This window comes from Halopseudomonas xiamenensis (assembly GCF_014219065.1).
In the GTDB taxonomy this organism is placed as follows: domain Bacteria; phylum Pseudomonadota; class Gammaproteobacteria; order Pseudomonadales; family Pseudomonadaceae; genus Halopseudomonas; species Halopseudomonas xiamenensis.
The window spans coordinates 1-57342 of the sequence record NZ_JACLGO010000025.1 but is presented as its reverse complement, the minus strand read 5'-3'; the positions used below and the strand labels follow the sequence as shown (position 1 = coordinate 57342).

49 protein-coding genes and 1 tRNA gene (1 of these 50 only partly in view) are annotated in these 57342 nt (G+C 62.7%); 26 read left to right on the top strand and 24 right to left on the bottom strand.

The annotated features are described in order from the left end of the window. The 9 genes from hisS to trmJ form a co-directional block, all read right to left on the bottom strand. Nucleotides 1-465: the 5' portion of a histidine--tRNA ligase gene (gene hisS / locus H6X51_RS15510; protein ID WP_268898614.1), read on the bottom strand. 813 nt of this gene lie to the left of the window's left edge; 465 of the gene's 1278 nt are visible here — the first part of the coding sequence; it begins with the start codon at nucleotides 463-465; its stop codon lies off the left edge, out of view. 25 nt (nucleotides 466-490) lie between these two features. Then, on the bottom strand, nucleotides 491-1603 hold the full coding sequence (gene ispG, locus H6X51_RS15505) for a flavodoxin-dependent (E)-4-hydroxy-3-methylbut-2-enyl-diphosphate synthase (RefSeq protein ID WP_185268378.1): 1113 nt from the start codon (nucleotides 1601-1603) through the stop codon (nucleotides 491-493). A gap of 11 nt (nucleotides 1604-1614) precedes the next feature. Further along, a complete protein-coding gene (locus H6X51_RS15500) occupies nucleotides 1615-2601 on the bottom strand; it encodes a RodZ domain-containing protein (protein WP_185268377.1) in 987 nt (328 codons plus the stop codon). Continuing rightward, nucleotides 2601-3359, bottom strand: coding sequence for a type IV pilus biogenesis/stability protein PilW (gene pilW / locus H6X51_RS15495; RefSeq protein WP_185268376.1), 759 nt, complete (start codon nucleotides 3357-3359; stop codon nucleotides 2601-2603). The genes H6X51_RS15500 and pilW overlap by 1 nt, the downstream gene beginning before the upstream one ends. A 23-nt stretch (nucleotides 3360-3382) precedes the next feature. After that, a complete protein-coding gene (gene rlmN, locus H6X51_RS15490) occupies nucleotides 3383-4531 on the bottom strand; it encodes a 23S rRNA (adenine(2503)-C(2))-methyltransferase RlmN (protein WP_185268375.1) in 1149 nt (382 codons plus the stop codon). A 34-nt stretch (nucleotides 4532-4565) separates the two neighbouring features. After that, nucleotides 4566-4997, bottom strand: coding sequence for a nucleoside-diphosphate kinase (gene ndk / locus H6X51_RS15485; protein WP_185268374.1), 432 nt, complete (start codon nucleotides 4995-4997; stop codon nucleotides 4566-4568). 120 nt (nucleotides 4998-5117) lie between these two features. Then, nucleotides 5118-6272 carry an IscS subfamily cysteine desulfurase gene (locus H6X51_RS15480; protein ID WP_185268373.1) on the bottom strand — a complete coding sequence of 385 codons (1155 nt, stop codon included), beginning with the start codon at nucleotides 6270-6272 and terminating at the stop codon, nucleotides 5118-5120. Nucleotides 6273-6281: 9 nt separating this feature from the next. Then, entirely contained in the window at nucleotides 6282-7097 is an 816-nt protein-coding gene (cysE, locus tag H6X51_RS15475; protein ID WP_185268372.1) for a serine O-acetyltransferase, read from the bottom strand. Nucleotides 7098-7099: 2 nt separating this feature from the next. Next, entirely contained in the window at nucleotides 7100-7879 is a 780-nt protein-coding gene (trmJ, locus tag H6X51_RS15470) for a tRNA (cytosine(32)/uridine(32)-2'-O)-methyltransferase TrmJ (protein ID WP_185268371.1), read from the bottom strand. Nucleotides 7880-8039: 160 nt separating this feature from the next. On the opposite strand from trmJ, the gene suhB reads away from it, so the two are divergent. Then, nucleotides 8040-8855 carry a type III secretion system regulator SuhB gene (gene suhB / locus H6X51_RS15465; protein WP_185268370.1) on the top strand — a complete coding sequence of 272 codons (816 nt, stop codon included), beginning with the start codon at nucleotides 8040-8042 and terminating at the stop codon, nucleotides 8853-8855. Nucleotides 8856-9090: 235 nt separating this feature from the next. On the opposite strand, the gene secF is transcribed toward suhB, so the two are convergent. From secF to queA, 5 genes are read right to left on the bottom strand one after another with little or no spacing between them, the layout of a single operon-like run. Then, nucleotides 9091-10002 (bottom strand): protein translocase subunit SecF, encoded by a 912-nt coding sequence (gene secF / locus H6X51_RS15460; protein ID WP_185268369.1) that lies wholly within the window; start codon nucleotides 10000-10002, stop codon nucleotides 9091-9093. A gap of 11 nt (nucleotides 10003-10013) precedes the next feature. Continuing rightward, the gene (gene secD / locus H6X51_RS15455; protein WP_185268368.1) at nucleotides 10014-11894 is read right to left on the bottom strand and encodes a protein translocase subunit SecD; all 1881 of its coding nucleotides are present in this window, start codon (nucleotides 11892-11894) and stop codon (nucleotides 10014-10016) included. 57 nt (nucleotides 11895-11951) lie between these two features. Next, entirely contained in the window at nucleotides 11952-12287 is a 336-nt protein-coding gene (yajC, locus tag H6X51_RS15450) for a preprotein translocase subunit YajC (RefSeq protein ID WP_185268367.1), read from the bottom strand. Between the two features lie 58 nt (nucleotides 12288-12345). Beyond that, nucleotides 12346-13464: a tRNA guanosine(34) transglycosylase Tgt gene (gene tgt / locus H6X51_RS15445; protein ID WP_185268394.1), complete on the bottom strand. Its 1119-nt coding sequence runs from the start codon at nucleotides 13462-13464 to the stop codon at nucleotides 12346-12348. Between the two features lie 5 nt (nucleotides 13465-13469). Next, complete coding sequence (gene queA, locus H6X51_RS15440; protein WP_185268366.1) at nucleotides 13470-14519, bottom strand: tRNA preQ1(34) S-adenosylmethionine ribosyltransferase-isomerase QueA; 1050 nt, start codon at nucleotides 14517-14519, stop codon at nucleotides 13470-13472. 120 nt (nucleotides 14520-14639) lie between these two features. On the opposite strand from queA, the gene H6X51_RS15435 reads away from it, so the two are divergent. From H6X51_RS15435 to H6X51_RS15425, 3 genes are all read left to right on the top strand, one after another. Beyond that, nucleotides 14640-14726 (top strand) — tRNA-Leu (locus tag H6X51_RS15435). A gap of 235 nt (nucleotides 14727-14961) precedes the next feature. After that, the gene (locus H6X51_RS15430; RefSeq protein WP_185268365.1) at nucleotides 14962-15462 is read left to right on the top strand and encodes a DUF3015 family protein; all 501 of its coding nucleotides are present in this window, start codon (nucleotides 14962-14964) and stop codon (nucleotides 15460-15462) included. Between the two features lie 55 nt (nucleotides 15463-15517). Continuing rightward, a complete protein-coding gene (locus tag H6X51_RS15425; protein ID WP_185268364.1) occupies nucleotides 15518-17386 on the top strand; it encodes an Lnb N-terminal periplasmic domain-containing protein in 1869 nt (622 codons plus the stop codon). A 135-nt stretch (nucleotides 17387-17521) separates the two neighbouring features. Here H6X51_RS15425 and trxB read toward each other — a convergent pair whose 3' ends face one another. Further along, nucleotides 17522-18469 (bottom strand): thioredoxin-disulfide reductase, encoded by a 948-nt coding sequence (trxB, locus tag H6X51_RS15420; protein ID WP_185268363.1) that lies wholly within the window; start codon nucleotides 18467-18469, stop codon nucleotides 17522-17524. Between the two features lie 298 nt (nucleotides 18470-18767). Between trxB and cysZ the strand changes: the two genes are divergently transcribed. Together cysZ and H6X51_RS15410 are read left to right on the top strand one after the other, a co-directional pair. After that, complete coding sequence (gene cysZ, locus H6X51_RS15415; RefSeq protein ID WP_185268362.1) at nucleotides 18768-19517, top strand: sulfate transporter CysZ; 750 nt, start codon at nucleotides 18768-18770, stop codon at nucleotides 19515-19517. Nucleotides 19518-19571: 54 nt separating this feature from the next. Continuing rightward, nucleotides 19572-20771: a glycosyltransferase family 4 protein gene (locus tag H6X51_RS15410; protein ID WP_235991368.1), complete on the top strand. Its 1200-nt coding sequence runs from the start codon at nucleotides 19572-19574 to the stop codon at nucleotides 20769-20771. A 14-nt stretch (nucleotides 20772-20785) separates the two neighbouring features. On the opposite strand, the gene H6X51_RS15405 is transcribed toward H6X51_RS15410, so the two are convergent. Together H6X51_RS15405 and H6X51_RS15400 are read right to left on the bottom strand one after the other, a co-directional pair. Beyond that, nucleotides 20786-21898, bottom strand: coding sequence for an NADH:flavin oxidoreductase (locus tag H6X51_RS15405; RefSeq protein WP_185268360.1), 1113 nt, complete (start codon nucleotides 21896-21898; stop codon nucleotides 20786-20788). Between the two features lie 170 nt (nucleotides 21899-22068). Further along, nucleotides 22069-22554, bottom strand: a complete 486-nt coding sequence (locus tag H6X51_RS15400) for an FKBP-type peptidyl-prolyl cis-trans isomerase (RefSeq protein ID WP_185268359.1) — start codon at nucleotides 22552-22554, stop codon at nucleotides 22069-22071. Between the two features lie 148 nt (nucleotides 22555-22702). Here H6X51_RS15400 and H6X51_RS15395 point away from each other — a divergent pair, with 148 nt between their 5' ends. From H6X51_RS15395 to H6X51_RS15385, 3 genes are all read left to right on the top strand, one after another. Then, the gene (locus H6X51_RS15395) at nucleotides 22703-23920 is read left to right on the top strand and encodes an acetate kinase (RefSeq protein ID WP_185268358.1); all 1218 of its coding nucleotides are present in this window, start codon (nucleotides 22703-22705) and stop codon (nucleotides 23918-23920) included. Nucleotides 23921-23923: 3 nt separating this feature from the next. Next, the gene (pta, locus tag H6X51_RS15390) at nucleotides 23924-26056 is read left to right on the top strand and encodes a phosphate acetyltransferase (RefSeq protein ID WP_185268357.1); all 2133 of its coding nucleotides are present in this window, start codon (nucleotides 23924-23926) and stop codon (nucleotides 26054-26056) included. Nucleotides 26057-26134: 78 nt separating this feature from the next. Further along, nucleotides 26135-27040 (top strand): acyltransferase, encoded by a 906-nt coding sequence (locus H6X51_RS15385; protein WP_185268356.1) that lies wholly within the window; start codon nucleotides 26135-26137, stop codon nucleotides 27038-27040. 63 nt (nucleotides 27041-27103) lie between these two features. On the opposite strand, the gene H6X51_RS15380 is transcribed toward H6X51_RS15385, so the two are convergent. After that, on the bottom strand, nucleotides 27104-27757 hold the full coding sequence (locus H6X51_RS15380; RefSeq protein WP_185268355.1) for an OmpA family protein: 654 nt from the start codon (nucleotides 27755-27757) through the stop codon (nucleotides 27104-27106). A 120-nt stretch (nucleotides 27758-27877) separates the two neighbouring features. Continuing rightward, nucleotides 27878-28522, bottom strand: coding sequence for an MBL fold metallo-hydrolase (locus tag H6X51_RS15375; protein WP_185268354.1), 645 nt, complete (start codon nucleotides 28520-28522; stop codon nucleotides 27878-27880). A 184-nt stretch (nucleotides 28523-28706) separates the two neighbouring features. Between H6X51_RS15375 and H6X51_RS15370 the strand changes: the two genes are divergently transcribed. After that, complete coding sequence (locus H6X51_RS15370; RefSeq protein WP_185268353.1) at nucleotides 28707-30089, top strand: amino acid permease; 1383 nt, start codon at nucleotides 28707-28709, stop codon at nucleotides 30087-30089. A 98-nt stretch (nucleotides 30090-30187) separates the two neighbouring features. On the opposite strand, the gene H6X51_RS15365 is transcribed toward H6X51_RS15370, so the two are convergent. Together H6X51_RS15365 and H6X51_RS15360 are read right to left on the bottom strand one after the other, a co-directional pair. Further along, nucleotides 30188-31435 (bottom strand): dicarboxylate/amino acid:cation symporter, encoded by a 1248-nt coding sequence (locus tag H6X51_RS15365; protein ID WP_185268352.1) that lies wholly within the window; start codon nucleotides 31433-31435, stop codon nucleotides 30188-30190. A gap of 200 nt (nucleotides 31436-31635) precedes the next feature. Next, the gene (locus H6X51_RS15360; protein WP_185268351.1) at nucleotides 31636-33318 is read right to left on the bottom strand and encodes a fatty acid--CoA ligase; all 1683 of its coding nucleotides are present in this window, start codon (nucleotides 33316-33318) and stop codon (nucleotides 31636-31638) included. A 210-nt stretch (nucleotides 33319-33528) separates the two neighbouring features. Between H6X51_RS15360 and H6X51_RS15355 the strand changes: the two genes are divergently transcribed. The 3 genes from H6X51_RS15355 (at nucleotide 33529) to nagB (ending at nucleotide 36581) form a co-directional block, all read left to right on the top strand. Beyond that, entirely contained in the window at nucleotides 33529-34707 is a 1179-nt protein-coding gene (locus H6X51_RS15355) for an acetyl-CoA C-acyltransferase (protein ID WP_185268350.1), read from the top strand. A 121-nt stretch (nucleotides 34708-34828) separates the two neighbouring features. Then, on the top strand, nucleotides 34829-35734 hold the full coding sequence (locus H6X51_RS15350; RefSeq protein ID WP_185268349.1) for an SDR family oxidoreductase: 906 nt from the start codon (nucleotides 34829-34831) through the stop codon (nucleotides 35732-35734). Nucleotides 35735-35858: 124 nt separating this feature from the next. Further along, nucleotides 35859-36581, top strand: a complete 723-nt coding sequence (nagB, locus tag H6X51_RS15345) for a glucosamine-6-phosphate deaminase (RefSeq protein WP_185268348.1) — start codon at nucleotides 35859-35861, stop codon at nucleotides 36579-36581. A gap of 277 nt (nucleotides 36582-36858) precedes the next feature. On the opposite strand, the gene H6X51_RS15340 is transcribed toward nagB, so the two are convergent. Further along, nucleotides 36859-38022, bottom strand: a complete 1164-nt coding sequence (locus H6X51_RS15340) for a type III PLP-dependent enzyme (RefSeq protein ID WP_185268347.1) — start codon at nucleotides 38020-38022, stop codon at nucleotides 36859-36861. Between the two features lie 425 nt (nucleotides 38023-38447). On the opposite strand from H6X51_RS15340, the gene glpD reads away from it, so the two are divergent. From glpD to H6X51_RS15315, 5 genes are all read left to right on the top strand, one after another. Further along, entirely contained in the window at nucleotides 38448-39983 is a 1536-nt protein-coding gene (gene glpD, locus H6X51_RS15335; protein WP_185268346.1) for a glycerol-3-phosphate dehydrogenase, read from the top strand. A 235-nt stretch (nucleotides 39984-40218) separates the two neighbouring features. Then, nucleotides 40219-40557 (top strand): hypothetical protein, encoded by a 339-nt coding sequence (locus H6X51_RS15330; RefSeq protein ID WP_185268345.1) that lies wholly within the window; start codon nucleotides 40219-40221, stop codon nucleotides 40555-40557. Between the two features lie 206 nt (nucleotides 40558-40763). Continuing rightward, nucleotides 40764-42548 carry an allophanate hydrolase gene (gene atzF, locus H6X51_RS15325; RefSeq protein WP_185268344.1) on the top strand — a complete coding sequence of 595 codons (1785 nt, stop codon included), beginning with the start codon at nucleotides 40764-40766 and terminating at the stop codon, nucleotides 42546-42548. 16 nt (nucleotides 42549-42564) lie between these two features. Then, nucleotides 42565-46182 carry an urea carboxylase gene (gene uca, locus H6X51_RS15320; RefSeq protein ID WP_185268343.1) on the top strand — a complete coding sequence of 1206 codons (3618 nt, stop codon included), beginning with the start codon at nucleotides 42565-42567 and terminating at the stop codon, nucleotides 46180-46182. Nucleotides 46183-46405: 223 nt separating this feature from the next. Then, nucleotides 46406-47995 (top strand): peptide chain release factor 3, encoded by a 1590-nt coding sequence (locus tag H6X51_RS15315; protein WP_185268342.1) that lies wholly within the window; start codon nucleotides 46406-46408, stop codon nucleotides 47993-47995. A gap of 227 nt (nucleotides 47996-48222) precedes the next feature. On the opposite strand, the gene H6X51_RS15310 is transcribed toward H6X51_RS15315, so the two are convergent. Then, complete coding sequence (locus H6X51_RS15310) at nucleotides 48223-48480, bottom strand: DUF1289 domain-containing protein (RefSeq protein WP_185268341.1); 258 nt, start codon at nucleotides 48478-48480, stop codon at nucleotides 48223-48225. Nucleotides 48481-48606: 126 nt separating this feature from the next. On the opposite strand from H6X51_RS15310, the gene nrdA reads away from it, so the two are divergent. The 4 genes from nrdA (at nucleotide 48607) to H6X51_RS15290 (ending at nucleotide 52943) form a co-directional block, all read left to right on the top strand. Beyond that, nucleotides 48607-50883, top strand: a complete 2277-nt coding sequence (gene nrdA / locus H6X51_RS15305; protein WP_221627378.1) for a class 1a ribonucleoside-diphosphate reductase subunit alpha — start codon at nucleotides 48607-48609, stop codon at nucleotides 50881-50883. A 104-nt stretch (nucleotides 50884-50987) separates the two neighbouring features. After that, nucleotides 50988-52127: a class Ia ribonucleoside-diphosphate reductase subunit beta gene (gene nrdB, locus H6X51_RS15300; protein WP_235991367.1), complete on the top strand. Its 1140-nt coding sequence runs from the start codon at nucleotides 50988-50990 to the stop codon at nucleotides 52125-52127. A 2-nt stretch (nucleotides 52128-52129) separates the two neighbouring features. Beyond that, complete coding sequence (gene yfaE, locus H6X51_RS15295) at nucleotides 52130-52390, top strand: class I ribonucleotide reductase maintenance protein YfaE (RefSeq protein WP_185268339.1); 261 nt, start codon at nucleotides 52130-52132, stop codon at nucleotides 52388-52390. A gap of 10 nt (nucleotides 52391-52400) precedes the next feature. Then, nucleotides 52401-52943, top strand: a complete 543-nt coding sequence (locus H6X51_RS15290) for a DUF3087 domain-containing protein (protein ID WP_185268338.1) — start codon at nucleotides 52401-52403, stop codon at nucleotides 52941-52943. 18 nt (nucleotides 52944-52961) lie between these two features. Here H6X51_RS15290 and H6X51_RS15285 read toward each other — a convergent pair whose 3' ends face one another. Then, nucleotides 52962-54317 carry a DUF1329 domain-containing protein gene (locus H6X51_RS15285; protein WP_185268337.1) on the bottom strand — a complete coding sequence of 452 codons (1356 nt, stop codon included), beginning with the start codon at nucleotides 54315-54317 and terminating at the stop codon, nucleotides 52962-52964. 225 nt (nucleotides 54318-54542) lie between these two features. Here H6X51_RS15285 and H6X51_RS15280 point away from each other — a divergent pair, with 225 nt between their 5' ends. The 4 genes from H6X51_RS15280 to H6X51_RS15265 are packed head-to-tail and all read left to right on the top strand — an operon-like array spanning nucleotide 54543 to nucleotide 57234. Then, entirely contained in the window at nucleotides 54543-55001 is a 459-nt protein-coding gene (locus tag H6X51_RS15280) for an EVE domain-containing protein (RefSeq protein WP_185268336.1), read from the top strand. A gap of 47 nt (nucleotides 55002-55048) precedes the next feature. Continuing rightward, nucleotides 55049-55846 carry a TatD family hydrolase gene (locus tag H6X51_RS15275; protein WP_185268335.1) on the top strand — a complete coding sequence of 266 codons (798 nt, stop codon included), beginning with the start codon at nucleotides 55049-55051 and terminating at the stop codon, nucleotides 55844-55846. Nucleotides 55847-55902: 56 nt separating this feature from the next. Then, nucleotides 55903-56367 (top strand): multidrug transporter, encoded by a 465-nt coding sequence (locus H6X51_RS15270; protein WP_185268334.1) that lies wholly within the window; start codon nucleotides 55903-55905, stop codon nucleotides 56365-56367. A 36-nt stretch (nucleotides 56368-56403) separates the two neighbouring features. Then, complete coding sequence (locus tag H6X51_RS15265) at nucleotides 56404-57234, top strand: SDR family oxidoreductase (RefSeq protein ID WP_185268333.1); 831 nt, start codon at nucleotides 56404-56406, stop codon at nucleotides 57232-57234. Nucleotides 57235-57342 lie beyond the last annotated feature (108 nt).

Here is a 57342-nt window from a genome sequence, read left to right as displayed (position 1 = left end):
CAGCTGCTGCCACAGACGCCAGCTGAGGATGATCAGTTCGGCATCGATATCCGGCCCGGTCAGGTTGAAAGTCTCCACGCCGACCTGGTGGAACTGGCGGTAGCGGCCCTTCTGCGGACGTTCGTGGCGGAACATCGGTCCGGTATACCAGACCTTGTGGCTGACGCCGCCGCCGAGCAGGCCATGCTCGAGCATGGCGCGCACGCAACCGGCGGTGCCTTCCGGGCGCAGGGTCAGGGAGTCGCCGTTACGGTCGGCGAAGGTGTACATTTCCTTCTCGACGATATCGGTGACCTCGCCGATCGAGCGCTTGAACAGCTCGGTGGGCTCGACGATCGGCAGGCGGATCTGCTGGTAACCATAGCCGGCCAGGACCTTGGCCACAGTGCTTTCCAGGTATTGCCACAACGCGCTGTCGGCAGGCAGGATGTCGTTCATGCCGCGCACGGCTTGCAGGTTCTTCAAGTGTCGTTTCCTTTCAATCGGGCACTCAGCCGCGGGCGATGGTGTTGTCGTCCAGGGCCTTTCTGGCGGCGACCTTGTCGCGGATCAGCCGCTCCAGCCGATCCACCAGGTTGTCATTGGTCACTTTCTCGCTCGGCGCGCCATCCACGTAGACCAGGTTGTTGGGCGAGCCGCCGGCCAGGCCGATGTCAGCTTCCTTGGCCTCGCCCGGGCCGTTGACCACGCAGCCGATCACCGCCACGTCCATCGGCACCAGCACGTCGTCCAGGCGCTCCTCCAGCTCGTTCATGGTCTTGACCACATCGAAGTTCTGCCGCGAGCAGCTGGGGCAGGCGATGAAGTTGATGCCACGCGAGCGCAGGCGTAGGGACTTGAGGATATCGAAGCCGACCTTGATCTCCTGCACCGGATCAGCCGCCAGGGAAATGCGGATGGTATCGCCGATGCCTTCGGCCAGCAGCATGCCCAGGCCCACCGAGGACTTGACGGTACCCGAGCGCAGGCCGCCGGCCTCGGTGATCCCCAGGTGCAGCGGCTGCTCGATCTGCTGCGCCAGCAGCCGATAGGCACCGACCGCCATGAACACGTCGGAGGCCTTGACGCTGACCTTGAAGTCCTGGAAGTCCAGGCGGTCGAGATGATCGACATGGCGCAGCGCCGACTCGACCAGCGCCTCGGGGGTCGGCTCGCCGTACTTCTTCTGCAGGTCCTTCTCCAACGAGCCGGCGTTGACGCCGATGCGGATCGGAATGCCATGGTGACGCGCCGCGTCGACCACCGCCTTGACCCGGTCCTCGCGACCGATGTTGCCGGGGTTGATGCGCAGGCAGTCGACGCCCAGCTCGGCCACCCGCAGGGCGATCTTGTAGTCGAAGTGGATATCCGCCACCAGCGGTGTCTTCACCTGCTGGCGAATCTGGCCGAAGGCCTCGGCCGCCTCCATGCTCGGTACCGATACCCGGACGATATCGGCACCCACGGCCTCCAGCTGGCGAATCTGTCCCACCGTTGCGGCAACATCGCAGGTCTCGGTGTTGGTCATGCTCTGCACCGAGATCGGCGCATCACCACCGACCAGTACCGAGCCGACCCGTATCTGGCGGGACTTTCTTCGTTTGACAGGAGATTCCTGATGCATTGGCTTACCTCTTACTGGCCGACACGCAGCCGCGCCACGCCGGACTGGCTGTTGGCGTTGAGCTGCACTGGCTGGCCGTTGAACTCGATTGTCGATACCGCACTGGCCGCGCCGATCACCAGATCCAGCGGGCCCTGCTGGCTGATGTTCAGGGTCTGGCCCTGCTGCATCTGCGCGCTGTGCAATACCCGCCCGCCGGGCATACTGACCTGCACCCAGCAATTGCCGGAGAAGGTCATCACCAGGCCGCTCTGCGTATTCACTGCGGCGGTCTCTGCCGGCGCTGTTGTTTCAGGCGCAGCGGCCTGCGGCGCCGGCGCTGGCGCCGGGGTATCGGTGGCCGTCGCCGGAGTGTTGTTGAGGTCCGTCTGCGCGCTGCCGCCTTCGGCAACGCTGTCCTGCTCCTCGTCGGACGCCGGCTGCTCTGGCTGCTCTGGCTGCGCCGGGTCCGCCGGCAGCGGTGCCAGCGGCTCGACGGCCGAGGGATTGGCAAAACTTTCCGGCAGGGCCATGGAATCGATCTGCACATCATCGATCAACGCCCGGACGCCAGCGTCCTCGGGCTGGCTCGCACCGTCTCGGCTCACGCTCCACCACCACAGACCCAGCGACAGCATCACCGCAACCACCAGCAGGGTGGTCAGCGCCATGACCAGGCGCGCGCCGCGCCGCGGGGGCACCACTACCTTGTCGATGCTGCTGACCCGCTGCTCGCGGGTATCGGCACCCACGTAGCGATCGTAATGCTTGACCAGGGTGTTGGGGTCCAGCTTGAGCAGCCGTGCATAGGCACGCACATAGCCGCGGGCGAAGGTGTCACCCGGCAAACGGTCGAAACGCCCTTCCTCCAGATAACCCAGCGTGGTTTTCGACAGGTGCAGGTGGGTGGCTACCTCCTCGGCGCTGAAACCCACCCGCAGCCGTTCACTGCGCAGCAGTTCGCCCGGATTGATTGGGCCGGTCTCGGTGCCGGCCCCCGCTCCCAGTTCTTCCACCATCAGGACGACTCCGACTCAAGCAGGGCCCGGGCTTCCGGCGTGGCCGGATACAGTCGGCGCAGTTGCAAGGCATAGCTGGCCGCCCGGTTGTGATCATTGAAGCGCCGCGCCAGCTGTACGCCCAGCCACAGGCTGGAAGCGCTCTGCGGGGCCATCTGGGTGAAGCCCAGGTAATAGTTCCAGGCCGGCACGAAGTTCTGTGCTTCGAATTCCATCTGCGCCAGCTCCAGCAGTGCCAGCGGCTGGCGACTGTTCAGCCGCAGCGCACGCTCGAAGCTGGCCCTGGCCTCGTCAGTATTGCCGAGGCTGCGATAGGCCAGCCCCAGGTTCTCGAACACCCGCGAGCGCTCGGCATAGAGCGTGTCTTCCGAGGCTTTGCGGAAATACTCCAGCGCTTCGCCATGGCGCTGCTGCTCCATCAGGAAGGCACCGTAATTGTTCAGGATGCGCGCATTGTTGGGCGCGCTGGCCAGGGCCGCACGGAAGTGCTTTTCCGCCGACTTGTTCTCGCCCTCCTGCTGGAACACCAGGGCCAGGGCAACATGCGCCGACTCCGAGCGCGAGTCGATCTTCAGCGCTTCACTCAGTGGCGCCTTGGCCCTTTCGGTCTCGCCCTTCTGCAGGTAGCCCAGGCCAAGCTGGATGTAGGCATCCCGCGCCTCGTCCGGGTTGGTCTTGCGTCGGGGCTGGTCGCTGGTGGTCACACAGCCACCCAGCAGCACAGCCAGCAATCCGATCACGACAATGTGCTTGCTCATCACCCTCGTTCCTCGATTGGATGTTATCGGCGATTTGTCGGTACGGTCACGCCGGCCTGCTCATCGGCAAGCTGGCGTACCGCGATATAGCGTTCACTGCGCCGGGTCCTGTCCATGACCTGGCCGACCAGTTGTCCGCATGCTGCATCGATATCCTCTCCCCGGGTGGTGCGCACGGTGACGTTGTAGCCGGCGTTGTGCAACAGGTCCTGGAAACGGCGGATGGCATTGTTGCTCGGCCGCTCGTAACCAGAATACGGGAAGGGGTTGAAGGGAATCAGGTTGATCTTGCACGGCGTCTCGCGCAGCAGCTCGATCATCTGCCGGGCGTGTTCCGGCTGGTCGTTGACGTCCTTGAGCAGGGTGTACTCGATGGTCAGGAAGCGCTTCTCGCCCAGCCCGGCAATGTAGGCGTTGCAGGCCGGCAGCAATACCGACAACGGATACTTCTTGTTCAGCGGCACCAACTGGTTGCGCAGTTCGTCGTTCGGCGCGTGCAGCGACAGCGCCAGGGCCACGTCGGTCACCTGCCCCAGCTTCTCGATCATCGGCACCACGCCGGAGGTGGACAGTGTCACCTTGCGCTTGGAAATACCGTAACCGAGGTCGTCCATCATCAGGGTCATGGCGTCGACCACATTGTCGAAGTTGAGCAACGGCTCGCCCATGCCCATCATCACCACGTTGGTGATGGCTCGGTCGACCTTGGCCGGCACCGTGCCGAAGGACTTGTTGGCAATCCATACCTGGCCGATGATCTCGGCGGCGGTCAGGTCGCTGTTGAAGCCCTGCTTACCGGTGGAGCAGAAGCTGCAGTCCAGCGCGCAGCCGGCCTGCGAGGACACGCACAGCGTGCCGCGGCCATTCTGCGGGATATACACGGTCTCGACGCAACTACCGGACGCCACGCGCACCACCCACTTGCGCGTGCCATCCTTGGAAATATCTTCGCTGACCACTTCCGGGCCGCGAATCTCGGCGCAGGCCTTGAGCTTGTCGCGCAGGGCCTTGCCGACATTGGTCATGTCATCGAAATTGTCGACACCAAAGTGATGGATCCACTTCATGACCTGCCCGGCACGAAAGCGCTTTTCCCCGAGCTCCTCGAAGAAGGCCTCCAGCTTGGCCTGGGTCAGGCCCAGCAGGTTGATCTTGCCGGTCGTGTCAGTCATGGCGATACATCACTCGTTGGTGTCTGCGGCTGGCTCAGCGGGTACGCTGGCACAGCTCGGTTTCGGCGAAGAAGTAGCCGATTTCACGGGCAGCGGAGGTCGCGGAGTCGGAGCCGTGTACGGCGTTGGCGTCGATCGACTCGGCGAAATCGGCACGGATGGTGCCGGCAGCGGCTTCCTTCGGGTTGGTGGCGCCCATCAGGTCACGGTTCTTCAGTACCGCGCCTTCGCCTTCCAGCACCTGTACCACGACCGGGCCGGAGGTCATGAAGCTGACCAGGTCCTTGAAGAAGGGGCGTTCCTTGTGCTCGGCGTAGAAGCCTTCGGCGTCAGCCTGGGACAGTTGCACCATCTTGGCCGCAACGATGCTCAGACCGGCCTGCTCGAAGCGGCTCAGGATCTGGCCGATCACGTTCTTGGCGACGGCATCGGGCTTGATGATGGACAGGGTGCGTTCTACGGCCATGAAACTCTCCAGAAGGTAAAAAAGGTGGATTTGGGATAACAGGAATTGTTAACCCGCAGATTATACGCAGGTTGACCGCAAATGCGTAACAGCCCCCGACAATCGAGTTGAAACGCCGTATTACCCGGTCTGGCGGAGCCTTGTCACCGCCTTGCACAGGATCTCGGCAGCCTGCTGCACGTCCTGCTCGGTGGTGTAGCGACCCAGCGACAGACGGATGGAACTGTGCGCCAGACCGTCCGGCAGGCCAATGGCGCGCAGCACGTAGGACGGCTCGACCGAGGCCGAGGTGCAGGCCGAGCCGGTGGACAACGCCAGGTCGCGCAGGGCCAGCAGCAACAGCTCGCCATCCACCCCGCTGAACGCCAGGTTCAGGTTGTGCGGCACGCGGTGCTCGGCCGAGCCATTGAGCGATACCCCATCCAGTCCGGCCAGGCCTTCCAGCAGCTGCGCATGCAGTGCGGCAATGCGCCGGGTCTCGCTCACCATCTGCGCCCCCGCCATGGCAAAGGCCTCACCCATGCCGACCAGCTGGTGCGGCGCCAGGGTGCCCGAACGCATGCCACGCTCATGGCCACCACCGTGGATCAACGCCTCAATGCGCACATCCGGCGAACGCCGTACGTAGAGCGCGCCGACACCTTTGGGGCCGTAGCTCTTGTGCGCACTGAAGGACATCAGATCGACCGGCAACTGCTTGAGGTCGATCGGCAACTTGCCGGTGGACTGGGCGGCATCGACATGGAACAGGATGCCCCGCTCGCGCACCATCGCGCCCAGGGCAGCAATGTCGTTGATCACCCCTATCTCGTTATTGACCTGCATCAGCGACACCAGGATGGTGTCCTCGCGCAGCGCCGCGCTAACCTGCTCGGGCGTGATCAGGCCATCGGCACCGGGCTTGAGGTAGGTGACCTCGAAGCCTTCGCGCTCCAGCTGGCGACAGCTGTCGATCACTGCCTTGTGCTCGATCTGCGAGGTGACGATATGCCGGCCGCGTTCGGCGAAGGCATGCGCGGCGCCCTTGATCGCCAGGTTGTCGGATTCGGTAGCCCCGGAGGTCCAGATGATCTCCCGCGGGTCAGCACCGACCAGATCGGCCACCTGCCGCCGTGCCAGCTCCACCGCCTCCTCGGCCTGCCAGCCATACAGATGCGAGCGCGACGCGGGATTGGCGAAGGTGCCGTCCATGGTCAGGCAGGCACACATCTTCTGCGCCACCCGCGGATCGACCGGAGTGGTGGCAGCGTAATCGAGATAGATCGGTAACTTCATGGTAAAACCTCAGCGCGACTTGGAGGCATCAGCATCCTGCGCGGACGGTTCGATGTCCGCGTCTTCCATGAGCGCTTCAAAATCCTCGGTATCCAGTTTCGGCAGATCACGGGCGCAGTAGTCGCTGCCCAGCTCGTTCAGTGCCTTGCACATGCCCTCGATACGGCCATCGACGGCATGCATGTGATCCAGCATGAGCCCAATGGCCTTGGCCACCGGGTCCGGCATGTCGCGGGTCTCGCCGTAGGCATCGAAACCGATCTTCTCGGCCATGGCCTGGCGCTTGACCTGCTGCTCATCATCCCGAGTCTCCTCCTTGATGATGATGCGGCCGGGAATGCCCACCGCCGTGGCACCGGCCGGCACCGCCTTGGTGACCACCGCGTTGGAACCGATCTTGGCGCCCTTGCCGACGGTGAAGGGGCCGAGCACCTTGGCCCCGGCCCCGACCACCACGCCGTCTTCCAGGGTCGGATGGCGCTTGCCTTTGTTCCAGCTGGTGCCGCCCAGGGTCACGCCCTGGTACAGGGTCACGTCATCACCGATCTCGGCGGTCTCACCGATCACCACGCCCATGCCATGATCGATGAAGAAGCGCCGGCCGAGCCTGGCGCCGGGATGGATCTCGATACCGGTCAACCAGCGCGCCAGGTTCGACACCATGCGCGCCAGCAGCCGCGCATCGCGACGCCAGAACCAGTGGGCCAGGCGATGCAGCCAGATGGCATGCAGGCCGGGATAGCAGAGCAGCACTTCGAGCCGGGTACGCGCAGCGGGGTCACGGTGAAATACGCTGGCGATATCTTCCTTCATGCTGTCGAACATACTCAATGTCTCCGCGCACCGGACGCCTGTACGCCGATGGCTTTCTGGGTTTCGGTCAGGATGCCGCGCAGGATGTTCATCTCCACCACATTCGGCTGGCTGCGCCCATACAGGCGACGCAGGCGGGACATCAGCTTCCTCGGATGCTGGGGGTCGAGGAAGCCGATTTCAACCAGCACCTGCTGCAGATGCTGGTAGAACAACTCCATCTGCTCGGCCGTGGCCGGTACTTCATTGTCCGGCGCCGTGGTTTCGATCTTCTGCATCTTGGTCGGCTGGCCCTGGCGCTGCAGGCTCTGCATACGCAGTTCGTAGGCCAGCACCTGGACTGCGGTCGCCAGGTTCAGCGAGCTGAACTCCGGGTTCGACGGGATGTGCACATGGAAGCGGCAACGCTGCAGCTCGTCACTGGTCAGGCCGGAATCCTCGCGACCGAAGACCAGCGCCACCGGGCCGCTGGCCGGCCCTTCGAGCTGGTCGAGCACCTTGTCGGCCGCTTCCCGCGGATCGACCACCGGCCAGGGAATGCGCCGGTCACGGGCACTGGTGCCGAGCACCAGCACGCAATCGGCCAGTGCTTCCTCCAAGGTGGCGACCACCCGCGCATTGCTCAGCAGGTCATCCGCCCCGGAGGCACGCGATACCGCTTCAGGGTCCGGGAAACGCTCGGGATCGACCAGCACCAGTTGACTCAGGCCCATGTTTTTCATGGCCCGCGCTGCGCCACCAATATTGCCGGGATGGCTGGTGTTCACCAGGACCACACGTACTTTATCGAACACGGACACTCCAGAGTTGCAGCGATGCGGAAAAGGAAAGACCCGCATCTTACTAAAATTCGGCTGTCGCTGCCTACGATGGCGGCATGATCGTTTGTGCAAGTCGCCCGACAACTCTGCTATAATGTCCGGCTTTTCCGTACCCCTATCAGAGATACCCCGTATGCAGCCCATGTTGAATATCGCCCTGCGCGCTGCGCGCAGCGCCGGAGAATTGATCTACCGCTCCATGGAAAGGCTGGATGTCCTGACCGTCAACGAGAAGGAAGCGAACGACTACGTCAGCGAGGTCGACCGGGCTGCGGAACAGGCAATCATCCAGCAACTGCGCCGGACCTATCCGGACCACGGCATTCACGCCGAGGAATCGGGTTTCCAACCCGGGCATGGCGAAGGCGCCGATATCGTCTGGATCATCGACCCGCTGGACGGCACCACCAACTTCCTGCGTGGCGTACCGCATTTCGCCGTGAGCATCGCCTGCCGCATCAAGGGCCGTATCGAACATGCCGTGGTACTGGACCCGGTGCGCCAGGAAGAATTCACCGCCAGCCGTGGCCGCGGCGCCGCACTGAATGGCAAGCGCCTGCGCGTCAGCCCACGCAAGAGCCTGGAAGGCGCCCTGCTCGGTACCGGCTTTCCGTTCAAGGAAGACCAGATCGAGTCGCTGGACAACTACCTGGGCATGTTCCGCAGCCTGGTCGGCCAGACCGCCGGCATTCGCCGCTGCGGCGCCGCCAGCCTGGACCTGGCCTACGTGGCCGCCGGTCGCTATGACGCCTTCTGGGAATTCGGCCTGGCCGAGTGGGACATGGCCGCAGGCAGCTTGCTGATCCAGGAAGCCGGCGGCCTGCTGAGCGACTTCACCGGTGGCCACCAGTTCCTGGAAAAGGGTCATGTCGTAGCCGGCAACCCCAAGTGCTTCAAGGCCGTGCTGACTGCCATCCAGCCGCACCTGACACCGGCGATGAAGCGCTGATCGACCGACCCTGAAGCGCCTCCACACCCCAGGGCGCGGCATCTGCGCCGGGATGGTCTTTGCCGGGGTTGTCGAGCCCCCGCTCGACGACAACCTCCCTGCCCGCCGAGACTCGGCGTAGCGCAGGGGCGCTACACCCCCAGCCCCCATCGCAACCCACTTGCCGCCACGGACGGCAGGCCACAAAAAACCCGGCGCCTCGCGGCAGCCGGGTTTTTCATGCACGCCCCTGAACTCAGGGCCGGTCGTCCACCTCTTCCAACTGCTTGGGAATCAGATCCTCACGGGTCAGCTTGAGGTTGATCAGCAGGCCGTTGGCCACGTAGATCGACGAGTAGGTACCTATCACCACGCCAATGATCAGGGTGATGGCAAAGCCCTGCAGTGACTCACCACCGACCATCAGCAACGACATCAGCACCAGAATGGTCGAGACCGAGGTAGCCAGGGTACGCGCCAGGGTCTGGGTGGTGGATACGTTGATCACATGGGTCAGGTCTGAGGTGCGCATCAGCCGCAGGTTCTCGCGGATCCGGTCGAACACTACGATGGTATCGTTCAGCGAGTAGCCGACCGCCGCCAGCAGCGCCGCCAGCACCGTCAGGTCGAAGGGAACGCCGAAGAAGGACAGCAACCCCAGGGTGAAGATGGCGTCATGCAACAGCGCCACCAGACCGGCCACGGCGAACTTGAGCTGGAAACGCAGCGCGACATAGAGCATGATCCCGGCCAGGGCCAGCAGCATGCCCAAGCCGCCCTGGTCACGCAACTCTTCGCCCACCTGCGGACCGATGAACTCGACACGCTTGATGGTCACGTCCTGCTCGGCATCCTCACGCTGGATCAGTCGGGCGATCTGGTTACCCAGCTCCGGATCCTCGCTGGCCAGGCGAATGATCACATCCGAGGTGGAACCGAAGTTCTGCACAATGGCATCCCCCCAGCCAGCGCCATGCAGCGTCTGGCGGATGGATTCCAGCTCGACCGGCTCACTGTAGTTCAGCTCCACCAGGGCACCGCCGGTGAACTCCAGACCGAAGTTGAGCTGCTTGACCGCCAGGCTGCCAATGGAGAACAGGCTGAACAGGAGTGCAATGGCGTAGAAAGGCTTACGCCAGCGCATGAAGTTGATGGTTTTATTGAGCATCGAATGACTCCTCACAGCCACAGCTTGCTGAGCGTTCTACTGGTACGCCCACCAAGGAACAGGTTGATCAACGCGCGGGTTACCAGAATGGCACTGAACAGCGAGGTCACGATGCCCAGCGACAGGGTAACGGCGAAGCCCTTGATCGGCCCCGAGCCCATGGCAAACAGGATGACACCCACCAGCAGCGTGGTCAGGTTACTGTCGAGAATGGCGGAGAAAGCCTTGTCGAAGCCCTCATGGATTGCCCGCTGCGCCGAGGAGCCGGCGGCCAGCTCTTCACGCACCCGGGCGAAGATCAGCACGTTGGCGTCGATCGCCATGCCCAGGGTCAATACGATACCGGCGATACCCGGCAGCGTCAGGGTTGCCCCCAACAGGGACATCAGCGCGAGCAACAGCACCAGGTTGAAACTCAGCGCGATACTGGCCAGGAAGCCGAAGCCGCGGTACACCACCACCATGAACAGCATGGCGAGAATGAAACCCAGTTGGGTCGCGGCGACACCGTTGGCAATGTTCTCGGCACCCAGGCTCGGCCCGATGGTGCGTTCCTCGGCAAAGTACATCGGCGCGGCCAGGCCACCAGCACGCAGCAGCAGCGCCAGCTCGGAAGCCTCGGCCGGCGAACCCAGGCCGGTGATACGGAACTGGTTGCCCAGGGTACTCTGGATGGTCGCCAGGCTGATGATGGTCTTTTCCTCGACGAAGGTCGGTGCCGACACTTCCTGCATCACCCCGTCGACTTCCTGCATCACCGTGCTGGGCACTTCGCGCTGCTCGATGAATAGCACCGCCATACCTCGACCGACATTATTGCGCGTGGCGCGCGTCATCAGCTCGCCACCATGGCCGTCCAGGCGAATGTTGACCTGGGGCTGACCGTTCTCGTCGAAGTTGGACTGGGCATCGGTGACCTGGTCACCGGTGAGGATGATGCTGCGCTCGACATCCGCCGCCGGGCGATTCATGCCGTCCCGGAACTCGAAGGTCTCGATGGTGGCGCGCGGCGCATTGGGCTCGGCCGCCAGGCGGAACTCGAGGTTGGCAGTCTTACCGAGGATACGCTTGGCTTCGGCGGTATCCTGTACGCCGGGCAGCTCGACAACGATACGGTTGGCACCCTGGCGCTGAACCAGTGGCTCAGCCACACCCAGTTCGTTGACCCGGTTGCGCACCGTGGTCAGGTTCTGGCGTACCGAGTACTCGCGAATCTCGGTCATCTTGGCGTCAGTCAGGGTCAGGCGCAGCACGTCCATGTTGTCGCGGCGCGTGCTGGTCACCTGGAACTCGTTGTACTTGCTGGCCAACTGGCGCTGCGCCGCACTCAGGTCGGCACTCTCGGTGAAACCGAACTGCAGCACGTTGCCCTGCTTGGGCAGGCTGCGATAACGGATACGCTCGTTACGAAACAGGGTGCGCAATTCGCTGTCGTAGACATTGATGCGTGCCTCGATGGCCTTCTCCATGTCCACTTCCAGCAGGAAGTGCACACCACCGGCCAGGTCCAGACCGAGCTTCATCGGCCCGGCGCCGATATTCAGCAGCCAGTCAGGGGTGGTCGCGGCCAGGTTCTGCGCCACCACGAATTCGTTGCCCAGTACGCGACGGACGATATCCTGGGCGGGCAGTTGGTCTCCCAGCTCGGTCAGGCGCACCAGACCGGAACTGGCATTGGCACTGAGCTCGACACCCTTGGTAGCAATGCCGGCGTCGTTCAACGCCCGCTCGATGCGCGCAAGGTCGCTCTGCTGGATGGTCTGGGTGGAGCTGATGCCGGAGATCTGGATGGCTGGATCGTCGGGGTACAGGTTGGGGGTTGCGTATACCAGGCCAAGCGCGAGCACGGCCACGATAAGCAGGTATTTCCACAGCGGGTAACGATTGAGCATGTCAGGGCCCGATAGTGAACCGGGCGCTGAATGCGCCCGGATACAAGTCTTGGAAGGTTAGATGGCTTTCAGTGTGCCCTTGGGCAGCGCAGCAACGACAGCGCCCTTCTGGAACTTGAGTTCCTGACCTTCGCTCACTTCCAGAACGATGAATTCATCAGTGACTTTCTTGACCTTGCCGAGGATGCCACCATTGGTCACCACCTCATCACCGGTGCTCAGGCTGCCGATCAGGTTCTTGTGATCCTTGGCACGTTTGGCCTGGGGACGCCAGATCATCAGGTAGAAGATGACCACGAAGCCGACCAGGAAGATCAGGCTCATCGGATCGAAACCAGCAGCCGGAGCGGCGCCTGCACTCTGGGCCATAGCGGTGGGGATGAAGAAACTCATGCAAAACTCCTGTTTTATATACTCGCAAGAAAAAATAATGGGGCTTCCTGACCGCTATTCAAGCCTCCAGGGGAGGTACCGGCTGGCCGAGACGTGCATAGAAGTTATCCACAAAGGCGGTCAATGTACCCTGTTGAATCGCACCGCGCAAACCATGCATGACACGCTGATAATGGCGCAGGTTATGGATGGTGTTGAGCATGCTACCGAGCATCTCGCCGCACTTGTCCAGATGGTGCAAATAGGAGCGAGTGAAGTGGCGGCAGGTGTAGCAATCGCAGCCCGGATCCAGCGGTGAATCATCATGCCGATGCACCGCGTTGCGGATTTTTACCACACCGCTGTCGGTGAATAAATGCCCATTGCGCGCATTGCGCGTCGGCATCACGCAATCGAACATGTCCACCCCGCGGCGCACGCCTTCCACCAGGTCCTCCGGCTTGCCCACGCCCATCAGGTAACGGGGTTTTTCCGGCGGCATCAGTGGCGGCAGATAATCGAGGATACGGATCATGTCTTGCTTGGGTTCACCCACCGACAGGCCACCGATGGCCAAACCATCGAAGCCGATCTCGCACAGCCCATCCAGCGAACGGGCGCGCAACTCCTCGTGCATGCCACCCTGGACTATGCCGAACAGCGCCGAGGGGTTACCCTCGTGGGCCGCCTTGGAACGTTTGGCCCAGCGCAGCGACAGCTCCATGGAGCGGCGCGCGGTATCCAGATCCGCCGGATAGGGCGTGCACTCGTCGAAGATCATCACGATATCCGAGCCCAGATCGCGCTGCACCTGCATCGACTCCTCCGGCCCCATGAATACCTTGGCGCCATCCACCGGGGAGGAGAAGTACACGCCCTCCTCCTTGATCTTGCGCATCGCTCCCAGACTGAACACCTGGAAACCGCCGGAGTCGGTCAGGATCGGTCCCTGCCACTGCATGAAGTCATGCAGATCGCCGTGCATGCGGATCACCTCGGTACCGGGGCGCAGCCACAGGTGGAAGGTATTGCCGAGGATGATCTGCGCGCCGATATCCTCGACATCCCTGGGCAGCATGCCCTTGACCGTGCCGTAGGTGCCCACCGGCATGAAGGCCGGGGTCTCCACCACGCCCCGGGGGAAGGTCAGGCGGCCGCGACGGGCCTTGCCGTCGGTGGCCAGCAGCTCGAATTGCATATGACTCATTGCACGTCCTCGGGCCCGCGGGCATCCGGATTGCGGGTGATGAACATGGCATCACCGTAACTGAAGAATCGGTACTCGTTGTCCACCGCCGCCCGATAGGCCGCCATGGTCTGGCGATAACCGGCAAAGGCCGAGACCAGCATCAGCAGGGTCGACTCGGGCAGGTGGAAATTGGTCACCAGCGCGTCCACCACATGAAATGGCCGCCCTGGGTAGATGAAGATATCGGTGTCACCACTGAACGGCCGGATCTGCCCGCCCAGTGCCGCGGTTTCCAGCGAGCGCACGCTGGTGGTGCCCACCGCGATCACCCGCCCGCCACGCGCCTTGCAGGCCTCGACCGCATCGACCACCTGCGGGTCGACCTCCAGCCACTCGCTGTGCATGTGATGGTCCTCGATACGTTCGACCCGCACCGGCTGGAAGGTGCCGGCGCCCACATGCAAGGTCACCTCGGCGGTGGTCACGCCCCGGGCCTCGATCGCCTGCAGCAGCTCGCGATCGAAATGCAGCCCGGCGGTCGGCGCCGCCACCGCACCGGCCCGCTGCGCATACACCGTCTGATAGCGCTCGCGGTCGGCACTCTCGTCCGGCCGATCGATATAGGGCGGTAGCGGCATGTGGCCAACTCGCTCCAACAGCCCCAGCACCGGCTCGTCGAACTGCAATTCGAACAACGCATCATGCCGCGCCAGCATGCTCGCGCCGCTGCCGTCCTCCAGTAGGATACGGCTGCCCGGTTTGGGTGACTTGCTGGAACGCACATGGGCCAGCACCCGCCGGTTATCCAGCACCCGCTCGACCAGGATCTCCAACTGCCCACCTGTCTCCTTGCGGCCGAACAGGCGCGCCGGAATCACCCGGGTATTGTTGAACACCATCAGATCACCGGGGCGCAGATACTCCAGCAGATCAGCGAACTGCCGGTGCGCCAGCTCGCCACTGGGCCCGTCCAGGCACAGCAGCCGGCTGGCACGCCGCTCGGCCAGCGGATGCCGGGCGATCAGCCGGTCGGGCAGCTCGAATTGAAAATCGCTGACGCGCATAGCAAGAATATCCGGCATGACAAAAAGGGCGCATATGGTAGCGGAAAACCGCCTTTTCGGCCATGCAAAGCATTGACCTGAACAAGCAAGGCTCCGTATACTCCGCGCGGCTTGCAGAAAGCCTCGGTGGCGGAATTGGTAGACGCGGCGGATTCAAAATCCGCTTCTGGTGACAGAGTGGGAGTTCGATTCTCCCCCGAGGCACCATTCAGCGATGAATGGTGCACATAGAGTGTCAAGCATGACAGACCGGCCTTGAGCCGGTTTTTTTATGTGCCTTTTTAATCCTGTTCCAGTTCACACAAAATGACGCAAGCTTTGACGCTTGAGCGCAAGCACGATCATCTTCACTCCGAGCCATTGATAGCTTAATGATATTGAAATATAGTCCAGCAGCGATTAACCCATCGCTCCGATATTATATTTCCCAAGGATCACGGACATGATCATGAAAAAACTGGCTGTATTCACACTGCTGACCTGTACAGCCGCCGCTTCCTCGGCAATTGCTCAAAACAAGACTCCCGGTTCAGGCCCCAACCCCTTCACCGATTGTGGTATTGGTGCTGCACTGTTTCCCAATACGCATTGGGCAGCCGTGACATCCAATGTCATCTGGGATATCGGCATTACTGCAGTTACGTCAGCAACTGCCAGCCCGCAAACCTGTAGCGGCAAGACAGTTGAAACAGCGCTATTCATTCGCGATACCTATGATACCTTGGTTGAAGAAACAGCCCGCGGTGAGGGCGAACACCTTGCAACCGTCTTGAACATGATGGAATGCGACAGTTCGCGCCATGCAGCTGCCACACAAACGGCACGCGCTGCAATGACCCAGCAGGTTATCTCAGCCGAGTACTCCAGTCAGAGCCAACTGGCAAAGGCTGCAAGCTTCTATTCGATAATCGAATCCTCTGCAGCCCTGAACTGCTCAGTTTGATCTCTTTTGCTGCCGGAGATATTCGGCAGCATACTCATCACACCATAGGCCTACATTGAAAAAGCCACTCTGGCTGGTCTTTGCATTGCTGATCAGCCCTGCTGCCGATGCATCCAAGCCATCCGAGGAGTCGTTGCAGAAGCTAGCACAACACCCCATGTGGCTGGAGCTGCTGCATTATGAACGTAGTTTCTTGGGAAGCTTGCGTAGCGCTATCCATAGCCCTGCTTTTTTTCTCTCTCCCATTGGGCAGACTAATGCTCTTGCCGAATTGCGCGCTACTCTGCACGATCTAGAGAAACCGCCCACCACTGATTTAGACCAACATGCCTACTGTCGCTTTCCGGCCAGAGCGCAATGGCTCAAGGCCCAGTTGGGAACAGCGGCTTCCATTTACACGCATCCCTGCCCGACATTGGATGAGTGGACAAAAGACCAGAGCATTGACTCCGTAAGCGTCATCTTCGCCACAGGTTTTCTCGGTAATCCGGCATCCTACTATGGACACACTTTGCTGAAGCTGAATTCAGCAACGGACGCCGACCTTGTCAGCCCCACTAAACTTCTCGATGTAAGCGTCAACTATGGAGCGATTCTGGAGGGCCGTACCGATCCATTAAGCTATATAGCAAAGGGAATCTTTGGCGGCTACGATGGAGGGTTCAGCCATATAAGATACTACTTTCATAATCACAACTACGGCGAAGCAGAGTTACGTGATCTCTGGGAGTATCCCCTGGAGCTTTCTCCTGAAGATGCACGATTCATTGTAAATCATGCCTGGGAAGTTCTAGGCATGCGCTACACCTATTATTTTTTCCGCCGTAACTGCGCGTTTCGAATGGCGGAGCTGCTGGAAATGGCCACCGAGGTGGAGGCGATCCCAGCCAACCGCCCTTGGACAATTCCCCAAAGCGTAATCCAGCACCTCGATACTGATAAGAGAGCTAACTTTAACACCGAGGCGATACGCTACTACCCGTCGCGCCAGTCCCGTCTATATCACCGCTTCCGACAGCTTAAAGCACATGAGAAGATGCTTTTAACCACAGCGATAGCTGACGCCGACTGGTTCAATTCAGTAGAGTTCGAGTCATTACCACTTGATTCTCAACACGCTATTATCGATACAACACTTGACTATTATCAGTTCGCCATACGAAGCAAGGTAGATGATGCTGATGTACTTGAGAGACGCTACAGAGAGGCTCTGGCGAAGAGATACCAATTACCACCTGGTAGAGGAACATTCGATATACCCGCTCCGTCTTCACCCCACTCCAGCCGTGCTCCCGGCTGGATCCAGGCCAGCCTGGGCTATAACGGCTCACATGGTCCCTTGACTCAACTCAGAATCAGGCCTGCATACTATGATGCACTCGACGGCACTAGCGGACATGTGCCAAATGCTTCGCTGTCGATGGGAGATATGACCATCAGGATGACAAAGGACAACTTCTCCCTGTCTCGCCTCACCCTCTTCTCAATAGAAAATCTAAACCCAGGCGTCACCGGCCTGCCAGGAGATGATGGCTCCATGTGGAGTCTCGGTGCAGGTTTCCATAGTCTGCGGTTGGATTGTGCCGATTGTCTGGTTGCTCGTCTTCATGGGGATATAGGCACCGCAACGCGTTTCTCCGATCAGTTGGTGACCGCATTTCACATCGGCGGAGCCTTACAGGACAGTCGTATGGGCTATGGTAACGGACTTATGCAGGTGGGTGGTCGCGCCATATACCGCCATGCGGAATGGTCGGGACGCGCCTCCTACAAGCTGGGGATACCAGTAGACGGCGATCGGCCCGCATTCAGCATGATAGAGCTGGAAGCCAGGCGCTCCCTCTCAGTCAATAGTGATATCCGGTTACTGCTGGAGCAGAACGGCGGCAGACAGTTCAGTATCGGCCTGGGCTTGTACTGGTAGCTCTTGGAGCTGCCCAGCAGGCAACGACGAAAATTAGAACTCCCCTAAAAGTCTTTTAAGACATATAAGAACTCTTCATTGATACCCAGACGCTGTCGTCGCCAGCACCCACCGACGACGACAGCGCCAAGCAGCTTACTGCTGGTCCAAAAACCGCTCCGCATCCAGCGCCGCCATGCAACCTGCGCCAGCGGAAGTAATCGCCTGACGATAGACATGGTCGGCCACATCACCGGCGGCGAATACGCCCGGGATATTGGTGGCGGTGGCGTTGCCTTCGGTGCCGCTGTTGATCTTCAGGTAGCCGTCCTTCATGTCCAGCTGGCCTTCGAACAGACCGGTGTTGGGGGTGTGGCCGATGGCGATGAACACGCCGGCCAGGGCGATGTCTTCCTTGTGATCGTCATTGAAGGCCAGGCGCATGCCGGTGACGCCGCTGTCATCGCCCAGCACTTCATCCAGCACGGCGTTGAGCTTGAGTTCGATCTTGCCTTCGGCAACCTTGGCCATGAGCTTGTCGACCAGGATCTTCTCGGCGCGGAAGCTCTCACGGCGGTGCACCAGGGTGACCTTTTTCGCGATATTGGCCAGGTACAGCGCCTCTTCCACAGCGGTGTTGCCGCCACCCACGACAGCCACGTCCTGATTGCGATAGAAGAAACCATCACAGGTAGCACAGGCGGATACGCCCTTGCCCATGAAGGCCTCTTCCGACGGCAGGCCGAGGTAGCGTGCCGAGGCACCGGTGGCGATGATCAGTGCGTCACAGGTATATTCGCCCTGGTCGCCGGTCAGGGTGAATGGACGCTGACCAAGCTGCACCTGGTTGATGTGATCGAACACGATCTCGGTCTCGAAGCGTTCGGCGTGCTTGCGCATCCGCTCCATCAGGTCCGGCCCCTGCAGCCCTTCCACGTCACCAGGCCAGTTGTCGACATCGGTGGTGGTGGTGAGCTGACCGCCCATCTGCATACCGGTGATCAGCAGCGGCTTGAGGTTGGCCCGTGCGGCATAGACCGCTGCGCTGTAACCGGCCGGGCCGGAGCCCAGGATGATCAGACGGGAGTGGCGTGTTTCAGACATTGAATCCTCCAGATCACCGCCGCAGCGGCGTGATAGTCAAGATAACTCTGCAGCAGGACCGACAGGACCAACTGCTGAAAAGAGGGTGGCAAGAACCCGGTACAGAGATTGAGGTCGAAGCTCTCTATAATGGTGCGGCCTGGCGGCTGCAGGCAACGCCGCCGTGGTGTTCGACAGACTCTGTTCTACGGATTCTTGCGGAAATTTCACCGGATGCATGGTAGAGGCGATGCCTACCGCTGTCACTATATCAGGCGCATAGTTTATCCCTATAACGCCAATTGAATAAGGACTCTGCATGACACAGCCACTGGCTCCCCTGCGTGGCTCGGGCTATCTGCGCGAAGGTTGGCAGCGCATTCGCCAGCCGGGGTTGCGGCGTTTCCTGGTCATCCCGCTGCTGCTCAACCTGGTGCTGTTCATAGCGCTGATCGGTTGGGGCGCGCGGCAGTTCAACTACTGGATGGGCCGGCTGATGCCGCACATGCCGGAGTGGGCCGGCTTCGTCGAGTGGCTGCTGTGGCCGCTGTTCGCACTGGTGGTACTGCTGGTGTTGTTTTTCGGCTTCAGCATGATCGCCAACCTGATCGCCTCCCCCTTCTACGGTTTCCTGGCAGAAAAGATCGCCGAGCAGGAACGCGGCCTGGTCAGCCCGCCGACCAGCTGGCAGGACATCGCCATGGTGGTGCCACGCAGCCTGGGCCGGGAGTGCCGCAAGATCGCCTATTACCTGCCGCGTCTGCTCGGCCTGTTGCTGCTGACGCTGGTGCCGGTGGTGAACCTGGTCGCCTCGCCGCTGCTGCTGGTATTCGGCGTGTGGATGATGGCGGTGCAGTACATCGATTATCAGGCTGACAATGACCAGGTCGGCTTCATCGATATGCTGCGCTGGATGCGCAGCCGCAGGAGCCTGTCGCTGGGATTCGGTCTGCCGGTGTATATCGGCATGCTGATTCCCCTGGTCAACCTGCTGGTGATGCCGTCGGCGGTAGCCGGCTCGACCCTGCTCTGGGTACGCGAAGGTCCCCGCCGGCCGCCACTGCCATAAATCGGTCATCTCCCGGTAACAACGCGATCACCAATGGCACCCATACTGGGTGTCATGACGACACTCAGCTCCCAAGACCGACACTACGCCCTGGTCACCGAAACCTGGCGGCCCCAGATCAATGGCGTGGCCAATACCCTCGGTCGCCTGTGTGACGGACTGCTGCAGAACAATAACCGCCTGCAACTGGTACGCCCGGCCCAGCCCGGCGAGACCGTCGGCCTGGCTACCAGCGGCCTGATGGAAGAGCTGCTGGTGCGTGGCCTGCCTATTCCCGGCTACAGCCAGCTGCAATTCGGTCTGCCAGCCTACCGGCGGCTGCTGGCACACTGGCGCAACAGCCGCCCCGATACCGTCTACCTGGCCACCGAAGGGCCACTGGGCTGGTCGGCATTGCGCGCTGCGCGGCGGCTGGGCATTCCGGTGATCAGCGGCTTCCATACCAACTTCCAGCAGTACAGCGAACATTACCGCATCAGCCTGCTGTACCGCCCGGTGGTGGCCTACCTGCGCTGGTTCCACAACCAGACGCTGCTGACCCTGACCGCCAGCACCACCCAGCAGCGCGAGCTGTCACGCCTGGGTATCAACAACCTGATGCTGCTCGGGCGCGGGGTGGATTGCGAGCTGTTTCATCCGGCGCACCGCGATACCGAACTGCGCCGCCAGTGGGGTGCGGGCAATACCGATATCGTGCTGCTGCATGTGGGGCGCCTGGCGGCGGAAAAAAACCTGCAACTGCTGCAACACAGCTGGCAGAACCTGCGGGAGAACCAGTCAACCGGCACACGCCTGCACATGGTAGTGGTGGGTGATGGTCCGCTGCGTCAGTCACTGGAAAAGGACATGCCTGGGGCGCACTTCACCGGCGCTCTGTCCGGCGCCGAGCTGGCGACCGTCTACGCCAGCGCCGACGTATTCGTCTTTCCCAGCCTGACGGAAACCTTCGGCAACGTGGTCACCGAAGCCATGGCCTCGGGTCTGGCGGTCAATGCCTTCGACACCGCCGCCGCCCATCAGCACATCCGCGATCGCTACAGTGGCTGCCTGGCGCCGCCAGCGCATGAAGAGCTGTTCCTGGATAACCTGCGCTGGCTGGTCAGCGATGCGGAAGGACGCCGCGGCATCCGTATGCATGCCCGGCACCGTGCCTGCCAGTTGGGCTGGCCGTCGGTATTGCAGCGCTTCGAGGGTTACCTGCAGCGCTGCTGCCATCCAGCACGGCCGCTGTCCCAGGCTATCCCCGGCAAGTAGCCGGGGCGGCCACCTCAGGCCAGCTCTTTCAGAGCCTCGCGACTGTAGGGCAATACTTCGTCGAAACGCCCGGCACGCAGCTTCGCCGGCCACTGCGGATCGACGATCAGCGCCCGTCCGACCGCCACCAGGTCGAACTCACGCTCCGCCAGCCGTTGCAGCAGGTCATCGATATTGGCCTCGGTCTTGGCCACCTTGTCGGTCTTGACCATGTATTCGAGGAATTCGCTGTCCAGGCCGACACTGCCCACGGTGATGCACGGCTTGCCGGTGATCTTGCGGGTCCAGCCAGCCAGATTGAGCGCAGAGCCCTCGAATTCCGGCTCCCAGTAGCGGCGCTGCGAGCAATGGAAGATATCCACGCCCGCCTCGGCCAGCGGCTTGAGGAACTGCTCCAGCAGCTCGGGCGTATCGACCAGACGGGCACTGTAGTCCTGCTGCTTCCACTGGGAGAAGCGGAAGATGATCGGGAACGCCGGGCCGACCGCCTCGCGCACCGCGCGGATGATCTCCACCGCGAAACGACCGCGGTTATCCAGGCTGCCGCCATACTCGTCATCACGCTGGTTGCTGCCTTCCCAGAAGAACTGGTCGATCAGATAGCCATGCGCGCCATGCAGCTCGACCGCATCGCAGCCGATGGCCTTGGCATCGCGGGCCGCCTGGGCGAAGGCGTTGACCACGTCACGGATATCCTCGGCGGTCATGCCGTGCACTATCTGCTTGCCGTCCTTGAACTTGTCCATCGGACCGTAACCCGGCACCGTGCCGTCAGGTCCGGTACCCAGGCGACGCACGTTACCGACGTGCCACAATTGCGGAGCGAACTTGCCGCCGGCGGCATGTACCGCATCCACTACCTTCTTCCAGCCGGCCAGGGCATCCTCGCCATGGAAGCGCGGTACATCCGGATAACCATTGGCGGCGCGGTGATCGACCGTGGTGCCCTCGGTGATGATCAAGCCGACCCCGGCCGCCGCGCGGCGACGGTAGTACTCGACCACCTGCTCGGTGGGTACGCCATTGGGCGAAAAGTTGCGGGTCATGGGCGCCATGACCAGGCGGCTGGGAAGGCTCAGTGAGCCCAGTACCACGGGCTCGAACAGAGGGCTGGCGTGGGCAGACATCGATCAACTCCTGCAAATGTTTTCGGATGGCCACTATAAGGGCGGAATACTTGTTCAGCAGTTGAATTGATGTAATTGATGGCAGGATAGAAGCCGTTGCCATCAGAACCCACAAATGCAGAAGGCCGGCCCCTGACGGGAACCGGCCCTCGGACCTGCGGGTGACGACCTCAGTGGTGAACGCCACCTTCGCCATGGATATGCCCATGGGCCAGTTCGTCTTCGGAGGCATCACGGATATCGGCGACCTTGACCTCGAAGGTCAGGCGCTGCCCAGCCAGCGGGTGGTTGCCATCGACGGTGACTTCATCGCCGTCCAGCGCGGTGATGGTAACGATCTGCATGCCGCCATCCGGCGCAGAGGCATGGAACTGCATGCCGACTTCCAGCTCGTCGACACCTTCGAACATGTTGCGGCCCAGTACGGCGACCAGCTCGGCACTGAATTCGCCATAGGCGTCTTCCGGTTCGACAGTCACCTTCAGCTCGTCGCCCACCTGCTTGCCGACCAGCTCCCGTTCCAGGCCGGGGATGATGTTACCAGCACCATGCAGGTACACCAGCGGCTCGCCGCCAGCAGAAGTATCCAGCACTTCGCCTGCATCGTTGGTCAGGGTGTATTCAATCGATACGGCTTTGTTGGCAGCAATCTGCATAAAAAAATCCTGTGTTTTTCGGGCTAGGAAGTCGTCAGTTTACGCATAAATAGGCGGAAACGCACGGACGGTTCCACTACGCTGGAGGCTGGGGTATAAGTTGACGGCAGAGAACCCATCCTCCCACGCAGGAAAAAAATGGAGCACCATGACTGATCGCCTGGTACTTGTCATAAATTGTGGAAGCTCATCACTCAAGTTCGCCCTGCGCAGCGAGTCTGCCAGGCAGCCGCTGCTCAGTGGACTGGCCGAGCGCCTGGGTACGGCTGAGGGCGTGATGAACTGGAAGGCCGGTGACGCCGGCGAGCAGGTCCAGCTCCCGGACGGCAGGCACAGCTCCGCCATGGCCAGCCTGCTACCACTGATCGCGCGCTTCGCCCAGCAGCCGCTGACCGCAGTGGGGCACCGCGTGGTGCATGGCGGCGAGCACTTCACCGGAGCGCGCGTCATCGACGACGAAGTGATCGCCGCCATCGAGGACAGCTCGCCGCTGGCACCGCTGCACAACCCGGCGCAACTGACCGGCATCAACGAAGCTATGACGGTGTTCACCGATATTCCGCACATCGCCATTTTCGATACCGCCTTCCACCAAAGCATGCCAGCGCACGCCTACCGCTACGCCCTGCCCGAGGAGCTGTATACCAAGCATAGCGTGCGTCGCTATGGCTTCCATGGCACCAGCCACCGCTTCGTCTCGACCCAGGCCAGCCTGCTGATGGGCATGGAGCCCGGCCACGGCGCCTGGCTGACCGCGCACCTGGGCAACGGCTGCTCCACCTGCGCCATCCTCGACGGCAGAAGCCTGGACACCAGCATGGGCATGACCCCGCTGGAAGGCCTGGTCATGGGCACCCGCAGCGGTGACGTCGACCCCAACCTGCATTCGCACCTGGCCCGGACCCTGGGCTGGGACCTGGAGCGTATCGACCACATGCTTAACCGCGAAAGCGGCCTGCTGGGACTGTCCGGCCTGTCCAACGACATGCGCACCCTGGTGGCCGCCCGCGCCGAGGGCCACGCCGGCGCAACCCTGGCGGTGGAAGTGTTCTGCTATCGCCTGGCCCGCTCGCTGGCCGGCCTGGCGGTGGCGCTGCCACGCATCGACGGGGTGATCTTCACCGGCGGCATCGGTGAGAACTCGCCGCTGGTGCGCGAGCTGACCGTGCGCCACCTGGCGCTGTTCGGCCTGGCCATCGATCCGGCGGCCAACGCCACCCCGCCCGGCAACCCGGCCCGACAGATCCAGGCGGACAACTCCCCCGCCATCCTGGTCATACCGACCGACGAGGAACGCCAGATCACCGAGGAGTGCCTGGCCCTGCTCGACCTTGCCGCCACCCAGCCCGTGGAACAGGAAGCCTGATTCATGCATACCTTCTTTCTCGCACCCTCCGGATTCGGCGTCGGCCTGACCTCGGTCAGCCTGGGCCTGATTCGCGCCCTCGAACGCAACGGCCTGCGCGTGCACTTCCTCAAGCCGATCGCCCAGCCGCACCCCGGTGACGATGGCCCGGAGCGCTCCACCGCGCTGATCAGCCGGACCATGGGCCTGGAACCGCCGACCCCGCTGGCGCTGCCCGAGGTCGAGCGGCGCTTGGCCAATGGCGAACTGGACGAAGTGCTGGAGGATATCGTCAGCCGCTACCGCGAGGCGGCCCGCGATGCCGACGTGGTGGTGGTCGAGGGCATGGTACCAACGCGCCAGGCCGCCTATGCCGCGCGTATCAACCAGCACATCGCCAAGAGCCTGGATGCCGATGTGATCCTGGTCAGCGCACCGGACGATGACAACCTGGCGACCCTGGCGCATCGTGTCGAACTGCATGCCCAGGGTTTCGGCGGCCCACAGGATCCCAAGGTGCTGGGGGTGATCATCAACAAGGTGCGCAACCTGGATCTGGGCGGTGATGTGCCGACCGATCGCAGCGAACTCAAGCGCACGCTCAAGGACTATGCCATCGCGCTCAAGCAGGAATCCAAGGTGCTGGATACCGAAGGCTTCCGCCTGATCGGTTGCGTGCCCTGGCAAAACGAGCTCAGCGCCCCGCGCAGCTCCGACGTCGCCGCGCTGCTCAATGCCAGGATCCTGCATCCCGGCGAAATGCGCCAGCGCCGCGTGCTGGACATCATCCTGTGCGCCCGTACCGTGCCCAACACCCTGCACCTGTACCGCCCCGGCACGCTGCTGGTGGTACCGGGTGATCGCGACGACATCATCATCTCCAGCAGCCTGGCATCACTGTCCGGTACACCGCTGGCCGGCCTGCTGCTGACCGGCGACATCATGCCCGACGAGCGCGTCATGCAGCTGTGCCAGCCGGCGCTGGACAACGGTCTGCCGATCTTCCTGGTCGGCACCGGCAGCTTCGCCACCGCCTCGCAGCTCGACCGCATGAACCGCGAGATCCCGGTCGATGACAGCGAGCGAGCCACCCTGGTGACCGACTTCGTCGCCTCGCATATCGACCATGGTTGGCTGCAGCACCGCTGCGGCCAACCCAGCGAGCGGCGCATGTCGCCGCCGGCGTTCCGCTACGACCTGGTCAACCGCGCGCAGCAGGCCGGCAAGCGCATCGTCCTGCCCGAGGGCGACGAGCCGCGCACCGTGCAGGCCGCAGCCATCTGCCAACGTCGCGGCATCGCCCAGTGCATCCTGCTGGCCAAGCCCGAGGCAGTGGAAGCGGTCGCCCGCGCTCACCACATCAGCCTACCGGAAGGGCTGCAGATCATCGACCCGGACCTGGTGCGCGACAGCTACGTGGCACCGATGGTCGAGCTGCGCAAGGACCGCGGCCTGCCTGCGCCGATGGCCCTGCAGCAACTGGAGGATAACGTCGTGCTGGGCACCATGATGCTGGCACTGGATGAGGTCGACGGGCTGGTTTCCGGCGCCATCCATACCACCGCCAACACCATCCGTCCGGCGTTCCAGCTGATCAAGACCGCACCCAACTACAGCCTGGTGTCCTCGGTGTTCTTCATGCTGCTGCCCGACCAGGTGCTGGTGTATGGCGACTGCGCGGTCAACCCTGACCCCAACGCCGAGGAACTGGCGGAAATCGCCATCCAGAGCGCCCGCTCCGCCGAAGCCTTCGGCATCCCGCCACGGGTGGCGATGATCAGCTACTCGACCGGCAGCTCCGGCACCGGCGAAGATGTGGAAAAGGTTCGCGAAGCGACACGGCTGGCCCGTGAGCGCCAGCCGGGGCTGTTGATCGACGGACCGCTGCAGTATGATGCCGCCGCGATTGCCAGCGTCGGCCAGCAGAAAGCGCCGGACAGCCCGGTCGCCGGCAAGGCCACGGTATTCATCTTCCCCGACCTGAACACCGGCAACACCACCTACAAGGCGGTACAGCGCAGTGCCAACGTGATCAGCGTCGGCCCCATGCTGCAGGGACTGCGCAAACCGGTGAACGACCTGTCCCGGGGTGCGCTGGTGGACGATATCGTGTTTACTATCGCACTGACCGCCATACAGGCCGATACCGACAACTGACCAGGAACTGGTGAGGTGGCCTGTCTGATTATGACCACCTCACAGGCCACTGGGCCACCACGGACGAGCCACCAGACAATGCTGTCTTTTTTGCCTGCCTCGATACGCGGAGCCATTTCGCTCCTGCTGCTGATCCTTAACACGCTGTTCTGGTTCAGCCTGCTGTTCCCCTGCGCACTGATCAAACTGCTGCCGATACCGGCGCTGCAGGCCTTTCTCACCAGGGTCATGATCCGCATCGCCGAAACCTGGATGCTCGGTAACAGCGCCTGGATGCGGCTGGCCGGACGTACCCAGTGGGATGTCCAGGGGCACGAACGGCTGGACCATGACGGCTGGTACCTGGTGACCAGCAACCATCAGAGCTGGGTCGATATCCTGGTACTGCAGCACAACCTCAACCGCCGCATGCCGATGCTCAAGTTCTTCCTCAAGCAGGAGCTGATCTGGGTGCCGGTCATCGGCATCTGCTGGTGGGCGCTGGATTTTCCGTTCATGAAGCGTTACAGCAAGGCCTATCTGGCCAGGCATCCGGAAAAGGCCGGCCAGGACCTGCTGGCCACCCAGCGCGCCTGTGAAAAGTTCAAGACCACCCCGGTGGCGGTGTTCAACTTTCTCGAAGGCACCCGGCTGACTACGGAAAAGCATGCCGAACAGCAATCACCCTACCGCTACCTGCTGCGCCCCAAGTCCGGCGGCGTTGCCTTCGTGCTGGACGCCATGGGCGAGCAGCTGCGCTCACTGGTCGATATCACCATCCACTACCCCGATGGCAGCCCGACCTTCTGGGACCTGCTCAGCGGCCGGATTCGCAAGGTGGTGATGCGTGTGCAGACGCGCCCCATCCCCGCCGGGTTCCTGGGCAAGGATTATCAGCACGACGCGGCCTTCCGCGCCGAGTTCCAGGCCTGGATCAACCAGCTGTGGGCAGAGAAGGACGCCCTGCTGGAGCAGTTGCACCGGGACTATCCGCCGCAGAGCTAACCTTCCTCGGAATAAAAAACGGGACGCACCTGGCGTCCCGTTTTCACATCAACCGGCGGCGGCTCACAGCGGACGCAGGTTGATCTCCACACGGCGGTTCTGCGCCTTGCCGGCAGCAGTGTCGTTGCTGGCGATCGGCTGGCTCGGGCCAACACCACGGCTGCTGATGCGCGCACCGGAAACGCCCTGGCCGGTCAGGTAGGACGCCACGCTGGTGGCACGCTCCTGGGACAGGCGCATGTTCAGCTCCAGCGAGCCGCTGCTGTCGGTGTGCCCGACGATGTCGATACCGTTCTGGTCGAACTCCTTGAACACCTTGACCAGCGAATTCAACGTCGGGTAGAAGCTGCTGGAGATGTCCGAGGAGCTGCTGGCAAAGGTGATATTGCCCGGCATGATCAATTGCAGGTTGTCGCCATTGCGCACCACCTGCACACCGGTACCGGTCAACTCCTGGCGCAGGCGCTGCTCCTGCCGATCCGCGTAGTAACCATAGCCGGCGCCGGCTGCACCACCGACCACGGCACCGATCAGTGCGCCCTTGCCGCGGTCCTTCTTGCTCGAGGTGGCAGCCCCGATCAGCGCTCCGGCCGCGGCCCCACCACCACCATAGACACCCGCCTTGCCAGCCTCACGTTCACCGGTATATGGGTTGTTGGTGCAACCAGCCAGCAGCGCAACACAGGCAGAAGCGGCAATCAGTGCTTTGATTTTCATGCGTTTTTCCTTAATTGACGTCGTCATCGCAGCGTGGCATCCAGAGCCGGATGCCCAGTTCCGGAAGTATGACCACCGGAGCCCGGATTTTTATCCCGCAGTCAGACAATTATGGTCGATTCAGCCACGAATGAAAGGATTCTCGCGAATCTCGTCGCCGATCCGAGTGTCGGGTCCATGCCCGGTCACCACCACCGCTTCCTCGTCCAGGGTATACAGCCGGGTGCGGATCGACTTCTCGATGCTGGCATGGTCTCCGCCCCATAGATCGGTACGGCCGATACCCCGGCGGAACAACGTATCACCGGCGATCAGCAGCTTGGCCTGCGGAAACCAGAAGCTCATCGACCCAGGCGTGTGCCCTGGCGTATGCAGCGCCACGCCACAGCCGCAGGCCAGTTCCTCGTCGTCCTGCAACCACTGGTCCGGCGCCGGCACTGGCGTGTAGGGCACACCGAACAGCTTGCACTGCATCTCCAGGTTGTCCCACAGGAACTGGTCCTCCTTGTGCAGATGCAAGGTAGCCCCGGTGGCCTTCTTCATCTCGCCCGAGGCGAGGAAGTGATCCAGGTGCGCATGGGTATGGATGATACTGACCACCTTCAACCCCAACTGGTCCAGACGGTTCAGAATCAACTGATGATCCCCACCCGGGTCGACCACGATGGCCTTTTTGCTGATGGGGTCGCCGATGATGGTGCAGTTGCACTGCAACGGACCAACAGGGAAGGTTTCACGGATTAGCGTGGGAGTTGTAGCTTGCATGGCATTCTCTGACCAGGTTACGGAGTCTCAGTTGCACAGCATGGCCGTATCCACCCTGCGCTTCAACCATTGTTTGATGGCGCATCCACGCTACCCGAATGTCGGACCAGCAGTCTGCGGTACCTGACTATTCCGTGTACAATTGCCCGTTTTTTCGCCATCCGGCCGCCACGGACCCTTTTTCATGACTGCACCCGCACAGCAAGGCCAGCTCAAGCGTGGCCTGACCAATCGCCACATTCAACTGATCGCCCTGGGCGGTGCCATTGGCACCGGGCTGTTCCTGGGCTCGGCGGGGGTGATGAGCAGTGCCGGGCCGTCGATGCTGCTGGGTTATGCCATCGGTGGTCTGATTGCCTTCCTGATCATGCGCCAGCTGGGCGAGATGATCGTCGAGGAGCCGGTGGCCGGCTCCTTCAGCCATTTCGCGCATCAGTACTGGGGGCCGTTCGCCGGCTTCCTGTCGGGCTGGAACTATTGGGTGCTGTATATCCTGGTGGGCATGGCCGAGCTGACGGCGGTGGGCAAGTACGTGCAGTACTGGTACCCGCATATCCCTACCTGGGCCACCGCGCTGGCATTCTTCGTGCTGATCAACCTGATCAACCTGACCAATGTGAAGGCCTTCGGCGAGGCGGAGTTCTGGTTCGCCATCATCAAGGTCGGCGCCATTCTCGGCATGATCGCGCTGGGACTGTACCTGCTGATATCCGGTGCGGGTGGGCCGCAGGCCAGCGTCAGCAACCTGTGGAGCCATGGTGGCTTCTTCCCCAACGGCGTCAGCGGGCTGGTGGTGGTCATGGCGGTGATCATGTTCTCCTTCGGCGGTCTGGAGCTGGTCGGTATCACCGCAGCGGAGGCGCAGAACCCGCGCAAGGTGATTCCCCGGGCGATCAATCAGGTGGTGTACCGGATTCTGCTGTTCTACATCCTGGCGCTGGGCGTGCTGCTGTCGCTGTACCCCTGGGACAGCCTGGTGCAGACGCTGACCAGCGGTGACGATCCTTACGCCCGCAGCCCCTTCGTGCAGATTTTCTCATTGATCGGCAGCGACACTGCCGCGCATGTATTGAATTTCGTGGTGCTGACCGCGGCCCTGTCGGTCTACAACAGTGGCGTGTATTGCAACAGCCGCATGCTCTACGGCCTGGCCGAGCAGGGCGACGCGCCACGGGTATTCACCCGGCTCAGCCGCAGCGGTGTACCTATGCTTGGCATCCTGGTGTCCGGCGCCATCACCCTGCTGTGCGTGGCGCTGAACTATGTGCTGCCGGAGGGCGCGCTGATCATTCTGATGTCGCTGGTGGTAGCGGCGCTGGTGCTGAACTGGGCGATGATCAGCCTGTCGCACCTGATGTTCCGCCAGGCCATGCGTGAGCGCGGCGTCATCCCGAGCTTCAGGGCTTTATGGTCGCCGTTCGGTAATTATCTGTGCCTGGCGTTCGTGGCTTTCATCCTGGTGGTGCTGACACTGGATAGCGGCACCAGGCTATCGGCATTCGCCCTGCCAGTGTGGATAGGGTTGATCTGGCTGTGTTTCCGGTTCAAGGGGCGCAGGGCGGGCTGAACGGCATAGGTGCCTACGGACGCCAATCGGGCCGGGGCGGCCCTCCCACAAGGTATGCGCCCCAACAAAAAGGTCCGCGGGGTCTGTATGGTAGCTAGTCAGGCGCCCTGGTATTCGGCACCGTCGTCGGCCAGCTCCTGCACTACCAGGCTGCCGACCAGATCCCCTTCCACGTTGACCGCGGTACGGACAGTGTCCAGCAAACGGTCGATCGGCAGCAGGATGGCAATGGCTTCGGCCGGCAGGCCCACCGCCTGCAGCACCATGACCATGGTCACCATTCCGGCACTGGGAATGCCCGGCGCTCCGCTTGAAGCGATCATCGCGGTCATGAACACCACCAGTTGTTGCACCAGTGACAGCTCCGCACCGATCAGGTTGGCGACGAACAGGGCGGCGGCGGCTTCGTAGAGCGCGGTACCGTCCATGTTCACCGTTGCACCCAGCGGCAGCACAAACCCCGCTATACGGCGTTTGACTCCGAGATTTTCCTGGGCGCAGCGCAGCGAGATGGGCAAGGCTGCCGAGCTGGAACTGGTGGCGAAGGCGGTGATGATCGCCTCGCGTGAGCCACGCCAAAACCACAGCGGCGACTTGCGGGTAACCGCATAGAGAATGCCCGGCAACACCACTGCCCCGTGAAACAGCGTGGTACCGAAGATCAGCACGACAAAGCCGAGCATGCTGACCAGCAGCGCCACATCCTGCTCAGCGACCAGGCGGATCAACAGCGCCATGATGCCCAGCGGCGCCAGCCACATGATCCAACCAATGATACGCAGCAGCATGTCGAGCAGCTCCTGCATCAACTGCAATATCGTTTGGTAGCGCTGGCCGCCGGCAACCAGGGCCACGCCGACGAAGAGGGCGAACATCAGGACCGAGAGGATATCGCCGTTGGTGAACGCCTCGAAGGGGTTCTTGAACAGGCCGGTCAGGAAATGCTGGAAGAATTCCGGCATGGTCATCTGCCTGGCTTCGAACGACGCCATGGCATCGGCGAACATGGCCAGCGACATGCCGCTGCCAGGCTTGAGGACGTTGGCCACCACCAGCGCCAGGAGCATGGCCAGCGCCGAGGTGAGCATGAAATACAGCAAGGTGGTGATCCACACCCGGTGCACCTGATGGTGCGCCTGCAGGCTGGCCACACCGACCACGATGGAGGTGAATACCAGCGGGATCAGGATCATCTTCAGCAGGCCGATGAACACGGCCCCGACCAGGGTGCTGGCATACAGCACACCGTCGCGCAGCCCTGCCTCCTGCGGCAGCAGGCCGAGCAGCCAGCCGACAAGTATGCCGATACCGGCGGCGATGAAGATCAGACGGTTGAGACTGGGCAAGGTCACTCTCCTTTACTGTGAGCGGGAAAGAATACCTCATAGGCCCAGCCCCAGCATCCAGCGCAGGGTTACCAGATTGCAGAAGCAGGGGGTTGCCGGGGTTGGCGAGCACCTGCTCGCCGATAGATATCAGCTGCTGCTGAACCCCAGGCGTAGCGTCGGCGCGCTACACCCCCAGGGGTATCCACCGCCAGTGCGGTTCAGATCGAGGAAATACAGTCCGCTTGCTGCTCCAGCCAGCCGGCAATTTCCACGCGAATGCGCTTCTTGTCCAACTTGCCGACACTGGTCTTGGGGATTTCTTCAACCACGGCGATCTGCGTCGGCACCGCCCACTTGTTGATGCGCCCTTCCTCGACAAACGGCTGCAGATGCTCGGCCAGCAGACTGGCGTTCATCTGCTGTCCCGGCTTGACCACCACCAGGGCGAAGGGCCGCTCGTCCCAGCGCGGGTCCGGCACGCCGACCACCGCCACATCGCGGATGGACGGATGCAGGCTGATCAGGCTTTCCAGCTCCAGCGAGGACAGCCATTCGCCACCAGTCTTGATCACATCCTTGATGCGGTCACGGATATCGATGCTACCGGTATGGTCGATGCTGGCCACGTCACCAGTGTGCATCCAGCCATGTTCCCACAGCTCGCGGCTCTTCTCCGGTTCTTTGAAATAGCCCTGGGTCAGCCAGGGCGCACGCAACACCAGCTCTCCCTGGGTCTGGCCATCATGGGGCAGGAAGTTGCCCTGCTCGTCCATCAGCCGCGCTTCCACCAGCGGCACCGGCACGCCCGCCTTGATCTTGTAGGCGACGCGCTGCTCCTCACTGCCCGCCTCGACCTGCAGATTGTTGTAGCCGGCGGAAATCAGCGGGCAGGTCTCCGACATGCCGTAGGCGCCAGACAAGCGGATACCCCGGGCGCCAGCCGTCTCGTACAGGCCACGGGTCAGCGCGCTGCCGCCGATGATGACCTTCATTCCGCCGAAGTCATAGCCCTCGGCCGCCTTGGCATTGAGCAACATCTGCAGGATGGTCGGTACGCAGTGTGAATAGGTCACCTTCTCCTGCTGGATCAGTTTCACCAGCAACTCCGGCTCGTAACGCCCCGGGTAGATCTGCTTCACACCGAGCAGGGTCGCGGTATAGGGCATGCCCCAGGCATGCACATGGAACATCGGCGTGATCGGCATGTACACATCGCGATTGCTCATCATCTGCTCATGTCCAAGGCCATTGAGCATGCCGGCCTGGGTCAGGGTGTGCAGCACCAGTTGGCGATGGGTGAAGTACACACCCTTGGGGTTGCCGGTGGTACCGGTGGTATAGAAGGTAGTGGCTACCGAGTTCTCATCGAAGTCGGCGAACTCATAAGTGCTGTCGGCGGCGGCCAGCAGTTGCTCATACTCACCGGCAAAACCGCGCAGCTCGGCGGACTTGTCATCGCCATCGGTCAGCAGGATGGTCGTGGTCACGGTGGTCAGTTGCGGCTCGATGGCCTGGTACAACGGCAGGAATTCGCTGTTGACCAGCACCATGATGTCATCGGCGTGATTCATGGTGTAGACGATCTGCTCCGGCGACAACCGCACGTTGACGGTATGCAGCACCGCGCCGATCATCGGCACCGCGAACATGCATTCCAGGTAGCGGTGGCTGTCCCAATCCAGTACCGCCACGGTATCGCCCGCCTTGACCCCGGCATTGGTCAGCGCGTTGGCCAGCCGGCAGATGCGCTGATTGAAGGTGGCATAGTCGTAACGGCTGATGTCGCGGTAGACAATTTCCTGCGAGGCTTCATAACGCACCCCGGACAACAGCAGGTTCTTGATCAACAAAGGCGTGGAATGGGCTTGCTCGGTGGGCGGTAAGATCCGTGTATTCAACATGATGCGACCTTTTTTATTGGGCTTGTCCGGGTCAGGTAGCGATGCTGCCTTGCCTGTTCGCTCAACTATAGCGAGGCAGCGAGGTGGCGACCATGGCCGTTGTGTGACTCGATCATACAAAGCTTTGCGATCGACAATAAGGGGAAAAAGCGCGTATAAAGTCGATTGATGACCACAAATAAACAATCAGTCATATTTCCAGGAGTGAACATGTCGGAAAACATCGTCATCGTCAGCGGCGCGCGTACGCCCATGGGCGGATTCCAGGGCAGCCTGTCGAGCCTCTCCGCAGTCGATCTCGGCGCACTGGTAATCCGCGAAGCCGTGGCCCGTGCCGGCATCGCGGCGGCCGATGTGGAGGAAGTGATCATGGGCTGCGTCCTGCCCGCCGGCCTGAAACAGGGCCCGGCACGCCAGGCAGCGCTGAATGCCGGCCTGCCCTCCTCCGCCGGCTGCACCACCATCAACAAGCTGTGCGGCTCCGGCATGAAGGCGGTGATGCAGGCGCATGATGCGCTCAAGGCCGGCTCCAACCAGGTGATGCTGGCCGGCGGCATGGAGAGCATGTCCAATGCCCCCTATATCATCGAAAAGGCCCGCGGCGGCCTGCGCATGGGCCATGGCGAGATCAAGGACCACATGTTCCTCGATGGCCTGGAAGATGCCCGCAGCGGTCGCCTGATGGGCTCCTTCGCCCAGGAGACCGCCGACAAGTACGGCCTGACCCGTGAACAGATGGATGCCTACGCCATCGAATCGCTGACCCGCGCCAAGAACGCCATCGACAATGGCTCCCTGGCCAGCGAGATTGTCCCGGTGACCGTGACCTCGCGCAAGGGCGAGAGCCTGGTCAAGGACGATGAGCAGCCGCACAACGCCAATCTCGACAAGATCCCCGGTCTGCGCCCAGCCTTCGCCAAGGACGGCAGCATCACCGCCGCCAACGCCAGCTCGATCTCCGATGGTGCCAGCGCCCTGGTGCTGATGACCGAGTCCGAGGCCAACCGGCGCGGCCTCAAGCCGCTGGCACGTATCGTCGGCCATGCGACCCAGAGCCAGGATCCGAGCGAGTTCACCATCGCCCCGGTCGGTGCGCTGAGCAACCTGTTCAACAAGACCGGCTGGAGCAAGGATGATGTCGACCTGTTCGAGATCAACGAGGCTTTCGCCATGGTCACCATGCTGGCCATGCAGGAACACGGTCTGGATCACGCCAAGGTCAACATCTTCGGCGGTGCCTGCGCCCAGGGCCACCCGGTCGGCTCTACCGGCTCGCGGTTGATCGTCACCCTGATCAATGCCCTGCAGAAGACCGGCGGCAAGCGCGGCGTGGCTTCACTGTGCATTGGTGGTGGCGAGGCGACGGCGGTGGCGATCGAGCTGGTCTGAAGCGTCGCAGGGTGATGGTTTATGACAAACCATTCACCAGCCACGGGCATCTTGCCGACTTCAAACAACTGTCTGAAACTAGCAGCCAGTTTTGTCATTGCCCATTTTCAGGAGACTCCCCATGAGCGATATCCGTTTTGAAGACAAGGTCGTCATCGTTACCGGTGCCGGCGGTGGCATCGGCCGTGCCCACGCGCTGCTGTTCGCCAAGCACGGTGCCAAGGTTATCGTCAACGATCTGGGCGGCAGCACCCAGGGGGAAGGTGCCAACAGTGAAGCGGCGCTGAAAGTGGTCGAGGAAATCAAGGCAGCCGGCGGCACTGCGGTGGCCAACCCGGACAGCGTGGTCGATGGCGACAAGATCGTGCAATGCGCCATGGACAACTTCGGCCGGGTCGATGTGGTGGTCAACAACGCCGGCATCCTGCGTGACAAGAGCTTCGTCAAGATGACCGATGCCGACTGGGACCTGGTGTACAAGGTACACGTCGAGGGCGCCTACAAGGTAACCCACGCCGCCTGGCCATACATGAAGGACAGCAACTTCGGCCGGGTGATCTTTACCTCCTCCACCTCCGGCATCTACGGCAACTTCGGCCAGGCCAACTATGGCATGGCCAAGCTGGGGCTGTACGGCTTCACCCGCACCCTGGCGATCGAGGGTCGCAAGAACAACATCTTCGTCAACGCCATCGCCCCCACTGGCGGCACCCGCATGACCGAAGGTCTGTTCCCGCCCGGCGCCTTCGAAAAACTCAAGCCCGAGCTGGTCAGCCCGCTGGTGGTCTACCTGTGCTCCGAACAGAGCCAGGAGACCGGCAGCCTGTTCGAAGTCGGCGGCGGCTGGATGGGCAAGGTGCGCTGGGAGCGCTCGCTGGGCATCGGCTTCAACCCCGACGAAGGCTTCAGCCCGGAAGATGTGCAGGCCAACTTCGAACAGCTGTGCAGCTTCGAGAATGCCGTGCATCCGAAGGACAACATCGAGGCGCTGAAGGAACTGATGCAGAACATCCAGAAGTTCGCCTGATTCCTGCTGGTTGTGAGCGGCCCGCCCTGGCAACAGGGCGGGCCGTTTTATTTCGGCTTTCCCTGTCCGGGCCTGCACAGTAGAATTTCGCGCTTTATGTCAGCCAGGGACAGAAGCGCAGCCCATGAATGTCATCATCGTGAACGACTATGCCGAGCTGAGCAGTACAGCCGGTCGCATGATTGCCGGGCTGCTGCACAGCAAGCCCGCCTGTACGCTGGGCCTGGCCACCGGCAGTACGCCACTGGGCACCTATCAGTACCTGGTGCAGCGCTACCAGGCTGGCGAGATATCCCTGCGCGAGGCGCAGACCTTCAATCTGGACGAATATTGCGGGCTACCGCGCAGTCACCCGCAAAGCTATTACCATTTCATGTACCAGAACCTGTTCCGGCATGTGGATATCCGCCCGGACAACATTCATATTCCCTGCACCGAAGGCGACGACCTGCAAACCCAGTGCGACAGCTACAACGCCTTGCTGCACGCCACCCCGCTGGACCTGCAACTGCTGGGCATCGGCAGCAATGGCCATATCGGCTTCTGCGAGCCGGGTACCCCCTTCGACCAGGAAACCTTTCACACCCGGTTGTCGGAAAGCACCCGCCAGGACAACCAGCGCTTCTTCGCTTCCCTGGATGAAGTACCGACCACCGCCATCACCATGGGCATCAGCAACATCCTGCAGGCCAGATCCATCCTGCTGATCGCCAGTGGCAAGGGCAAGGCCCAGTGCATCGCCGACATGATCAAGGGTCCGATCAGCGAACAGATGCCCGCTTCCGCGCTGCGGTTGCATGCGGATGTGACGGTGATTGTGGATAGGGACGCGGCGGCACTGTTATAGCCAGGCGCCGAGCGCAGCAGCAGGTCCGCATGTCGTCGAGCGGGCGCTCGATAACCCGGGCAGGCACTGTGTAGGAGGGCCGCCCCGGCCCGATTGGCGGCTGCAAGCCAGCCACCTGAAATCAGCGGTCGAGCTCCATCTCGACCCAGGGTGCCACGCAATACAGCGCAGGCCGGGATGAAACCCGGCCCTTTCGGGTTGGCGAGCACCTGCTCGACGACGTCGGCGACAGCAAACCCACAGTCGTAGCGCAGGGGCACCATGCCCCTGCCCGGCTTCAGACGTAAAACGCCTCCAACGGCGGGAAGCCATTGAACTCGATGGAGCTGTAGCTGGTGGTATAGGCGCCGGTGGACAGCCAGTACATACGATCACCGATGGCCAGGTTCAGCGGCAGGCCATACTTGTAGTTCTCGTACATGATATCGGCGCTGTCGCAGGTCGGGCCGGCGATCACCGCCTCTTCCAACTCGCCACGCTTGTCGGTCCAGATCGGGAACTTGATCGCCTCGTCCATGGTTTCCACCAGGCCGGAGAACTTGCCGACGTCGGTGAACACCCAGCGCTCCAGCGCGGTATGCGACTTGCGCGAGACCAGTACCACCTCACTGACCAGCACGCCGGCGTTGGCGATCAGCGAGCGGCCCGGCTCGAGGATGATTTCCGGCAGTTCCTCGCCGAAGTCTTCCTGCAGGAAGCGGGTGATTTCCTCGGCGTAGGTCTGCAGGGTGTTGGTCTTGGTCAGGTAGTTGGCCGGGAAGCCACCGCCCATGTTGATCATCTTCAATACGATGCCGTCTTCTTCCTTCAGACGCTCGAAGATCACCTTGACCTTGGCGATGGCTCCGTCCCAGGCGCCGATATCGCGCTGCTGCGAGCCGACGTGGAAGGATACGCCGTAGGGCTCCAGGCCCAGCTCCCGGGCCAGCACCAGCAGGTCCATGGCCATGTCGCTCTGGCAACCGAACTTGCGTGACAGCGGCCAGTCAGCGGTGGTCGAACCCTCGGTCAGGATGCGCACGTAGACCTTCGAGCCGGGCGCGGCCTTGGCGATATTGCGCAGGTCCGCCTCGGAGTCGGTGGCATACATGCGCACACCCTTCTCATAGAAGGCGCGGATGTCGCGGGACTTCTTGATGGTGTTGCCGTAGCTGATCTGCTCAGGCTTGACGCCCAGTGCCAGCACTTTCTCCAGCTCGTAGATGGAGGCGATGTCGAAGTTCGATCCCTTGTTCTTCAGCAGGCCCAGCACTTCATTGGCCGGGTTGGCCTTCACCGCATAGTAGACCTTGGCGTAGGGGAAGCCCGCTACCAGGTCGTCGTAGGCACGATCGATGGTCTTGAGGTCAACCACCAGGAAAGGGGTTTCATGCTGATCAGCACAGGCACGGATGCGGCTGAAGGTGTCGCGGTCAAAATATTCGTCCAGCTTGATGGTCATGGCGTCGGCTCCAAAGCAATAGTTCTGGTGTCGGGCCGCGTGGGGACATGGGATCAGATGCAGGGCAGACAGGCGTACCCATGCGCCCGGCACAAAGCCAGGACAGGTACGCCTTCCGTAAGCGACTCTGAACGTATAGCCAACACACAACCCGGGGGTGCGAACGTCTGATCAGTATCCCCACTTTGGTTCGCCTACTTCCCAAGGCGTGCGCCGAAAGCAATAAGTCCGCTCCCCAGGGGAACCGGTCTTGCTGTCTCGTCGTCAGTACTTGAGCCGTATGGATCGTGCCAGCCTCAACGTTCGGTGCGCACCATAAAACCAAGTGACTTCGCGGTCAATAGGTGCAGACCATCAGTTGACGTCGAGTATGCAATAATCCACCGCGGGCACCTTCGCGCCCCACCTGACAGAGGAATCCCGACATGCCGGACGCGTCCGTTCACCAGCCCATTCTGGCAGCCGAAGATGACATTCATGATGTGCTGGTCATCGGCGGTGGGGTCAATGGCTGCGGCATCGCCATGGATGCCGCCGGACGCGGCCTCAAGGTATTGCTCTGTGAACAGGATGACCTGGCCTCGGCCACCTCCTCGCGCAGCAGCAAGCTGATCCACGGCGGCCTGCGCTATCTGGAGTTCTATCAGTTCCGTCTGGTCGGCAAGGCCCTGGCCGAGCGCGAGACACTGTTGCGCAACGCGCCGCACATCATCCGCCCGATGCGTTTCCGCCTGCCGCACCAGCCACACCTGCGCCCGGCCTGGATGATCCGCATCGGCCTGTTCCTCTATGACCACCTGGCCCGCCGGGAGACCCTGCCGGGCTCGCGCGGCCTGCGCTTCACTGCTGACAGCCCGCTACGGCCGCAGATCGTCCGCGGCTTCGAGTACTCCGACGCCTGGGTCGATGATGCCCGCCTGGTGGTGCTGACCGCCCAGGCCGCCGCCCGGCATGGCGCGCAGATTCTCACCCGCACCGGCTGCATCGCAGCGCAACGCGCCGATGGCCTGTGGCATGTCACCCTGGAGAACCGCCAGACCGGCCAGCGCAGCCAGCACCGCAGCCGGGCCCTGGTCAACGCCGCCGGCCCCTGGGTCGACCAGGTACTGGCATCGGTGGTGGAGACAGCGGTACGCCGCCCGCTGCGGCTGGTCAAGGGCAGCCATATCGTGGTGCCGCGCCTGCATCCGGGCGAGGAATCCTACATCCTGCAGAATACCGATAACCGCATCGTCTTCGTCATTCCCTACGAGGACGAGTTCAGCCTGATCGGCACCACCGACGTGGACTACCAGGGCAACCCTGCCGCCGCCAGCATCTCGGCGCAGGAGACCGACTATCTGCTGCGGGTGGTCAACGCGCATTTCCGCCAGCAGCTCAGCCGCAACGACATCGTCTGGAGCTATGCCGGGGTGCGGGCGCTGTTCGATGATGCCAACGGCAAGGCCCAGGCCGCCTCCCGCGACTACGCCCTGGATGTCGATACCCGGCCGGGGCAGGCACCTCTGCTGTCGGTACTCGGCGGCAAGATCACCACCTACCGGCGGCTGGCCGAGCAGGCCACCGATCAGCTGTGCGAACTGCTGCACAGCCCAGCCCGCGCCTGGACCGCGGGCAGCGTGCTGCCCGGCGGTGACTTCCAGGACCGCGATACGCTGCTGGCCGACCTGTACAAGCTCTATCCCTGGCTGCCGGACAGCCTGGCCCGGCGCTTCGCCCGTACCTATGGCACCCTGACCCATGAGCTGCTGCAGGGCTGCCACGGCATGGATGATCTGGGCCGGCATTTCGGCGCCGACCTGTATGCCCAGGAGGTCCGCTACCTGATCCAGCAGGAATGGGCACTTGATGCCGAAGACGTGCTCTGGCGGCGGACCAAACTGGGCCTGCATATCAAGGGCAATGCCGTAGCCGCCCTGCAGGACTTCATGGACATCCGCAGCAAGTGGCGCAAGGTCTAAAGCAAGGCAGGCAGCGCGGCATCCGTTTACGCCGATAGTTGACACTGGCAGATATTTTCCGCGCCAAGCTTCAGCCTGCTGGCCTCGGACCGCTCCCTGCAACGCTGGATCAAGCGTGCCGGCAACCTAGTGGTTCGAGCTGACCCATGAGCATCTGCAGGCCCAGCTGTCACAGCTGATCTGGATCTCCGCCGACGGATACCGCCTGGTCTACGCCAACCAGCAGGGCATCCGCATGGTGCGGCCCGGAGACGAGCGACTGGAGGAACTCGATGAAGTCATGGGCTGGGGCACCCGCATCAACCGGGTCCTGGACACCAACAGTCTCAGGATTCGCTGCCAGCAGATCATTCCGGTGCCGGCCAACACCGGCGAACAGCTGCACTTCGAGACCCTGCTGACGGTAGTCGATGAGCGCGGCGAACACATACCGCCCACGGAATTCATCAAGGTAGCCGCGGCCATCCATACCGCCGTCAGCGACATAGGCGTGGATTATGCCCAGGGGCACCTGTTCGGCCAGCCGGTCACGCTCGACCAACCTGCGCAACCGCTCGCAGCGCACCAGAGTTAGCCGTAGTCCCTCGGCTCGGCACCAAAGTTGCGCAGCCAATATCTCCCGTGCCCGGCCCGAGCCTTCATCAGCATCAGAAAAAAACCTACCAACCGATTGATTTTATTAGATAAAAACAAAAATCTCGGCATTGTCGACTGTTGGCACAGTCCCTGCTGAATACCCACTTGCATACAAGATGGTATTCCAGGAACCCAGGAGGCTCGATGCCGCAGCAAACCGGATGGACTATCGACGATTGGCGACAGGCCTATCGAAATGGCTCGCTCTCGCCCCGCAGCGCCCTGCACGCATTGCGCGCCTGCTTGCACAACAGCGATCCGGCATGGATCCATATTCTCTCCAACGCAGAACTGGATGCCCAGCTCGATCAGCTCGAGGCCCAGCCCGATGCCGCCGACCTGCCGCTGTATGGCATCCCCTTCGTGGTCAAGGACAACATCGATGTGGCCGGGCTGCCGACCACCGCCGCCTGCCCGGCCTTCGCCTATATCGCCAGCCGGGACGCCACCAGTGTCGCCCGGTTGCGCGCGGCCGGTGCCATCGTGCTGGCCAAGACCAACCTCGACCAGTTCGCCACCGGCCTGGTGGGCACCCGCTCGCCCTATGGCGCGGTGCCCAACAGCTTCAACCCGCAATACGTTTCCGGCGGTTCCAGTTCCGGCTCCGCCGTGGCCGTCGCCCGTGGCCTGGTGCCCTTCAGCCTGGGCACCGATACCGCCGGATCGGGTCGAGTGCCCGCCGGGTTCAACAATATCGTCGGACTGAAGCCCACCCGTGGTCGTTTCAGCACCAGCGGCGTGGTCCCTGCCTGCCGCAGCCTGGACTGCGTCTCGGTATTCGCCCTGAACGTGGCCGATGCCGAAGCGGTGGCCGCGGTACTCGAAGGCTTCGACCCTGACGACAGCTACTCGCGCAGCGCGCCATTACTGGCCACGCTGATGGGCCAGCAGCCGCGTTTCGGCATTCCCGCGCAACCGCAATGGTTTGGCGACCACCAGGCCGAGGCCGCCTGGACAGCCAGCCTGGCCAGGCTGCGTGACCTGGGCGTGGTACTGCAGGAGCTGGATTTCAGCCCCATGCACGAGCTGGCCCAGTTGCTCTACGGCGGGCCCTGGGTCGCCGAACGGCATGCCGCCATCAAGGAATTCTTCGGCACGCATGCCGAACAGATGAACGAAGTGGTGCGCAACATCCTTGCCCAGGCCAGCAACTTCAGCGCCGTCGACAGCTTCCGTGCCGAATACCACCGCGCCGATCTGGCCCGCCAGATCCACACCCTGATGCAGTCGGTGGATGCCCTGCTGGTACCCACCGCACCTACCCTGCCGAGCCTCGCCGCCGTGGCGGCCGACCCGGTCGGCTGCAACAGTCAGCTGGGCATCTGGACCAATTTCGTCAATCTGGCCGACTGTTCGGCCCTGGCCTTGCCCGCCGGCATCCGTAGCGACGGCCTGCCCTTCGGCATCACCCTGATCGGCGCCGCCTGGCAGGATGCCGCGCTGGCCGAGTTCGGTCGGCGCTGGCAGCTCCATGCCCCCTGGCAAGGCGGCGCCACCGACCGCGAACTGCCGCCACCAGTCACTTCCGGCGAGGTGCCCGACGGCCATATACGCCTGGCCGTGGTCGGCGCCCATTTGCGCGGCATGCCGCTCAACTGGCAACTGACCGAACGCCACGCCCGCTTCGTCGAGGCCACCTACAGCGCCGACAACTACCGCCTGTTCGCGCTGCCCGACACCACACCACCAAAACCCGGCTTGATCCGCTCGGCCAGCGGCGCAGCGATCGCCGTCGAGCTATGGGACATGCCGACCCACCTGTTCGGCAGTTTCGTCGCTCTGATTCCCGCTCCGCTGGGCATCGGTACCCTGACCCTGCAGGACGGGCGCGAGGTAAAGGGCTTTATCTGCGAGGGCGCGGCCATCGAAGGCGCCACCGATATTACCCACCTGGGCGGCTGGCGCGCCTATATCGCCTCGCGCGGTTGATAAAGGAATGAAACAGATGCTGCATACCGTACTCATAGCCAACCGTGGCGAGATCGCCGTCCGCATTGCCCGCACCCTGAAGCGCATGGGCATAAGGTCCGTTGCCGTGTATTCCGATGCCGACCGCAACAGCGCCCATGTCGGCGCCTGCGACCAGGCCATCAGCCTGGGCGGCAACAGCGCCGCCGACAGCTACCTGCGCACCGACCTGATCCTCGCCGCCGCCCGCGAAAGCGGCGCCCAGGCGATCATTCCCGGCTATGGCTTTCTCTCCGAGAACGCCGTCTTCGCCGAACAGTGCGAAGCCGCCGGTATCGCCTTCTGCGGTCCGACGCCGCAACAGATCCGCCAGTTCGGCCTCAAGCACAGCTCGCGCGAGATCGCCGAACAGGCCGGCGTGCCGCTGACGCCCGGCACCGGGCTGCTTGGCTCGCTGGACGAGGCACTCAGTGCCGCCGAACAGCTGGGCTACCCGCTGATGCTGAAAAGCACCGCCGGCGGTGGCGGCATCGGCCTGACCCGCTGCGATGACCAGACGGCGCTGATCGACGCCTACGAAAGCGTCAAGCGCCTGGGCCAGAACTTCTTCAGCGACAGTGGCGTATTCCTCGAACGCTTCGTCGACAATGCCCGGCACGTCGAAGTGCAGATATTCGGTGACGGCCAGGGCAACGTGATCGCCCTTGGCGAACGCGATTGCTCACTGCAACGCCGCAACCAGAAGGTGGTCGAGGAAACCCCGGCGCCGCAGTTGCCAGCCGCCACCCGCCAACAACTGCTGGACGCCTCGGTCAGCCTCGGCAAGGCGGTCAATTACCGCTCCGCCGGCACCGTGGAATACATCTATGACGCCACCCGCGACGCCTTCTATTTCCTCGAAGTGAATACCCGCCTGCAGGTGGAACACCCGATCACCGAAGCCTGCACCGGCGTCGACCTGGTCGAATGGATGATCCTCAGCGCCGGCGGCCAGCCACCGGCGCTGGATATCGATATCCAGCCCAGCGGGGCGGCGATCGAGGTGCGCCTGTATGCCGAGGACCCGGTCCGCGACTTCCAGCCCTCGCCTGGCGTGCTGACCGAGGTCAGCTTCCCGGCCAGCGCCCGCATCGACACCTGGGTCGCCACCGGCACCGAGGTATCGCCCTATTACGACCCGATGATCGCCAAGATCATCGTGCATGGCCGCGACCGCGCCGAGGCCCTCGGCAAGCTGCGCGAGGTGCTCGACGCCACCCGCGTCGCCGGCATCGCCAGCAACCTGGATTACCTGCGGCAGATCATCGCCAGCGATTTCTTCGCCCGGGGCGACGTGGCCACCAACCGGCTGGCCAGCTTCGTTTACCGCCCGCCGGTGGTGGAGGTACTCCAGCCCGGCACCTACACCAGCGTGCAGGACTATCCCGGCCGCGCCGGCTACTGGAGCATCGGCGTGCCGCCCTCCGGGCCGATGGATGACTATGCCTTCCGCCTGGCCAACCGCATCGTCGGCAACCACGCCAGCGCCGCAGGCCTGGAATGCACCCTGATCGGCCCGACCCTGCGCTTTCACAGGGACACGCTGATCGCCCTGACCGGCGCCCGCTCGGATGCCAGGCTGGATGGCGAAAGCGTGCCCTTCTGGGTGCCGATCATGGTCAAGGCCGGGCAGGTGCTGGACGTCGGCAAGGCCGAAACCGGCTGCCGCAGCTATCTGGCAGTGCGCAACGGCTTCGACGTACCGGTCTACCTGGGCAGCCGCTCGACCTTCGCCCTCGGCCAGTTCGGCGGCCACGCCGGGCGCACCCTGCGCACCACCGACATGTTGCCGATCAGCGATCCGCGGATCGCCGCCTGCACCACGCCTGCGCCGGCGTATCAGCCCGCCGCCGCGCCAACCGCGCTGATTCCCGAGTACCCCGGCGAATGGGAAATCGGCGTGCTTTACGGCCCGCATGGCGCGCCGGACTTCTTCACCGACGACGCCATCGAGATGTTCTTCGCCACCGCCTGGGAAGTGCATTACAACTCCAACCGCCTGGGTATCCGCCTGAACGGCCCGAAGCCGACCTGGAGCCGCAGTGACGGTGGCGAGGCCGGACTGCACCCCTCCAACATCCACGACACCGAATACGCCGTCGGCTCGATCAACTTCACCGGCGACATGCCGGTGATCCTGACCAGGGATGGTCCCAGCCTCGGCGGTTTCGTCTGTCCGGTGACCATCGCCAAGGCCGAGCTGTGGAAAGTCGGCCAGGTCAAACCCGGTGACCGCATCCGCTTCAAGCGCCTGAGCTTCGACAGCGCGCTGGCCCTGGAACTGGCCACCGACCGTGCCATCGAGCAACTGGCCGCGCAGCCGGCGCCGGAAGCGCTGATGGAGAACCGCCCCGCGGGCACCCTGTGCGCCTGCATACTCGCCAGCCTGGCGGAACAGGGCGCGCGCCCGGAAGTTACCTACCGCCAGGCCGGCGACAAGTACATCCTGCTGGAATACGGCCCCAACGTGCTCGACCTGCGCCTGCGCCTGCGTGTGCATGCGCTGATGGAAGTGCTCGAGGCCAACCCCATCGACGGCATCATCGAACTGTCACCCGGGGTGCGCTCGTTGCAGGTCAACTACGACAGCCGGGTCATCCACCAGCGCGAACTGCTCGAGCAGCTGCTGAGCCTGGAAACCCGATTGCCGGACGCCGCCAGCCTGCGCGTGCCCAGCCGGGTCATCCACCTGCCCATGGCCTTCGAGGATTCCGCCACCCTGGATGCCGTGGCCCGCTATCGCCAGTCGGTGCGCGACAGCGCGCCCTGGCTGCCAAGCAACACCGAATTCATGCGCCGCATCAACGGCCTGGAGAGTATCGAACAGGTACGCGACATCCTGTTCAGCGCCAGCTACATGGTGCTCGGCCTGGGTGATGTCTACCTCGGCGCGCCCTGCGCGGTGCCGGTCGATCCGCGCCACCGCCTGCTGACCTCCAAGTACAATCCGGCGCGCACCTACACCGCCGAGGGCACCGTGGGCATCGGCGGCGTGTACATGTGCATCTACGGCATGGACTCGCCCGGCGGCTATCAGCTGGTCGGCCGCACCCTGCCGATCTGGAACAAGTTCCTCAAGAGCCCGGCCTTCGTCAACGGCGAGCCCTGGCTGCTGAAGTTCTTCGACCAGGTGCGTTACTACCCGGTCAGCGAGGCCGAACTGAGCGAACAGCGCGAGGCCTTCCGCGAGGGCCGCCTGGACCTGCGTATCGAGGAAAGCTGGTTCGATCTGGCCGAGCATGAGCGGTTTCTGCACGACCACGCCGACAGCATCGCCGCCTTCAAGGCCGACCAGCAGACCGCCTTCACCCGGGAAGTGGCACTGTGGCAGGCCGACGAACAGGCCCAGGTCGATGCTGCCCTGCGGCTGCCGGCCCGCAGCGGCCCCATCGAGGTGGACGGCCATGCGGTCACTGCCGATATCAGCGGCAATATCTGGAAGCTGCTGGTGGAACCCGGCCAGCGCGTGGAGATCAACCAACCGCTGCTGATCGTCGAGGCGATGAAGATGGAATTTGCCGTACATGCCGACCGCAGTGCCAGGGTCAGCGCGATTCACTGCGCGGCGGGCAGGCAGGTCAATGCCGGCGACCTGCTGTTGGTGCTTGAATCTTGAATAGTGAGCGGATGGAGGCCGGCCCGGCACATGCTCTTCGCCGCCCGGCCCAAGCTGCACCATAGCCCGCCGCGCCGCCGATAGGAGCATCTGTCGATTTTCTGCTTTGTTTGCCCCGGCGAATCGGCCACAATACGCGCCGATTCCCTTTATCCTCGCCTGGAGCCGGCTGGCGCGTTTCTCTGCCTTGGCTCCCTGCCCAGCAAAAACCGAACAGCACATTATGTCCAGCAAGCAGATTCAGCAAGAAGTCGCCAAACGCCGTACCTTCGCCATCATCTCCCACCCCGACGCGGGTAAGACCACCATCACCGAACGCCTGCTGCTGATGGGCAAGGCCATCGAGGTCGCCGGCACGGTCAAGTCGCGCAAGTCCGATCGCCATGCGACCTCGGACTGGATGGCGATGGAGAAGCAACGGGGCATCTCGATCACCACCTCGGTCATGCAGTTTCCCTACCGCGAGCACATGATCAACCTGCTCGACACCCCCGGTCACGAGGACTTCTCCGAAGACACCTACCGCACCCTGACCGCGGTGGACAGCGCGCTGATGATGATCGACGGCGGCAAGGGCGTGGAGCCGCGCACCATTGCCCTGATGAACGTCTGCCGCCTGCGCGACACGCCGATCATCAGTTTCGTCAACAAGCTCGACCGTGACATCCGCGACCCCATCGAGCTGCTGGACGAGATCGAGGAGGTGCTGGACATCAAGGCCGCGCCCATTACCTGGCCGATCGGCTGCTATCGCGAGTTCAAGGGTGTCTATCACCTGGCCAGGGACTGCATCTACGTCTACACCGCCGGGCATGGCCACGAACGCACCGAGGAAACCGTCATCCAGGGGCTGGACAGCGACGACGCCCGTGCCCTGCTGGGCGACATGTACGACGGCTTTCTGGAAGAGCTGGAACTGGTCCAGGGTGCCTGTCACGAATTCGACGCCGAGGCCTATCTGCAGGGCAAGCTGACCCCGGTGTTCTTCGGTACGGCGCTGGGCAACTTCGGCGTCAACCATGTGCTGGATGCCTTCGTCGACTGGTCTCCGGCACCGCTGTCGCGCATGACCCAGGAACGTGAGGTGGTACCCACGGAAGACACTTTCAGCGGCTTCGTTTTCAAGATCCAGGCCAACATGGACCCGCGGCACCGCGACCGCATCGCCTTCATGCGCGTCTGCTCCGGTAAATACGAGCAGGGCATGAAGATGCGTCACGTGCGCATCGGCAAGGACATCAAGATCACCGACGCCCTGACCTTCTTCTCCAGTGACCGCGAACGCCTGGAAGAGGCCTGGGGTGGCGATATCATCGGCCTGCACAACCATGGCACCATCCAGATCGGTGACACCTTCACCGCCGGCGAGAACATGAGCTTCACCGGTATCCCGCACTTTGCCCCGGAGCTGTTCCGCCGTGTCCGGCTGAAGGACCCGCTCAAATCCAAGCAACTGCGCCAGGGCCTGCAGGAGCTGGCCGAGGAAGGTGCCACCCAGGTGTTCTTCCCGGAACGCAACAACGACATCATTCTCGGTGCGGTCGGGGTACTGCAGTTCGATGTGGTCGCCAGCCGCCTGAAGGAAGAATACAAGGTCGAGTGCCTGTACGAACCGGTGAACGTCTGGTCCGCCCGCTGGATCGAATCGACCGACAAGAAGAAGCTCGCCGAATTCAGCAGCAAGGCCATGGAGAACCTGGCCATCGATGGCGGTGGGCATCTGACCTACCTGGCACCGACCCGGGTCAATCTCAGCCTGACCGAGGAACGCTGGCCGGAAATCCGCTTCAACGCCACCCGCGAGCATCATTGATACCTAGCCGCACCGTCATCCTCGGCGCACGACTAAACCCGTCATCCTGCGCCTCCCCCGCCATCCTTCGCTTCCCCGTCATCCTTCGCGAAGGCGAAGGATCTACCGGCCACTCCGAGTCAACCGACACCCTGGATCCTCGGCCTACGCCGAGGATGACGAGAGAGGGTGTCGGCCTGTAGAGAAGGTGGCAACCTGCAGAGAAGAGGTTGGACCATGGGAAGGACCTAGAACAGGTCGGACTGGTCCGCTTGCGTGCTGCTGGCGTCGTCCTGTCGCAATGCCGCTTCCTGCTTCGCCCGCAGCACTCTCGCCTTGCGCGACTGGCACAGGCGCACCACCTGGCGCTTCTGCTCGGCCGACAGTTGCAGCCAGTAGAGGCGTTCCTCCCGCGAGCGAAAGCAGCCTTTGCAGAAGCCTTTGCTATTGACTTCGCAGACGCCTATGCATGGACTGGGTATTTCGAAAAATTCAAGCTGATTCATATTTGACCCCAGCGCCATTGCACTCTATATTGCGTTCATTCGAGCTTTCATCACTATATATTGTGTATTTCACATACATCGATTTTGCGTCTGAATCAAGCCCTTTTTATCACCAGGATGAGCCCCATGACCGATTTCCAGTCCCTCAAAGTAACCAAGCGTGACGGCCGTCAGGAACCCATTGACCTGGACAAGATCCACCGCGTGCTGGATTGGGCCGCCGAGGGTCTGGACAATGTATCGGTTTCCCAGGTCGAACTGAAATCGCAGATCCAGCTGTACGACGGCATTCGCAGCCAGGATATCCACGAGACCATCATCAAGGCCGCCGCCGACCTGATCTCCCAGGATACCCCCGACTACCAGTACATGGCCGCGCGCCTGGCGATCTTCCATCTGCGCAAGATAGCCTATGGTCAGTTCGAACCGCCACACCTGTTCGACCACGTCACCACGCTGACGGAAATGAGCCGCTATGACCAGCACATTCTGCGCGACTACAGTCGCGATGAGTTCGACACCCTCAACGACTACATCGACCACAGCCGCGACCTGAACTTCTCCTACGCGGCGGTCAAGCAGCTGGAAGGCAAGTACCTGATCCAGGACCGCGTCAGCCGCCGGGTCTATGAAAGCCCGCAGATGCTCTACATGCTGATCGGCATGTGTCTGTTCGCCGATTACCCGCAGGATAGCCGGCTGGGCTACATCAAGCGCTTCTACGACGCCATCTCGACCTTCAAGATCTCGCTGCCGACGCCGATCATGTCCGGCGTGCGCTCGCCGTCGCGGCAGTTCAGCTCCTGCGTGCTGATCGAGTGCGGTGACAGCCTGGATTCGATCAACGCCACCACCTCGGCGATCGTCAAGTACGTATCCCTGCGCGCCGGTATCGGCATCAACGCCGGACGTATCCGCGCCGTCGGCAGCCCGATCCGTGGCGGCGAAGCGCAGCACACCGGCTGTATCCCGTTCTTCAAGCTGTTCCAGGCAGCGGTCAAGTCCTGCTCTCAGGGCGGCGTGCGCGGTGGCGCAGCCACGCTGTTCTACCCGCTGTGGCACCTGGAAGTGGAGTCGCTGCTGGTGCTGAAGAACAACCGTGGCGTCGAAGAGAACCGCGTGCGGCACATGGACTACGGCGTGCAGATCAACCGCACCCTGTACCAGCGCCTGATTAAGAATGGCAACATCACCCTGTTCTCGCCACATGATGTTCCCGGCCTGTACGACGCCTTCTTCGCCGATCAGGACGAGTTCGAGCGGCTGTACGAGAAGTACGAGCAGGACCCGTCGATCCGCAAGCGCAGCATGCCGGCGGTCGAACTGTTCTCGCTGATGATGCAGGAGCGCTCCAGCACCGGTCGCATCTATATCCAGAACGTCGACCACTGCAACACCCACAGCCCGTTCGACCCGAAGGTGGCACCGGTGCGCCAGTCCAACCTGTGCCTGGAAATCGCCCTGCCGACCAGCCCGCTGCAGGGCGTGGATGACGGCAGCGGCGAAATCGCCCTGTGCACCCTGTCGGCACTGAACCTGGGCGCGATCAACAGCCTGGAAGAACTGGAAGAGCTGGCCGACCTGGCAGTGCGCGCGCTGGACTCGCTGCTGGACTACCAGGACTACCCGATCGAAGCGGCACGCAAAGCCTCGATGAAGCGTCGCACCCTGGGTATCGGCGTGATCAACTTCGCCAACTACCTGGCCAAGAACGGCGTGAAATACTCCGACGGCTCGGCCAACAACCTGACCCACCGCACCTTCGAGGCGATCCAGTACTACCTGCTCAAGGCCTCCAACCAGCTGGCCCGCGAGCGCGGCGCCTGCTCCGGCTTCAACGAGACCACCTATGCCCAGGGTATCCTGCCGATCGATACCTACAAGAAGGACCTGGACGCGATCTGCTCCGAGCCGCTGCATCTGGACTGGGAAGGGCTGCGCGCCGACATCCGCGAACACGGTCTGCGCAACTCGACGCTGTCCTCGCTGATGCCGTCGGAAACCTCCAGCCAGATCTCCAACGCCACCAACGGCATCGAGCCGCCGCGCGGCCTGGTCACCGTCAAGCAGTCCAAGGACGGTATCCTCAAGCAGGTGGTGCCGGACTACGAGGAGCTCAAGGGTGCCTACGAGCTGCTGTGGCAGATGCCCGGCAACGATGGCTACCTGCAACTGGTCGGCATCATGCAGAAGTTCGTCGACCAGGCGATCTCGGCCAACACCAACTACGATCCGCAGCGTTTCGAGGGTGGTCGTGTGCCGATGAAGCAACTGCTCAAGGACCTGCTGACCGCCTACAAGTTCGGCCTCAAGACCCTGTACTACCAGAACACCCGCGATGGCGCCGATGATGCGCAGAGCGATATGGCCGATGACTGCGCTGGTGGTGCGTGCAAGATCTGAAGTTCCCCCCTCTCCCCGGCCCTCTCCCGCAGGGGGAGAGGGGGAAACCACCACCCCCTCCCCACCAGCAACCTCCAGCTTTCCGGTTCCTTGAGGGCCAATTGATGAAAATGAAATACAGCACCTTTTCCCAGACCGACAACAACCAGATGCGCGAGCCGATGTTCCTCGGCCAGCCGGTCAACGTTGCCCGCTATGACCAGCAGAAGTACCCGATCTTCGAGAAACTGATCGAGAAGCAGCTGTCGTTCTTCTGGCGCCCGGAGGAAGTCGATGTATCCCAGGATCGCATCGACTTCCGCAACCTGCCGGATCACGAGAAACACATCTTCCTCAGCAACCTGAAATACCAGACGTTGCTGGACTCGATCCAGGGTCGCAGCCCGAACGTGGCCTTCCTGCCGCTGGTATCCATCCCCGAGCTGGAGACCTGGATCGAGACCTGGTCGTTCTCCGAGACCATCCACAGCCGCTCGTACACCCACATCATCCGCAATATCGTCAACGATCCGGCGGTGGTGTTCGACGATATCGTGCGCAACCGCCACATCATCGAGCGCGCCGGCGATATCTCCAACTACTACGACGAGCTGATCCAGTACGGCAACCTGTACAACCAGTTCGGCGAGGGTACCCACCAGCTCGGTGGCCGCAGCGTGACCATCGAGCGCTTCGAGCTGAAGAAGAAGCTGTACATGTGCATGATGTCGGTGAACGTGCTGGAGGCGATCCGCTTCTATGTCAGCTTCGCCTGCTCCTTCGCCTTCGCCGAGCGCCGGCTGATGGAAGGCAACGCCAAGATCATCCGCCTGATCGCCCGCGACGAGGCGCTGCACCTGACCGGCACTCAGCATATCCTCAATATCATGCAGGAAGGCGTGGACGACCCGGAAATGGCCGAAGTCGCCCAGGCCTGCCATGAGCAGTGCATCGAGCTGTTCCGCCATGCCGCCGAGCAGGAGAAGCAGTGGGCCGAGTACCTGTTCAAGGACGGCTCGATGATCGGGTTGAACTACAGTATCCTCAGCCAGTACGTCGAGTACATCACCAACCTGCGGATGAACGCGGTCGGCCTGGAGCCGATCTTCCCCAAATCCACGCAGAACCCGATCCCCTGGATCAATGCCTGGCTGGTCTCGGATAACGTGCAGGTGGCGCCCCAGGAGGTCGAGGTCAGCTCCTACCTGGTCGGCCAGATCGACTCCGAGGTATCGGTGGAGGACCTGGGCGAGTTCGAGCTGTAGGCGTGCAGGTATTCACCCGCGACACCTTCTTCGAGCTGGAGGAGGATGAAAGCCTGCTGGAAGGCCTGGAACGTACCGGCCATCATGTCGAGTACCAGTGCCGCAGTGGCTACTGCGGCGCTTGCCGGGTCAAACTCAAGGTCGGCAGCGTGGTCTACCCGAAACCACCGCTGGCCTTTCTCAAGCGTGACGAGATCCTGCCCTGCTGCTGCCGGCCGGCGGAACCCATCGTCATCAACGTGCCGCTGAAAAGCAAACTCTGAGGGCCAGCCGATGTTCGAGATTCAGCCCATGGATGCCGAACTGTACCGCCAGCAGACCCGCCGCAGCACACTGGTGCTGTGCGCGATCCTGGCTGCCCTGTGCATCGCGCTGGCCACTCTGTCGGTGAGCCTGTTCGGCGAGCCCGGCGGCAACAACTTCCGCTGGAACCTGGGCGGCGTGGTGGCCGGACTGCTGCTGACCATCGCCGTGGTACGCCTGTACCTGTGGCAGCAGCCGTGGATGGCCCCGGCGGTCTATGGCTTTCGCCTCAAGCGCAACCTGATGAAGGTGACCAATATCCTGCATCAGGTCGAGGCCGGCGTCGCCGCCAGGGATGCGACCGCCATGCGCGTGCAGCGCTTCTATCACCTGGGCCTGCTGCAGATGCACCAGCTCGACGGCAACAGCAGTGCCATCAGCGATATGGTCAAGGCGGTGGACCTGCACCGCGAGCAGATGCTGGCCGAAGGCCTGGACCCCGAGCAACAGCGCCTGGACCCCGCCTGGCTCGCCAGCATCAGCGAACGCTGGCGCGACCACAAGCGCCGCTAGGACGGTGCGCCAGCCTGCTCAGTTGCCGGCGCGGCGCAGCGCCTGGGGCGAGAAGTCCCGCGGTGACATGGGGTAGTCAAAGTCGTACATCGGCTCGTTGTTGTCCAGGCCATCGACGAAGTAGTTGCCGGTCTTCAGGTGATACAGGGTTTCCAGGGTGCTGTTGAACATCGGCAGTTCGTAGTAGCTGATGGGATGGCTTTCCTGCAGGCCCACCAGCTCACCGCTGGTATCGCGCAGGTCCACCGCCAGGATCTGCCAGCTGTCCTCGTCGATATAGAAGCGCCGTGTGTGATAGGGATGGGAGTAGCCGGTACGCAGATTGGCCTCCACCACCCACACCCGGTGCAGCTCATAGCGCAGCAGTTCGGGGTTGAGGGTTTTCGGCAGCACGATGCGATCGTAGTCGATGCCCTGCTGGTGGACTGCATAGCTGTTGTAGGGCACCAGCATTTCCTGCTTGCCCACCAGCGTCCACTCGTAGCGGTCCGGTGCACCGTTATAGGAATCCACCACGTCGGCGGTAGCCAGGCCACTGGTGTCGGGCTGGATCGAATCGTAGGCCAGCGACGGCAACCGCCGCACACGCCGGTCGCTGGGGCTGTAACGCCAGGCGCGGCGGGTGGTCAGCACCTGGTCCAGCGGGTCCTGCACCACCAGCGAGGTGCCGGACAGCTTGGCTGGCGCGGTAACCTGGTAGCGGTAGTACAGCAGGGTGTTGTCCATGGCCTCGTGGGTCATGCCCTCGCGGTTGTAGACGTAGTAGACATAGCGCTCACGCTTGATCAGGTTGCTGCGACCATTGATCACCACCGCCTGGTTGTTGATGAAGTGAGTCTGCTCACCCTTGTAGTGCAGGATATGGTTCCAGATGATCTCCATACCGTTCTGCGGGATGGGGAACGGAATACCGGCCACCGCCCCGGCGATACCGTTGCCGTTGGCGATCAGCTCGGCCTGTTCGGCATTGGCCCGGGTGGCATCATAGATACGCTGCGGTGCGGCGGCACTGCGGCGGGTCGGGTAGACCTGCAGATAATACTCCGGATTGCGCTCCAGCAGATCGGCCAGGCCGGCCGGCAGCAACGGCCGGTGCTGGGCCAGGTCGGCGCCAGCGACGCGGTAGAGCACCGCATCCGCGGCATAGGGATCGGGGTGATGCATTCCGCGCTGGTAGTGGGCTGGCGGTGTCACGCCGCCGGTCCAGGCCGGGATGGTGCCCTGCGGGTTGCCGGCACGCTCGGCACCCAGCGGCGTCAGGTCGGCACCCAGACGGGCCGCTTGGGCCGGGTCCACCTTGGCCTGGGCCTGGAAGGCCAGAGCGGCCAGAGCGGCCAGAGCGGCCAGCAATGCAACGCCAAACTTCCTGTACATGTGCAACTCCTTGCGAGCGATTACCTACTGCCCGCCGGCAGCGCCGACCGGTAATCAGATTAGCGGTAAAAGTGTCAAAACCGCGGAATTGTAGCGCGAAAAACCCTGCATTCCCGCATGCGCTACAAATTGACACACTCCGCCTCCTTGCCGATGGCGGGCGAGCAGGGTCTGGTGCATCATGCTCACTGCCCCATCACCCTTTCCGTTCAATGGATCAATGGCATGAGCTACTGGCTGGTAAAGACCGAACCCTCCGAATGCAGCATCGATGATTTTGCCCGGGCGCCGGATACCCCGATTCGCTGGGATGGCGTGCGCAACTTCCAGGCGCGCAACTTTCTCATGCAGATGAGCGAAGGCGACCTGGTGCTGATCTACCACTCCAGCTGCCGGCAGATCGGCATCGCCGGTATCGCCCGGGTGGTCGCCAGCGCCTATCCCGACCCCAGCCAGTTCGAGCCCGCCTCACCTTACTTCGATGCGCGCAGCAGCAGCGACAAGCCCCGCTGGCAGGCGGTCGATCTGATCTTCGAGCGCCGCTTCGCGCAGGTACTGTCGCTGGAGCAGATCAAGACGCTGGCAGGTCTGGAAGGGCTGCCGCTGGTACAGCGCGGCAGCCGGCTGTCGGTGATGCCGGTGACTCCGGAACAATGGCAAATCCTGCTCGAACAGGCCGGCTGAGCAGCGTCACGCTTGCACATCAGCCCAGCGGTGACGATGCTATGGGCATGAACATCTATATCGACACCCACACCCACCTGGACTTTGCCGATTTCGATGCCGACCGCCAGGCGGTGCTCGCCGACAGCTACCGACTGGGCGTACGTCGCCTGCTGCTGATGGGCGTGACCCAGGATAACTGGGAACGCCTGTGGCAACTGGTCGAGGATGACTCCCGGCTGTATGCCGCGTTCGGGCTGCACCCGGTGTTTCTCGACCAGCACCGCGAGGAAGATCTGCAACAGCTGCGCGATCGTCTGCAGCAACACGCCGGCGATCCGCGCTGCTGCGCGGTGGGCGAGTTCGGCCTCGACTACTTTATCGACCACCCCGACCGCGAACGGCAACAGAGGCTGTTCGAAGCCCAGCTGCAGATCGCCGCTGATGTCGAGCTGCCCGTGCTGCTGCATGTACGCCGTGCCCATGCCCCGGTGATCGCTGCGTTGAAACGCTACCAGTTGCGCCGGGCGGGCATCATCCATGCCTTTTCCGGCAGCGCCGAAGAGGCCCGCGAGTATATTCGCCTGGGTTTCAAGCTGGGCCTGGGCGGTGCGGCCACCTGGCCGCAGGCCAAGCGCATGCACCGGGTCATTGCCCAGCTGCCGGCACACAGCCTGGTGCTGGAGACCGACAGCCCGGACATGGCCCCGGCATTTCGACCCTATCAGCGCAACAGCCCACAGAACCTGCCACAGATCTGTGCCGAGCTGGCCGAACTGCGCGGCGAATCGGCCGAACAACTGGCCCGCCAGTGCCTGCATAACACCTGTGAATTGTTCGACTGGTCCGTGACGGCGGTGTCCTGAACGCAGAGGTCTGGTACAGTCAGGGCATCGAACAAACGCCGTCGCAAGGAGACTCCATGCCGTTGGGCATCACCCTGTTGCTGATCTGGCTGATACTGCTGGTGCGCTTCCCGCGCATCATGCTTCCGGTCAGTGGTGTCATCGTCGCCATCACCCTGCTGCTGGCAGCCGGTGTCGGCATATGGCAATGGCGACATGACCGGCAGGTGCAGCAACTGGAGATCAGCGTGCGTCATGTGCCCGACCAGTGCGATTTCGGCAAGCCACTGCAGGTCAGCATCCGCAATACCGGCCAGCGCACCGCCACCCAGATCACCTGGCACCTGCGCGCGGTACAGCCCGGGTACAACACCAACCTGCTGGATACCGGCGTCAGCGACGGCATCTACCAGCTCAGCCAACCGCTGCCGGCCGCCGGGCAATGGCAACAGTGCTACAGCGTGCCGCGTCTGCGCAGCGGCTATCGGGCCGGCGACCTGCAATACCAGGCCGAGCGCGTTCGGGCCGAGTTTCACGATTGAATCGACCATTACAACAAGGATAAAGGGACCACTCCCATGAGCAACCCCGTCGCACTGATCACCGGCTGTTCCAGTGGCATCGGCCAGGCCCTGGCCCAGGTCTGCCTGGATGAGGGCTACACCGTCTATGCCACCGCACGCAATCCCGACACCCTGGCCCCGCTGACTGCCCGGGGCGCCATCGCCGTGACCCTGGATGTCAACGATGCCGCTCAGGTAGCGGCCTGCAGCGGGTTGCTGCGCCAGCAGGCCGGGCGCCTGGATCTGCTGGTCAACAACGCCGGCTACGGCGCCATGGGGCCGGTACTGGATGCCGACCGCGCCACCTTGCTCAAACAATTCGACACCAACGTCTTCGCGCCGCTGGAACTGGTTCGCGCCAACGCCGACCTGCTGCGCGACAGCCAGGGGCTGATCGTCAATATCGGTAGCGTGTCCGGGGTCACCACTACCCCGTTCTCCGGTGTGTACTGCGCCTCCAAGGCGGCGCTGCATGCGCTGTCCGACGCCCTGCGCCTGGAACTGGCGCCCTTCGGCATCAGTGTCCTGACCGTGCAGCCGGGCGCCATTGCCTCGGACTTCGGCAACAATGCCAGCGCCGCCATCACCATGGCCGATGCCTCCTGGTTCAAGCCCTGGGAAAAGGCCGTGCAGGCGCGGGCCAACGCCTCGCAGAAGGCCAGCTCGACCTCGGCACGGGATTTCGCCGTGGAGTTGATGGGCTACATCAAGAACCCGCTACGCCCGGAAACCGCGCTGATCGGCTCCGGCGCCCGCAGCATGGTGCGGCTGAAACGCTGGCTGCCGACCTCGGTGCTGGATAGTCGGCTGCGCAAGCGCTTCGGGCTGGACCGCAAGCCCGGTTGAGCCGGCGGGCCTGTTTGCCTGGTCTTGCGCTATCGCGGCGGGGCGCCGCTTGTATGGTTTTCCTGCAGGTCCAAAATGGGACCTGTCAGGGTGGAGGGGCTAGCGTCG

What these genes read in the sequence shown, in the direction of transcription:
- ispG (WP_185268378.1), bottom strand. Translation starts at nt 1,603, where the DNA reads ATGCATCAGGAATCTCCTGTCAAACGAAGAAAGTCCCGCCAGATACGG.
- H6X51_RS15500 (WP_185268377.1), bottom strand. Translation starts at nt 2,601, where the DNA reads ATGGTGGAAGAACTGGGAGCGGGGGCCGGCACCGAGACCGGCCCAATC.
- pilW (WP_185268376.1), bottom strand. Translation starts at nt 3,359, where the DNA reads ATGAGCAAGCACATTGTCGTGATCGGATTGCTGGCTGTGCTGCTGGGT.
- rlmN (WP_185268375.1), bottom strand. Translation starts at nt 4,531, where the DNA reads ATGACTGACACGACCGGCAAGATCAACCTGCTGGGCCTGACCCAGGCC.
- ndk (WP_185268374.1), bottom strand. Translation starts at nt 4,997, where the DNA reads ATGGCCGTAGAACGCACCCTGTCCATCATCAAGCCCGATGCCGTCGCC.
- H6X51_RS15480 (WP_185268373.1), bottom strand. Translation starts at nt 6,272, where the DNA reads ATGAAGTTACCGATCTATCTCGATTACGCTGCCACCACTCCGGTCGAT.
- cysE (WP_185268372.1), bottom strand. Translation starts at nt 7,097, where the DNA reads ATGTTCGACAGCATGAAGGAAGATATCGCCAGCGTATTTCACCGTGAC.
- suhB (WP_185268370.1), top strand. Translation starts at nt 8,040, where the DNA reads ATGCAGCCCATGTTGAATATCGCCCTGCGCGCTGCGCGCAGCGCCGGA.
- secF (WP_185268369.1), bottom strand. Translation starts at nt 10,002, where the DNA reads ATGCTCAATAAAACCATCAACTTCATGCGCTGGCGTAAGCCTTTCTAC.
- secD (WP_185268368.1), bottom strand. Translation starts at nt 11,894, where the DNA reads ATGCTCAATCGTTACCCGCTGTGGAAATACCTGCTTATCGTGGCCGTG.
- yajC (WP_185268367.1), bottom strand. Translation starts at nt 12,287, where the DNA reads ATGAGTTTCTTCATCCCCACCGCTATGGCCCAGAGTGCAGGCGCCGCT.
- tgt (WP_185268394.1), bottom strand. Translation starts at nt 13,464, where the DNA reads ATGCAATTCGAGCTGCTGGCCACCGACGGCAAGGCCCGTCGCGGCCGC.
- queA (WP_185268366.1), bottom strand. Translation starts at nt 14,519, where the DNA reads ATGCGCGTCAGCGATTTTCAATTCGAGCTGCCCGACCGGCTGATCGCC.
- H6X51_RS15430 (WP_185268365.1), top strand. Translation starts at nt 14,962, where the DNA reads ATGATCATGAAAAAACTGGCTGTATTCACACTGCTGACCTGTACAGCC.
- trxB (WP_185268363.1), bottom strand. Translation starts at nt 18,469, where the DNA reads ATGTCTGAAACACGCCACTCCCGTCTGATCATCCTGGGCTCCGGCCCG.
- cysZ (WP_185268362.1), top strand. Translation starts at nt 18,768, where the DNA reads ATGACACAGCCACTGGCTCCCCTGCGTGGCTCGGGCTATCTGCGCGAA.
- H6X51_RS15410 (WP_235991368.1), top strand. Translation starts at nt 19,572, where the DNA reads ATGACGACACTCAGCTCCCAAGACCGACACTACGCCCTGGTCACCGAA.
- H6X51_RS15405 (WP_185268360.1), bottom strand. Translation starts at nt 21,898, where the DNA reads ATGTCTGCCCACGCCAGCCCTCTGTTCGAGCCCGTGGTACTGGGCTCA.
- H6X51_RS15400 (WP_185268359.1), bottom strand. Translation starts at nt 22,554, where the DNA reads ATGCAGATTGCTGCCAACAAAGCCGTATCGATTGAATACACCCTGACC.
- H6X51_RS15395 (WP_185268358.1), top strand. Translation starts at nt 22,703, where the DNA reads ATGACTGATCGCCTGGTACTTGTCATAAATTGTGGAAGCTCATCACTC.
- pta (WP_185268357.1), top strand. Translation starts at nt 23,924, where the DNA reads ATGCATACCTTCTTTCTCGCACCCTCCGGATTCGGCGTCGGCCTGACC.
- H6X51_RS15385 (WP_185268356.1), top strand. Translation starts at nt 26,135, where the DNA reads ATGCTGTCTTTTTTGCCTGCCTCGATACGCGGAGCCATTTCGCTCCTG.
- H6X51_RS15380 (WP_185268355.1), bottom strand. Translation starts at nt 27,757, where the DNA reads ATGAAAATCAAAGCACTGATTGCCGCTTCTGCCTGTGTTGCGCTGCTG.
- H6X51_RS15375 (WP_185268354.1), bottom strand. Translation starts at nt 28,522, where the DNA reads ATGCAAGCTACAACTCCCACGCTAATCCGTGAAACCTTCCCTGTTGGT.
- H6X51_RS15370 (WP_185268353.1), top strand. Translation starts at nt 28,707, where the DNA reads ATGACTGCACCCGCACAGCAAGGCCAGCTCAAGCGTGGCCTGACCAAT.
- H6X51_RS15360 (WP_185268351.1), bottom strand. Translation starts at nt 33,318, where the DNA reads ATGTTGAATACACGGATCTTACCGCCCACCGAGCAAGCCCATTCCACG.
- H6X51_RS15355 (WP_185268350.1), top strand. Translation starts at nt 33,529, where the DNA reads ATGTCGGAAAACATCGTCATCGTCAGCGGCGCGCGTACGCCCATGGGC.
- H6X51_RS15350 (WP_185268349.1), top strand. Translation starts at nt 34,829, where the DNA reads ATGAGCGATATCCGTTTTGAAGACAAGGTCGTCATCGTTACCGGTGCC.
- nagB (WP_185268348.1), top strand. Translation starts at nt 35,859, where the DNA reads ATGAATGTCATCATCGTGAACGACTATGCCGAGCTGAGCAGTACAGCC.
- H6X51_RS15340 (WP_185268347.1), bottom strand. Translation starts at nt 38,022, where the DNA reads ATGACCATCAAGCTGGACGAATATTTTGACCGCGACACCTTCAGCCGC.
- glpD (WP_185268346.1), top strand. Translation starts at nt 38,448, where the DNA reads ATGCCGGACGCGTCCGTTCACCAGCCCATTCTGGCAGCCGAAGATGAC.
- H6X51_RS15330 (WP_185268345.1), top strand. Translation starts at nt 40,219, where the DNA reads ATGGTGCGGCCCGGAGACGAGCGACTGGAGGAACTCGATGAAGTCATG.
- atzF (WP_185268344.1), top strand. Translation starts at nt 40,764, where the DNA reads ATGCCGCAGCAAACCGGATGGACTATCGACGATTGGCGACAGGCCTAT.
- uca (WP_185268343.1), top strand. Translation starts at nt 42,565, where the DNA reads ATGCTGCATACCGTACTCATAGCCAACCGTGGCGAGATCGCCGTCCGC.
- H6X51_RS15315 (WP_185268342.1), top strand. Translation starts at nt 46,406, where the DNA reads ATGTCCAGCAAGCAGATTCAGCAAGAAGTCGCCAAACGCCGTACCTTC.
- H6X51_RS15310 (WP_185268341.1), bottom strand. Translation starts at nt 48,480, where the DNA reads ATGAATCAGCTTGAATTTTTCGAAATACCCAGTCCATGCATAGGCGTC.
- nrdA (WP_221627378.1), top strand. Translation starts at nt 48,607, where the DNA reads ATGACCGATTTCCAGTCCCTCAAAGTAACCAAGCGTGACGGCCGTCAG.
- nrdB (WP_235991367.1), top strand. Translation starts at nt 50,988, where the DNA reads ATGAAAATGAAATACAGCACCTTTTCCCAGACCGACAACAACCAGATG.
- H6X51_RS15290 (WP_185268338.1), top strand. Translation starts at nt 52,401, where the DNA reads ATGTTCGAGATTCAGCCCATGGATGCCGAACTGTACCGCCAGCAGACC.
- H6X51_RS15285 (WP_185268337.1), bottom strand. Translation starts at nt 54,317, where the DNA reads ATGTACAGGAAGTTTGGCGTTGCATTGCTGGCCGCTCTGGCCGCTCTG.
- H6X51_RS15280 (WP_185268336.1), top strand. Translation starts at nt 54,543, where the DNA reads ATGAGCTACTGGCTGGTAAAGACCGAACCCTCCGAATGCAGCATCGAT.
- H6X51_RS15275 (WP_185268335.1), top strand. Translation starts at nt 55,049, where the DNA reads ATGAACATCTATATCGACACCCACACCCACCTGGACTTTGCCGATTTC.
- H6X51_RS15270 (WP_185268334.1), top strand. Translation starts at nt 55,903, where the DNA reads ATGCCGTTGGGCATCACCCTGTTGCTGATCTGGCTGATACTGCTGGTG.
- H6X51_RS15265 (WP_185268333.1), top strand. Translation starts at nt 56,404, where the DNA reads ATGAGCAACCCCGTCGCACTGATCACCGGCTGTTCCAGTGGCATCGGC.